At 69.6% G+C, this 54,851-nt stretch carries 52 protein-coding genes and 1 pseudogene (1 of these 53 running past the window's edge); 32 read left to right on the top strand and 21 right to left on the bottom strand.

Annotated features, from left to right (window positions below; genetic code table 11):
* Positions 1–380, bottom strand: the 5' portion of a protein-coding gene (gene lgt, locus D107_RS0111465; RefSeq protein ID WP_018867847.1) for a prolipoprotein diacylglyceryl transferase. The gene continues 436 nt to the left of window position 1, outside the view; only the first 380 of its 816 coding nucleotides appear in the window; its start codon is at positions 378–380; its stop codon lies beyond the left edge, outside the window.
* Positions 381–481: 101 nt separating this feature from the next.
* Between lgt and D107_RS0111460 the strand changes: the two genes are divergently transcribed.
* From D107_RS0111460 to D107_RS0111435, 6 genes are all read left to right on the top strand, one after another.
* Positions 482–2,515 (top strand): thioredoxin domain-containing protein, encoded by a 2,034-nt coding sequence (locus tag D107_RS0111460; RefSeq protein WP_018881516.1) that lies wholly within the window; start codon positions 482–484, stop codon positions 2,513–2,515.
* 151 nt (positions 2,516–2,666) lie between these two features.
* On the top strand, positions 2,667–3,080 hold the full coding sequence (locus D107_RS0111455; protein ID WP_018867845.1) for a rhodanese-like domain-containing protein: 414 nt from the start codon (positions 2,667–2,669) through the stop codon (positions 3,078–3,080).
* 157 nt (positions 3,081–3,237) lie between these two features.
* The gene (locus tag D107_RS0111450) at positions 3,238–4,053 is read left to right on the top strand and encodes a GNAT family N-acetyltransferase (RefSeq protein ID WP_018867844.1); all 816 of its coding nucleotides are present in this window, start codon (positions 3,238–3,240) and stop codon (positions 4,051–4,053) included.
* 4 nt (positions 4,054–4,057) lie between these two features.
* Positions 4,058–4,801 (top strand): 1-acyl-sn-glycerol-3-phosphate acyltransferase, encoded by a 744-nt coding sequence (locus D107_RS0111445; protein ID WP_018867843.1) that lies wholly within the window; start codon positions 4,058–4,060, stop codon positions 4,799–4,801.
* Positions 4,802–4,827: 26 nt separating this feature from the next.
* The gene (locus D107_RS0111440; RefSeq protein ID WP_018881515.1) at positions 4,828–6,063 is read left to right on the top strand and encodes a glycosyltransferase family 1 protein; all 1,236 of its coding nucleotides are present in this window, start codon (positions 4,828–4,830) and stop codon (positions 6,061–6,063) included.
* The gene (locus D107_RS0111435) at positions 6,038–6,568 is read left to right on the top strand and encodes a phosphatase PAP2 family protein (protein ID WP_018867841.1); all 531 of its coding nucleotides are present in this window, start codon (positions 6,038–6,040) and stop codon (positions 6,566–6,568) included. The genes D107_RS0111440 and D107_RS0111435 overlap by 26 nt, the downstream gene beginning before the upstream one ends.
* A 147-nt stretch (positions 6,569–6,715) precedes the next feature.
* Here the strand turns inward: D107_RS0111435 and D107_RS0111430 are convergent, their stop codons facing one another.
* The 7 genes from D107_RS0111430 to D107_RS0111400 form a co-directional block, all read right to left on the bottom strand.
* Positions 6,716–7,045, bottom strand: coding sequence for a hypothetical protein (locus D107_RS0111430; protein ID WP_018867840.1), 330 nt, complete (start codon positions 7,043–7,045; stop codon positions 6,716–6,718).
* A 72-nt stretch (positions 7,046–7,117) separates the two neighbouring features.
* Positions 7,118–8,302, bottom strand: a complete 1,185-nt coding sequence (locus tag D107_RS0111425) for an alanine--glyoxylate aminotransferase family protein (RefSeq protein WP_018881514.1) — start codon at positions 8,300–8,302, stop codon at positions 7,118–7,120.
* A gap of 64 nt (positions 8,303–8,366) precedes the next feature.
* Positions 8,367–9,632 (bottom strand): glycolate oxidase subunit GlcF, encoded by a 1,266-nt coding sequence (gene glcF / locus D107_RS0111420; protein WP_018877880.1) that lies wholly within the window; start codon positions 9,630–9,632, stop codon positions 8,367–8,369.
* Positions 9,633–9,636: 4 nt separating this feature from the next.
* The gene (gene glcE, locus D107_RS0111415; RefSeq protein WP_018877879.1) at positions 9,637–10,746 is read right to left on the bottom strand and encodes a glycolate oxidase subunit GlcE; all 1,110 of its coding nucleotides are present in this window, start codon (positions 10,744–10,746) and stop codon (positions 9,637–9,639) included.
* Positions 10,747–10,927: 181 nt separating this feature from the next.
* Positions 10,928–11,332 carry a DUF302 domain-containing protein gene (locus D107_RS0111410; RefSeq protein WP_018867836.1) on the bottom strand — a complete coding sequence of 135 codons (405 nt, stop codon included), beginning with the start codon at positions 11,330–11,332 and terminating at the stop codon, positions 10,928–10,930.
* 30 nt (positions 11,333–11,362) lie between these two features.
* Complete coding sequence (locus tag D107_RS0111405) at positions 11,363–14,146, bottom strand: TRAP transporter permease (protein ID WP_018877878.1); 2,784 nt, start codon at positions 14,144–14,146, stop codon at positions 11,363–11,365.
* A complete protein-coding gene (locus D107_RS0111400) occupies positions 14,139–15,149 on the bottom strand; it encodes a TAXI family TRAP transporter solute-binding subunit (RefSeq protein WP_018881513.1) in 1,011 nt (336 codons plus the stop codon). Before D107_RS0111400 ends, D107_RS0111405 begins: the two co-directional genes overlap by 8 nt.
* A gap of 151 nt (positions 15,150–15,300) precedes the next feature.
* Here D107_RS0111400 and D107_RS0111395 point away from each other — a divergent pair, with 151 nt between their 5' ends.
* The 6 genes from D107_RS0111395 to ribBA all read left to right on the top strand — a co-directional run bounded on the left by D107_RS0111395 (position 15,301) and on the right by ribBA (position 21,597).
* Complete coding sequence (locus tag D107_RS0111395; protein WP_018867833.1) at positions 15,301–16,095, top strand: transglutaminase family protein; 795 nt, start codon at positions 15,301–15,303, stop codon at positions 16,093–16,095.
* A gap of 272 nt (positions 16,096–16,367) precedes the next feature.
* Positions 16,368–17,627: a serine hydroxymethyltransferase gene (gene glyA, locus D107_RS0111390; RefSeq protein ID WP_018867832.1), complete on the top strand. Its 1,260-nt coding sequence runs from the start codon at positions 16,368–16,370 to the stop codon at positions 17,625–17,627.
* 30 nt (positions 17,628–17,657) lie between these two features.
* Positions 17,658–18,239: a transcriptional regulator NrdR gene (nrdR, locus tag D107_RS0111385; protein ID WP_018881512.1), complete on the top strand. Its 582-nt coding sequence runs from the start codon at positions 17,658–17,660 to the stop codon at positions 18,237–18,239.
* Positions 18,239–19,414 (top strand): bifunctional diaminohydroxyphosphoribosylaminopyrimidine deaminase/5-amino-6-(5-phosphoribosylamino)uracil reductase RibD, encoded by a 1,176-nt coding sequence (gene ribD, locus D107_RS0111380; protein ID WP_018867830.1) that lies wholly within the window; start codon positions 18,239–18,241, stop codon positions 19,412–19,414. Before nrdR ends, ribD begins: the two co-directional genes overlap by 1 nt.
* 365 nt (positions 19,415–19,779) lie before the next feature.
* A complete protein-coding gene (locus tag D107_RS0111375; RefSeq protein ID WP_018875809.1) occupies positions 19,780–20,463 on the top strand; it encodes a riboflavin synthase in 684 nt (227 codons plus the stop codon).
* Between the two features lie 27 nt (positions 20,464–20,490).
* The gene (gene ribBA, locus D107_RS0111370; RefSeq protein ID WP_018875808.1) at positions 20,491–21,597 is read left to right on the top strand and encodes a bifunctional 3,4-dihydroxy-2-butanone-4-phosphate synthase/GTP cyclohydrolase II; all 1,107 of its coding nucleotides are present in this window, start codon (positions 20,491–20,493) and stop codon (positions 21,595–21,597) included.
* A 221-nt stretch (positions 21,598–21,818) separates the two neighbouring features.
* On the opposite strand, the pseudogene D107_RS14195 reads toward ribBA, so the two are convergent.
* A pseudogene (locus D107_RS14195) lies at positions 21,819–22,025 on the bottom strand (hypothetical protein).
* Between the two features lie 601 nt (positions 22,026–22,626).
* On the opposite strand from D107_RS14195, the gene ribE reads away from it, so the two are divergent.
* From ribE to D107_RS0111350, 4 genes are read left to right on the top strand one after another with little or no spacing between them, the layout of a single operon-like run.
* The gene (gene ribE / locus D107_RS0111365; RefSeq protein ID WP_018875807.1) at positions 22,627–23,112 is read left to right on the top strand and encodes a 6,7-dimethyl-8-ribityllumazine synthase; all 486 of its coding nucleotides are present in this window, start codon (positions 22,627–22,629) and stop codon (positions 23,110–23,112) included.
* 17 nt (positions 23,113–23,129) lie between these two features.
* On the top strand, positions 23,130–23,657 hold the full coding sequence (gene nusB, locus D107_RS0111360) for a transcription antitermination factor NusB (RefSeq protein ID WP_018881511.1): 528 nt from the start codon (positions 23,130–23,132) through the stop codon (positions 23,655–23,657).
* 25 nt (positions 23,658–23,682) lie between these two features.
* The gene (thiL, locus tag D107_RS0111355; RefSeq protein WP_018881510.1) at positions 23,683–24,690 is read left to right on the top strand and encodes a thiamine-phosphate kinase; all 1,008 of its coding nucleotides are present in this window, start codon (positions 23,683–23,685) and stop codon (positions 24,688–24,690) included.
* Between the two features lie 13 nt (positions 24,691–24,703).
* Complete coding sequence (locus tag D107_RS0111350; RefSeq protein ID WP_018881509.1) at positions 24,704–25,225, top strand: phosphatidylglycerophosphatase A; 522 nt, start codon at positions 24,704–24,706, stop codon at positions 25,223–25,225.
* 630 nt (positions 25,226–25,855) lie between these two features.
* Here D107_RS0111350 and D107_RS0111345 read toward each other — a convergent pair.
* Positions 25,856–26,434, bottom strand: coding sequence for an NAD(P)H-dependent oxidoreductase (locus D107_RS0111345; RefSeq protein ID WP_018881508.1), 579 nt, complete (start codon positions 26,432–26,434; stop codon positions 25,856–25,858).
* Between the two features lie 204 nt (positions 26,435–26,638).
* Between D107_RS0111345 and D107_RS0111340 the strand changes: the two genes are divergently transcribed.
* From D107_RS0111340 to D107_RS0111330, 3 genes are all read left to right on the top strand, one after another.
* Positions 26,639–27,586, top strand: coding sequence for a sodium-dependent bicarbonate transport family permease (locus D107_RS0111340; protein ID WP_018881507.1), 948 nt, complete (start codon positions 26,639–26,641; stop codon positions 27,584–27,586).
* Positions 27,587–27,590: 4 nt separating this feature from the next.
* On the top strand, positions 27,591–27,881 hold the full coding sequence (locus D107_RS0111335) for a hypothetical protein (RefSeq protein ID WP_018878581.1): 291 nt from the start codon (positions 27,591–27,593) through the stop codon (positions 27,879–27,881).
* A gap of 146 nt (positions 27,882–28,027) precedes the next feature.
* Positions 28,028–28,636, top strand: coding sequence for a hypothetical protein (locus D107_RS0111330; RefSeq protein ID WP_026280806.1), 609 nt, complete (start codon positions 28,028–28,030; stop codon positions 28,634–28,636).
* A 55-nt stretch (positions 28,637–28,691) separates the two neighbouring features.
* Here D107_RS0111330 and thpR read toward each other — a convergent pair whose 3' ends face one another.
* The 6 genes from thpR to dksA all read right to left on the bottom strand — a co-directional run bounded on the left by thpR (position 28,692) and on the right by dksA (position 35,181).
* The gene (thpR, locus tag D107_RS0111325; protein WP_018881506.1) at positions 28,692–29,213 is read right to left on the bottom strand and encodes an RNA 2',3'-cyclic phosphodiesterase; all 522 of its coding nucleotides are present in this window, start codon (positions 29,211–29,213) and stop codon (positions 28,692–28,694) included.
* 10 nt (positions 29,214–29,223) lie between these two features.
* Positions 29,224–30,588: a sigma-54 dependent transcriptional regulator gene (locus D107_RS0111320; protein ID WP_018878578.1), complete on the bottom strand. Its 1,365-nt coding sequence runs from the start codon at positions 30,586–30,588 to the stop codon at positions 29,224–29,226.
* Positions 30,585–33,512 (bottom strand): sensor histidine kinase, encoded by a 2,928-nt coding sequence (locus D107_RS0111315; protein ID WP_018881505.1) that lies wholly within the window; start codon positions 33,510–33,512, stop codon positions 30,585–30,587. Before D107_RS0111315 ends, D107_RS0111320 begins: the two co-directional genes overlap by 4 nt.
* Positions 33,502–33,675, bottom strand: coding sequence for a hypothetical protein (locus D107_RS14130; protein WP_018866931.1), 174 nt, complete (start codon positions 33,673–33,675; stop codon positions 33,502–33,504). Before D107_RS14130 ends, D107_RS0111315 begins: the two co-directional genes overlap by 11 nt.
* A 92-nt stretch (positions 33,676–33,767) precedes the next feature.
* Entirely contained in the window at positions 33,768–34,715 is a 948-nt protein-coding gene (gluQRS, locus tag D107_RS0111305; RefSeq protein ID WP_018881504.1) for a tRNA glutamyl-Q(34) synthetase GluQRS, read from the bottom strand.
* Positions 34,716–34,728: 13 nt separating this feature from the next.
* The gene (gene dksA, locus D107_RS0111300) at positions 34,729–35,181 is read right to left on the bottom strand and encodes an RNA polymerase-binding protein DksA (protein ID WP_018866929.1); all 453 of its coding nucleotides are present in this window, start codon (positions 35,179–35,181) and stop codon (positions 34,729–34,731) included.
* A 168-nt stretch (positions 35,182–35,349) separates the two neighbouring features.
* Here dksA and D107_RS0111295 point away from each other — a divergent pair, with 168 nt between their 5' ends.
* Entirely contained in the window at positions 35,350–36,120 is a 771-nt protein-coding gene (locus D107_RS0111295) for an HAD family hydrolase (RefSeq protein WP_018881503.1), read from the top strand.
* 14 nt (positions 36,121–36,134) lie between these two features.
* Here D107_RS0111295 and D107_RS0111290 read toward each other — a convergent pair whose 3' ends face one another.
* Complete coding sequence (locus D107_RS0111290) at positions 36,135–36,842, bottom strand: MarC family protein (RefSeq protein WP_018881502.1); 708 nt, start codon at positions 36,840–36,842, stop codon at positions 36,135–36,137.
* A gap of 219 nt (positions 36,843–37,061) precedes the next feature.
* On the opposite strand from D107_RS0111290, the gene cysM reads away from it, so the two are divergent.
* The 10 genes from cysM to kdsB are packed head-to-tail and all read left to right on the top strand — an operon-like array spanning position 37,062 to position 46,103.
* Positions 37,062–37,973: a cysteine synthase CysM gene (gene cysM, locus D107_RS0111285; RefSeq protein WP_018881501.1), complete on the top strand. Its 912-nt coding sequence runs from the start codon at positions 37,062–37,064 to the stop codon at positions 37,971–37,973.
* A complete protein-coding gene (locus D107_RS0111280; RefSeq protein WP_018881500.1) occupies positions 37,970–38,776 on the top strand; it encodes a 3'-5' exonuclease in 807 nt (268 codons plus the stop codon). Before cysM ends, D107_RS0111280 begins: the two co-directional genes overlap by 4 nt.
* A complete protein-coding gene (gene rlmD / locus D107_RS0111275; RefSeq protein ID WP_018881499.1) occupies positions 38,776–40,116 on the top strand; it encodes a 23S rRNA (uracil(1939)-C(5))-methyltransferase RlmD in 1,341 nt (446 codons plus the stop codon). Before D107_RS0111280 ends, rlmD begins: the two co-directional genes overlap by 1 nt.
* Positions 40,117–40,143: 27 nt before the next feature.
* Positions 40,144–40,782 (top strand): MotA/TolQ/ExbB proton channel family protein, encoded by a 639-nt coding sequence (locus D107_RS0111270; protein ID WP_018866923.1) that lies wholly within the window; start codon positions 40,144–40,146, stop codon positions 40,780–40,782.
* Positions 40,779–41,207 carry a biopolymer transporter ExbD gene (locus tag D107_RS0111265; RefSeq protein WP_018866922.1) on the top strand — a complete coding sequence of 143 codons (429 nt, stop codon included), beginning with the start codon at positions 40,779–40,781 and terminating at the stop codon, positions 41,205–41,207. The genes D107_RS0111270 and D107_RS0111265 overlap by 4 nt, the downstream gene beginning before the upstream one ends.
* A complete protein-coding gene (gene msbA / locus D107_RS0111260; protein WP_018881498.1) occupies positions 41,197–42,978 on the top strand; it encodes a lipid A export permease/ATP-binding protein MsbA in 1,782 nt (593 codons plus the stop codon). Before D107_RS0111265 ends, msbA begins: the two co-directional genes overlap by 11 nt.
* Entirely contained in the window at positions 42,968–44,104 is a 1,137-nt protein-coding gene (locus tag D107_RS0111255; protein ID WP_018881497.1) for a glycosyltransferase N-terminal domain-containing protein, read from the top strand. Before msbA ends, D107_RS0111255 begins: the two co-directional genes overlap by 11 nt.
* Before the next feature lie 2 nt (positions 44,105–44,106).
* On the top strand, positions 44,107–45,129 hold the full coding sequence (gene lpxK / locus D107_RS0111250) for a tetraacyldisaccharide 4'-kinase (protein ID WP_018881496.1): 1,023 nt from the start codon (positions 44,107–44,109) through the stop codon (positions 45,127–45,129).
* 3 nt (positions 45,130–45,132) lie between these two features.
* Positions 45,133–45,327 (top strand): Trm112 family protein, encoded by a 195-nt coding sequence (locus D107_RS0111245; protein ID WP_018866918.1) that lies wholly within the window; start codon positions 45,133–45,135, stop codon positions 45,325–45,327.
* An 8-nt stretch (positions 45,328–45,335) separates the two neighbouring features.
* Positions 45,336–46,103 (top strand): 3-deoxy-manno-octulosonate cytidylyltransferase, encoded by a 768-nt coding sequence (gene kdsB / locus D107_RS0111240; RefSeq protein WP_018881495.1) that lies wholly within the window; start codon positions 45,336–45,338, stop codon positions 46,101–46,103.
* Between the two features lie 15 nt (positions 46,104–46,118).
* Here the strand turns inward: kdsB and D107_RS0111235 are convergent, their stop codons facing one another.
* From D107_RS0111235 to D107_RS0111225, 3 genes are all read right to left on the bottom strand, one after another.
* Positions 46,119–49,571: an AAA family ATPase gene (locus D107_RS0111235; RefSeq protein WP_018881494.1), complete on the bottom strand. Its 3,453-nt coding sequence runs from the start codon at positions 49,569–49,571 to the stop codon at positions 46,119–46,121.
* Complete coding sequence (locus D107_RS0111230; RefSeq protein ID WP_018881493.1) at positions 49,568–50,848, bottom strand: metallophosphoesterase; 1,281 nt, start codon at positions 50,846–50,848, stop codon at positions 49,568–49,570. The genes D107_RS0111235 and D107_RS0111230 overlap by 4 nt, the downstream gene beginning before the upstream one ends.
* Before the next feature lie 282 nt (positions 50,849–51,130).
* On the bottom strand, positions 51,131–51,877 hold the full coding sequence (locus D107_RS0111225) for an HAD family hydrolase (RefSeq protein ID WP_018866914.1): 747 nt from the start codon (positions 51,875–51,877) through the stop codon (positions 51,131–51,133).
* Between the two features lie 130 nt (positions 51,878–52,007).
* Between D107_RS0111225 and D107_RS0111220 the strand changes: the two genes are divergently transcribed.
* Positions 52,008–52,592 (top strand): cytochrome b, encoded by a 585-nt coding sequence (locus D107_RS0111220; protein WP_018875781.1) that lies wholly within the window; start codon positions 52,008–52,010, stop codon positions 52,590–52,592.
* 13 nt (positions 52,593–52,605) lie between these two features.
* The gene (locus D107_RS0111215) at positions 52,606–54,204 is read left to right on the top strand and encodes a hypothetical protein (protein WP_018881492.1); all 1,599 of its coding nucleotides are present in this window, start codon (positions 52,606–52,608) and stop codon (positions 54,202–54,204) included.
* A 122-nt stretch (positions 54,205–54,326) separates the two neighbouring features.
* Here the strand turns inward: D107_RS0111215 and D107_RS13355 are convergent.
* On the bottom strand, positions 54,327–54,851 hold a 525-nt coding region (locus D107_RS13355; RefSeq protein ID WP_018881491.1), incomplete at its 5' end, for an IS3 family transposase.

Here is a 54,851-nt window from a genome sequence, read left to right as displayed (position 1 = left end):
AAGTCGGTCAGGCGGAAGAACGGCTGGCCGATCTTGCGGGCATACAGCCAGCAGGTGACCAGCACCCCGGCGAGTCCGCCGTGGAAGGCCATGCCACCTTCCCAGATGCGGAACAGGCTCACCGGGTCGGCCAGTGTGGCGTCCAGGTTGTAGAACAGGGCATAGCCGAGCCGTCCGCCGACCACGACCCCGACCACGCCCCAGAACAGCAGGTCGCCGACCTGCCAGGGGTGCAGGGGGTCCCAGTCGCGGGTACGCGTGCGCCAGACGCCGAGTGCCCAGAAGGCGATGAAGCCGACCAGGTACATCAGGCCATACCAGTATAGGGTCAGCGGGCCGATGGACAGCGCGACCGGGTCGATAAACGGGTGTGTGGGCATGGGCGCTTGCGGATGAAAAACCGGCTGCACATGCTACCCGGCCGGGCGCCGGCATGCACCTGCATGCGGGTCGCCGGATCCACTTTCCAGGAGGTCGCGCGATGAATCGACTGGCCGGGGCCAGCAGCCCTTATCTGTTGCAGCACGCCGACAACCCCGTGGACTGGTATCCCTGGGGCGAGGAGGCGCTGGAACGCGCCCGCCGCGAGGGCAAGCCGATCCTGCTGTCGATCGGCTACTCCGCCTGCCACTGGTGCCATGTGATGGCGCACGAGTCCTTCGAGGACCCGGACACCGCCGCGGTGATGAACGAGCGGTTCGTCAATATCAAGGTGGACCGCGAGGAGCGCCCGGATCTCGACCGCATCTACCAGAACGCGCATATGCTGCTGTCGCAGCGTCCCGGGGGCTGGCCGTTGACCGTCTTCCTGACGCCCGACCAGGTGCCGTTCTTTGCCGGGACCTACTTCCCGAGCACCCCGCGCCACGGCCTGCCGTCGTTCGTGGATCTGATGACGCGGGTTGCCGATTTCCTCGCCGAGCACCCCGACGAGATCCAGCGCCAGACCGAATCGCTGCAGCAGGCGCTGGGTCGGATCTACCGCCCCGCCGGCGGCGCGATCCCGGCGCTCAGTGTCATCGACAAGGGACGCGCGGAACTGGCGAAGACCTTCGACGAGCAGTTTGGCGGCTTCGGGGATGCCCCCAAGTTTCCGCACCCGGCCTCGCTCGAGTGGCTGGCCTGGCATGCGGCGCGCCATGGCGATGCCGAGGCCGACCGCATGCTGGGGCGCACCCTGGACGCGATGGCCGCGGGTGGCATCTTTGATCAGGCGGGGGGTGGCTTCTGTCGTTACTCGGTAGACGCCCGCTGGATGATCCCGCACTTCGAGAAGATGCTCTACGACAACGGCCCGCTGCTGGGGCTCTACGCCGAGCGCGCGGCCGGCGGCGATCTTCGCGCGCGGCGGGTGGTGGAACAGACGGTCGCCTGGCTGAAACGCGAGATGCGGGATGGCTCCGGGGCCTTCTACTCGAGCCTGGACGCGGACTCCGAGGGCGAGGAGGGACGCTTCTACGTCTGGGATCCGGACACCGTGGAGGCGTTGTTGCCGGAGGTCGAATGGGCCGTTGCCAGCCGCGTCTGGGGGCTGAACGGCCCGGCCAATTTCGAGGGACGCTGGCATCTGCACGAGGTCGCGCCGCCGGCGACCGTCGCGGAGGCGCTGGGGATCGACGAGGCGGAGGTGAACCGGCGGCTGGATCAGGCCCGGGAACGTCTGCTGACGGCCCGCGCGGAGCGGGTGCGACCGCACCGGGACGAGAAGATCCTCGGCGCCTGGAATGCCCTGATGATTTCCGGACTGGCGCGGGCCGCGCGCGCCCTGGGGCGTCCGGAATGGCTGCACCTGGCACGTGATGCGATGACCGCCGTGCGCGAGCGTCTGTGGCGCGACGGCCGGCTGTACGCCAGCGTGCGCGAGGGGGCCACCGGTGCGATGCCGCGCGCCTATCTCGACGATCACGCCCTGTTGCTGGAGGCCACGCTGGCGTTGCTGGAGACTGAATGGGACAGCGAGCTGCTGGGCTGGGCCGTCACTCTGGCCGATACCCTGCTGGCGGAATTCGAGGACCGCGAGCACGGCGGTTTCTTCTTTACCGCCGGCGATCACGAGGCGCTGATCCAGCGCCCGAAAGTGTATTCCGACGATGCCATGGCCAATGGCAACGGTGTCGCGGCGCAGGCCTTGCAGAAGCTCGGGTTCCTGCTGGCCGAGCCACGGTATATCGAGGCGGCCGAGCGCACCCTCGCCAACGCCGGACCGATGATCGAGCAGGCCCCGGTGGGACACATGAGCCTGCTGATGGCGCTGGACATCCACTACCAGCCGCCGGCCTTGGTCGTGCTGCGCGGGGCGGCGGACGAACTTCCCGCGTGGCAGCAGCGTCTGCGGGCGCAGGCTGCTCCGGTATGGGCCCTCGCGATCCCGGCCGATGCCGGCGACCTTCCCGCTGCGCTGGCGGAGAAGGCCGCCCCGGAGACGGGTGTGCGTGCCTATCTCTGCCGCGGGCTGCAATGCGAGGCGCCCGTGACTGACCCTGCGGCGCTGGACAGCGCGCTCTCACAGGGTTGAAACGCCTGATCACGTACCCACGGTAGAATGCGTCCGGTGGTAGGAGCCTTCTTGCAGGCGAAGCCCCTGCCAAACTCCGACATGGGCAGGGGCTTCGCCTGCAAGCAGGCCCCACAAAAACATCCAGATCATTGCATAAGGGAAGGTTCGAATGAGCGAGAAGAAGCTGATGGATTTCGTCGCCGAGGCGCGCAAGAACGTGAAGGAGATTGCCCCGGCGGATCTCGCCGAGAAGATGGAGGCGGGCGAGGACTGGCTGGTGGTCGACGTGCGCGAACCCTATGAGTTCGAAAAGATGCACGCGCCGAATTCCATCCTCGTCCCGCGCGGCCTGCTGGAGGGCGCGGCCGACCCCAACACCCCGCACCGCATCGACGCCCTGGTGGAGGCCCGCGAGAAACCGGTGGCCGTGATGTGCGCGACCGGCGGCCGGGCCGCCATGTCCGTGCAGCGGCTGCAGGAGATGGGCTTCACCAACGTGGTGAATATCGCCGGTGGCATCAAGGGCTGGGAAGGCGAGGACCTGCCGGTCGAATCCGGCGCCTACACCGGCAAGCTGCCGTAGCACGGCCTCGCGGGGCGGGGGCCGGTGCCTCCGCCCCCAATGCCACCCTCTGCGGGTGGGCATCCGACGGCGGGTTCACCCGACCGTCATCGTTTCTACACGGGATGGTCAAGCGCGCGGCGTAGTCTCCGGGGCAGTTCAACCGGAGGTCGCCACCATGACCGCACCGCCTCGCTCCCTGTCCGTGTCCTCCACGGATGCCGAAACTGCCTATCGCGTCCATCTGGCTTCCAGCCCCGCGGATCTGGAAGCCGCCCAGCGCCTGCGCCACGAGGTCTTCGCCGGCGAGATGGGGGCAGCGCTGCCGGACACCGCCTCGGGGCTGGATCGTGACCCGCTGGACGCCTTCTGTCATCACCTGCTGGTGCGTGACCGACGTTCGGGCGGTGTGGTGGCCTGCACGCGCATCCTGACCGAAGAGAGTGCGAGCACGGCCGGCGGTTTCTATTCGCTGTCCGAATTCGAACTGGGCCCGCTGATGAATCTGCCCGGGCGCACTCTGGAGGTCGGTCGTACCTGCGTGCGCGCGGACCATCGCCAGGGCGGCGCCATCAACGCACTGTGGACCGGGCTGGCGCGTTTCATGAATGCCCATCGCTACGACTACCTGATGGGCTGCGCCAGCCTGCCCCTGACCGAGCAGACACCGGCCCAGCTGGCCTGGCTGCGCATGTTCCATCGGGCCCCGTCGCGCCTGCGGGTCACCCCGCGCCGACCGCTTCCCAACGCCCTGACCATCTGCCACGGCACGCCCAGCCGCAGCGGTATGCCGCCGCTATTGAAGGCCTACCTGCGCCTGGGCGCGCGGGTCTGCGGCGAGGCCTGTTTCGATCCCGATTTCAATGTGGCCGACGTGCTCGTCTTGCTGGATGTGCGCGCCATGCCGGACCGTTACCATCGGCACTTCCTGGGCGCCGCGGCGCCTGCAAGCCGAGGAACGGAACATGACCGGAACACTGCGGGCACTGGTTAGGCTGATGCGTATCGTGCTGCACATGCTGGCGGGGGTCTGGCTGACCTGGCGGATGGCCCGCCGCGAGGCCGACTTCGAGGAGCGCAGTCGCATCCGCCGGGCCTGGTACGACCGTGCCCTGTGGATCGCGGGGGTGCGTTTCCGGATCCATGGCGAGCCGCCCCGGCGGCCGTCGCTGGTGGTCTCCAACCATGTCTCCTGGCTGGATATCCCGTTGATCGGGGCAGCGCTGGACCCGTGCTTCCTGTCCAAGGCGGAGATCGCGCGCTGGCCGGTCATCGGCTGGCTGGCCCGGCAGCACGACACCCGCTTCATCGAGCGCGGTGCGCACCAGGCCTCCGCCCATGTCGAGGCCATGCGGGCTGGCCTGGACGAGGGCCGCCACTTCGTGGTGTTTCCGGAGGGGACGACCAGCCGGGGCGAGTTCGTGCGCCGTTTCCACCCGCGCCTGTTCGCGGCCGTCACCGGCACTCGGCATCCGGTGCAGCCGGTGGCGCTGGCCTACGAGCGGACGCCCGATGGCGCGGTTCCGGTGTCGTATTCCGGCGGGGATCGCCTGATCCCCAACGTATGGCGCTTGCTGTGCCGCCGCGAGACGCGTGTGGACCTGCATTTTCTGGCGCCGCTGGAAGTCGCGGATCAGGACCGGCGCAGCCTGGCGGACGGTGCCCGTGAGGCCATCGTCCGCGTGCTGGACCTGCCACTGGAACCGCCAGCTGGTCGCGAAAGCGATCGCTCGCCTGCATAGCGCCGGCCGCGGCACGGGGATTCATCATGTGGTCGCAACCGCACATCGAGTCCCCGGGCCCCTGCCGCACACGCCTGCATCTGGCGCTGGTCACCGAGACCTGGCCGCCGGAGGTTAACGGCGTGGCGCATACCCTCGCGCGGCTGGTCGAGGGGATGCGCGAGCGTGGCCACCGGGTGCAGGTCGCCCGCCCGCGCCAGCCGGGCGAGGTGGCGCGCCCCTGCGGGGCGGGCGACGAATCAGGGGCGTGTGACCACCTGCTCGCGGGCCTGCCGCTGCCTGGCTACAGCGGCCTGCGCATGGGTCTCCCGGCGCGCCGCCGGCTGCAGGCCCTGTGGTCGGAGGACCGCCCGGATGCCGTGTATATCGCCACCGAGGGTCCGCTGGGGCATGCGGCCCTGCGCGCGGCGCGGCGCCTCGGGATTCCGGTCGCCTCGGGTTTTCATACCCATTTCGACGGCTATGCCCGCTACTACGGTGTCGGCTGGCTGACCCCGCTGGTGCGCGCTGTCCTGCGCCGTTTCCACAACCGCTGTGACGTGACTCTGGCCCCGACCGGGGCACTGGCGCACACGCTGGCGGCGCAGGGATTCCAGCGCGTGCGGGTGATGGCGCGGGGCGTGGATACCCGGCGTTTCACCCCGGCGCGGCGGTCATCGCGCCTGCGCCAGCAATGGGGTGCGGCGACCGCCACACCGGTCGTGCTGTACGTCGGGCGCCTGGCACCGGAGAAGAATCTGGCCCTGGTGGTGGATGCCTTTCGCGCCATCCAGGCGGCGCGCCCCGACGCGCGCCTGGTGGTGGTCGGCGATGGCCCCTCGCGAACGGAGCTGGAGCGGGCCAATCCGGACGCGATCTTCACCGGCCAGCAGGTGGGCCAGGCCCTGGCACAGCACTATGCCAGCGCCGATCTGTTCCTGTTTCCGTCGACTTCCGAGACCTTCGGCAATGTGGTGATCGAGGCCATGGCGAGCGGGCTCCCGGTGCTGGCCTTCGATTCGGCCGCGGCTCACGAGCATGTGACCAGCGGCGTGAGTGGCGCCCGGGTGCCGCTGACGGGAACGGCGTCCGAGGATGCCGCCGCCTTCGTCGGCGCGGCGGGCGCTCTCGCGCAGGATCCGGAGGCCTGGCGCGAGATGGGCCGTCAGGCGCGAGCGCATGCCCGCGGGCTCGACTGGGTCGAGGTGGTGGCCGAGTTCGAGTCCCAGTGTCTGGGAATCCTCAAGGAGGGTCGCGATGCGCGTCCTGCAATGGATGGATGAGCTGGAGCTGGCGGTCTGCCGGCAGTTCAACCACTACAATCGGCGCCGCGTCGTCAGCGGGTTCTTTGGCGGGGTGAGCCGGCTGGGCGACGGGGTGGCCTGGTATGCGCTGATGCTGGTGCTGCCGTTGCTGCACGGGCCGCAGGCGGCTTGGGTCAGCCTGCAGATGGCGGTGGTGGGGCTGGCGTCGCTGCCGGTGTACAAGTGGCTGAAGCGACGCACCAGCCGGCGGCGGCCCTGCCACCGTGATCGCCCGTTCACGCGGACGGTGGACCCGCTGGACGAATTCAGCTTCCCCTCCGGCCATACCATGCACGCGGTGGGATTCACCGTGGTCCTGGTGGCGTGGTTCCCGGTCTGGGCCTGGCTGGTGGTGCCGTTCGCGGCGCTGGTGGCCGCCTCGCGGCTGGTACTGGCGCTGCACTATCCCAGCGACGTCGCCATGGGCGCGCTGATCGGGGCGTCCATGGCCGGCGCGGTGCTGTGGCTCGCCGGGTTGTTCTAGGGAAACACCTCGCGTCATCCCGGCCGTAGCGCAGCGAAGAGCCGGGATCCCCGCTTCGCGGAAGCCCCATCGCCCTGATCTGCCCCGGCGTTGGAGATCCCGGACAACCGCTGCGCGGTTTCCGGGATGACGCCTTAGCGGGCGGGATCAGCCGCGGGAGGCGAGCGCCTCTTCGTTGTAGGCGGCGTCGATGGTGACGATGGTTTTCTCCACCAGGCGGAAGCCCTCCACGGGTGCGTCATCGCCCATGTACTTCAGGCGGGTCGGGCCAATGGCCTTGACCGCCTCGGCGCGTTCCAGGGTGGTGTCCGGGCTGTCGGCGCCGGCCCCGTCCATCAGCGCGACCAGGACCTCGGCCGCGATGGGGTTGCGGTGTTCGCCGCTGCGCGCCTTTTCCAGCGACGCGGCAGGGTCGCCGTCCAGGAACACGCCGTCCATGTGTTCATCCAGGTACTGCAGCAGTTCGCTTAGCGTCATGATGCGCCTCCCGTTGGGTCTCGAGTGGCCGCCAGCGCGCATGGGCGCGGCGGCGACCGGTGATCGGTGGGTTCAGCCCTGCTGCGCGTAGGCGGCCCGGGCGGCGGGCATCGCGCGGCCGGGGGTGACGGCCCCCATGTCGGCCAGCACGGCCTCCAGCGCGGACAGGCACAGCAGGACGTTCTTCTCGTTCGCGCCGTAGCCCATCAGGCCGATACGCCAGACCTTGCCGGCATACGGTCCCAGCCCGGCGCCGATCTCCAGGCCGTAGCGGTTCAGCAGTTCGCCGCGCACCGCGGCCTCGTCCACGCCCTCGGGCACGTGCACCGCATTGAGCTGCGGCAGGCGATGCTTGGCATCCACCAGGAAGCTCAGGCCCATGGCCTCAAGGCCGGCGCGCAGGGCGTCGTGGTGGCGGCAGTGACGCGACCAGCTGTTCTCCAGGCCTTCCTCGGCAAGGATTACCAGCGATTCGTGCAGGGCGTACAGGGCGTTGACCGGGGCGGTGTGGTGGTAGGCGCGCTTGCCGCCGCCGCCCCAGTACCCCATGACCAGGTTCAGGTCGAGGAACCAGCTCTGGACCTTGTGGCTGCGCGCCTGGATGCGCTCTACCGCGCGTTCGCTGAAGCTGACCGGCGACAGGCCCGGGGTGCAGGACAGGCATTTCTGCGAGCCGGAGTAGATTGCATCCACGCCCCAGTCATCCACGTACAGCGGGCTGCCGGCGAGGCCGGTGACCGAGTCGACGATGCTCAGACAGTCGTGTTCGCGCGCCAGCCGGCAGAGGGTCTCGACGTCCGAGCGCGCGCCGGTGGAGGTCTCGGCGTGCACGAAGGCCAGGATCTTCGCATCCGGGTTGCCCTTCAGCGCGTCCTCGACCTTCTGCGGGGAGACCGGGGCGCCCCAGTCGTCCTCGACCACCACGGCAGTGGCGCCACAGCGCTCGACGTTTTCCTTCATGCGCGTGCCGAACACGCCGTTGATGCAGACGATTACCTTGTCGCCCGGCTCGACCAGGTTCACGAAGCAGGTCTCCATGCCGGCGGAGCCGGGGGCGGAGACCGGCAGGGTCAGCGCGTTACTGGTCTGAAAGGCGTACTGCAGCAGGCCTTTCATCTCCTCCATCATGCCGACGAAAACCGGGTCCAGGTGGCCGATGATCGGGCGGCTCATCGCGCTCAGAACACGCGGGTTCACATCGGAGGGGCCGGGGCCCATCAGGGTGCGCTGCGGGGGGAGAAAGGATTTTGCCTGCATGGATGCGTCTACCGGATTGGAAAAGGGGGAATCTAGATCGCCGCCGGGGCGCGGGCAAGCGCCCCTACGCACCGGCGGGAGTTGCCGGACAGTGACGCTCGAGCAGCGTGAGCCAGTGCTCGACCGGGGTGTCCGTGCCACTTTGCAGATGGGTCTGGCAGCCGATGTTGGCGGTGACGATGCGCGCGGGGCCCGCGGCCTCGAGGTTGTCCAGCTTGCGCTGGCGAAGCCGACCTGCCATCTCCGGCTGCAGGATCGAGTAGGTGCCGGCAGAGCCGCAGCACAGGTGCGGCTCGATGACCGGAACCAGATTGAAACCGGCGGCCTGCAGGAGCGGTTCCACGCGCCCGGGCAGGGCCTGGCCGTGTTGCAGGGTACAGGGGGCGTGCCAGGCCACTGGTGGGTGATCGGCCGGTGCGCGGATCCCGAGCTCGCGGATGCTTTCGGCGTCGAACAGTTCCACCGGGTCGCGAACCCGTGCCGCCAGCCGGGCCGCGCGCTCGGCGTACGTCGGGTCGTCGGCCAGGATGTGCCCGTAGTCGCGTAGCAGCACGCCGCAGCCACTGGCGGTGCTGACGACCGCGTCGACGCCGCGCTCCAGGACCGGTTCCCAGGCGTCGAGGTTGGCGCGGACCCGGGCGCGGGTCCGTTCCTCGAAGGCCAGGTGGTGTTCCACCGCTCCACAGCAGCGGGCCGCCCCGGTCTCCACTACCTCGACGCCGCGGCGGGCCAGCAGGTGGCGCAGGGCCGCGTTGATGCGGGCGTCGATGGCGTCATGCACGCAGCCGCCCAGCAGCAGCACGCGCCCATGCTGGAAGCCGGGTCCCGCAGCACCGTTGGCGGGCCGGGGTACGGTCCCGGTGGCCTGGCGCGGCGGCACGCGCCGCTTCAGTCGCGCGGGCAGGGCCGGGCGGGCGAGACGCCCCAGCCCGAGGGCCAGACGGAACGGCCAGCGCGCCGGCAGGGCGCGCGCCAGCAGGCCGCGCAGCAGCCGCTCGCGCCAGGGGCGGTCGAGGTCGCGCTCGACGACCTCGCGGCCCACCGCCACCAGGTGGTTGTAGTCCACGCCGGAAGGGCAGGTGGTCATGCAGTTGAGGCAGGTCAGGCAGCGGTCCAGATGGGTGCGCGTGGTGGCATTGGCCTCGCCGCTCTCCAGGACCTCCTTGATCTGGTAGATCCGGCCGCGCGGCCCGTCCAGCTCGTCGCCCTGTTCCTGGTAGGTCGGGCAGGTGGCGTTGCAGAAGCCACAGTGCACGCAGGCGCGCAGCGCGTCCTCGGCGATGCGCGCCGCCGGGTCGTTCTCGAAGCGGGGGTGCAGGCGGGTTTCCATGGTCTCAGCTCGCCCGGGCGGGGCGTGGATGGGGGGCAATCAGTGGGGCGAAAAATACCCCGTCCGGGTCCATCGCCGCGCGGACTTCCCCTTCCAGGCGCGCGTGCGGCGCGGGGCGCGGGTGCAGCCAGGGGCCGCCGGCGGGATTGCCCAGCCACAGCCGGGCATGCCCGCCCGCGTCTGCGACCGTCGTGCGGACCGTTTCCGGGGCCGCGCTGGAGCGCAGCCAGCGCTCGCCGCCGCCCCAGTTCATCAGCCACTCGCCCGGCAGGTCGAGGGGCGGGGTCGCCGGCGGCAGGCTCAGACGCCACAGGCGTTCGTCGCCGGTCACCGAACCGGTCAGGAACGGCAGGTGACGATCGCGCAGCCGGGTCCAGAAGGGCGGACCCTCCAGATCGGCATCCGCGCCCAGGCGCTCGGCGGCCTCCTGCACGGCCTCCTGCCCACCGCCCAGGCGGATCCGGGTGATCCCGTCGGCCCAGGCCAGGCCGGAGAAGGGCAGGGCGGTGCGTCCCCAGTCCCGAGCCTGCTGGATGAATTCGGCCGCGGAGGCCTCGCGGCGCAGCCAGGCCTGGTAGGCGGGGGCGGGGAGCAGCTTGAAACTGGCTTCCAGCAGCAGGCCCAGACTGCCCATGCTGCCCGCCATCAGGCGCGAGACGTCGAAGCCGGCGACGTTCTTCATGACCTCGCCACCGAAGCGCAGGATCTCGCCGCGGCCGTTCACGATGCGCGTACCCAGCAGCGCGTCACGCAGACTGGCGGTCCAGGGGCGGCGCGCGCCGGACAGCCCCAGGGCGACCATGCCGCCCACGGTGCTGGACGGGGTGGGCATGGCCGGCTCGAAGGGCAGCATCATGCCGACCTCTTCCAGCGCGGCCTGCAATTCCATCACCGGTGTGCCGGCACGCACCGTCACCACCAGCTCGCTGGGGGCCAGATTGACGATGCCGTGGTGGCGGCCTGCCTCCAGCAGCTGCACATCCGCCGGATATCCTTCGGGGAACGCGAGGGCACGCTGACTGCCACTGCCGGTGATGGCCAGGCGGTGGCCGGCTGCACTGGCCGAACGGATGCGCTCGGCCAGTAGCAAGGACTGGTCGGTTCCGGGTTCCATCAGATGCGGGCGCGGCCGGGGCTAGCGGGCCACGCGGAAAGTTCGGTAACGGATCGCTGCGCCAGAAGCGCCGGCGCTGCGTTGGGCAAGTTTGAAATAGCGTGGCTATTCCGGCACTTGCCCGCCTTGCTCCGGCACTTCTGGCTGTGCTCCATCGTCACCGAACTTCCCGCATGGCCCACTAGCCCGTCTCCAGTGTCAGGCGTACCCGTTCCAGGCGATGCCGCACATCTTGAGCAAGGTCCTCGACACCGGGCTTGTTGACCAGACCCATCACCGCGACCGGGTCCATGAAGCCGACCGTGCAGGTCCCGTTCTCGTTGTCCTGTACCAGGACGTTGCAGGGCAGCAGCAGCCCGATGTTCGGATCCGCCTCGATCGCCTGGCGGGCCAGGTTCGGGTTGCAGGCGCCGAGGATGCGGTAGGCCCGATGATCCAGGTCCAGTTTCTTCTTGAAGGCCGCGGCCACGTCGATCTCGCTGAGAATGCCGAAGCCTTCCTCGCCCAGGGCGGCCGTGGTGCGCTCGATCACCTGATCGATCGCGCCCGGCACGATCACGTTGAAGCCGTATTGAGGTTGTTCCATCGCGGGTCCTCCGTTCGTGGTGAGGTCGGGTTACGCCGACAGCGCCGGGGCGTCGGCGGATGGCCCGCCTCCCGGTGGTGTCGTGCGCCGGCGCTGGTTCCAGGCGACCAGGAGCCCCAGGGCCAGCGCGGGGAGGTAGAACCAGTAGGGACTCGGACGGTCGGTGGGCACCAGCACGCCGGTGATGGCCCAACCACCCTCCAAGCCTACCCGGCCGGCCGGGCTGCCGAAAGCAACCGTTTGTATCTGCGCCTTCTGCGCGTCGGGATCGAAGCGCACGTCCAGGCCGGCATCGGCCAGGCGTTCGCGCGGAGCCAGGTCCGGGCTGCCCAGCGGGAACATCACCGTGCGGGTGATCTCGCGGCCCTCCAGGTCGATGCCGGTGGCCTCCACGCGCAGCGAGTCACGATCCGGGATCGTTTCGACGACCTCCAGCAGGGTCTCCGGCGGCTGGTGCGCAAAGGGCGGCGCGATGCGGTCCATCAGTACCGTGGGCACCAGCAGCACGAAGGCCACCACCAGCAGGGCGCCGGATTCCCAGTAGCGGCTGCGGGTCAGGAACCAGCCCTGGGTGGCTGCGGTAAACGCGAGGATGCCCGCCAGCGAGCCGAGGAATACCAGCGTCAGCTGGAACACGTTGTCCACGCCGATCAGCAGCAACTGGCTGTTAAAGATGAAGAAGAACGGCAATGCGATGGTGCGCAGGCTGTAGGCAAAGGCCTGGATCCCGGTGCGGATCGGGTCGGCCTTCGCGATCGCCGCGCCGGCAAACGAGGCCAGACCCACCGGCGGCGTCACGTCGGCCATGATGCCGAAATAGAACACGAACAGGTGGGCCGCGATCAGCGGGATCAGGATGTCGTGCTGGGCGCCCAGGTCGACGATGATCGGGGCCATCAGGGTCGCCACGATGATGTAGTTCGCGGTGGTCGGCAGGCCCAGCCCCAGGATCAGGCTGATCAGGGCCGTCAGCACCAGCACCAGCAGCAGGTTGCCGCCGGACAGGGTGTCCACCAGGTCGGTCAGCACCAGCCCGACGCCGGTCATTGCCACGGTGCCGACGATGATCCCGGCCGCGGCGGTGGCCAGGCCGATACCGATCATGTTGCGCGCGCCGGTCTCGAAGCCCTGAAACAGCTCCCATACCCCGACCCAGGTCGCCTGCAGCAGCCGGCCCTGGCGCCGGAACAGCGCGACCAGCGGGCGCTGGGTCAGGACGATGAAGATCATGAAGGCCACCGCCCAGAACGCCGCCAGCCCCGGCGACAGGCGTTCCACCACCAGAGCCCAGACCAGCACCACCAGCGGCAGCACATAGTGCAGACCGCCCAGTACCGTGGGTAGCACGCGCGGCAGGGGTTGCTCGGTGTCCAGGGGTTCCGGCTCGGGTTCGCGGGCGACGATCCACAGCAGGATCAGGTAGGCCGCGAACAGCAGGCCGGCGATGATCCAGGCGGCGGCGTCGCCGGCCACGTCCTTGATCCAGCCCAGCCCCCAGTACACCGCGGCGGCCAGGATGATCAGGCTGGAGACGGTGATCCCGAAGCTGATCAGGCGCCCGCGCCAGGTGGTCACGGTGGCGCGCTGGAGCCCCTCCATGCCGTTCTTGCAGGCCTCCAGGTGGACGATATAGATCAGCGCGATATAGGCGATCAGCGCCGGCAGAATCGCGTGTTTGAGCACCTCCACGTAAGGGATGCCGACGTACTCGACCATCAGGAAGGCGGCGGCCCCCATCACCGGCGGCATCAACTGGCCGTTGACCGAGCTGGCCACCTCCACCGCGCCGGCCTTGTGCGGGGCGAAACCGACCCGGCGCATCAGCGGCACGGTGAAGGTGCCGGTGGTGACCACATTGGCGATGGACGAACCGGAGACCACCCCGGTCATCCCCGAGGCCATCACCGCGGCCTTGGCCGGGCCCCCGCGCAGGTGCCCGAGCAGGGAGAAGGCGACACGGATGAAGTAGTCGCCAGCGCCGGCGCGTTCCAGCAGCGCGCCGAACAGCACGAACAGGAACACGAAGCTGGTGGAGACCCCCAGCGCGATCCCGAACACCCCCTCGTTGGACAGCCACTGCTGCGCCATCGCGCGCGGGTAGCTGGCGCCGCGATGGGCGATCAGGTCGGGCATCAGCGGCCCGGCGAAGGTGTAGAACAGGAAGATCGCCGCGATGATGGTCAGCGCCGGGCCGAGCACGCGGCGTGTCGCCTCCAGCAGCAGGATCAGACCGATCCCGGCCATGACCAGGTCCAGCTCGGTGGGGGCGCCTGGGCGCGCCGCCAGCGCCTCGTGGAACAGGTAGAGGTAGAGCGCACTGAAGGCCGCGACCGCGGCGAATACCCAGTCGCCCAGGGGCACACGATGCACGGGGTCGTTCCCGCGCAGCAGGGGCCAGGCCACTACTACCAAAGCAATGCCCAGGGCCAGATAGACCTCGCCGAGGCGTTCAAGGCCCAGCAGCTGCCATAGCCCTAGTGCGATCAGGGCCAGGCCGCCGAGGGCATAGAGGATGCCGATCGCGTGCTGCCAGCCCTTGCCGCGGGCGGTGGGACGTACCGCGGGGAAGAGCAGGTAGCCGAGGAAGATCGCGAAGGCCAGATGGATGGAGCGGGCCTCGGTCTCGGAGACCACGAAGACATCCACCCAGTCGGCCATCGGCGCGGCGATCCAGATCTGGAACAGCGACCACGCGACGGCCGTGATCCAGATGAGACTGCGGGTCGCGCGGCCGGGGTGGCGGCCGCCGGTCTCCAGCTCGGCGACCTGGCGGTCCTCCGGGCTGGCGGCATCCTGGGCTCGGGTATCAGTCATCGATCAGTCCTGCCTCGCGAAAGTAGCGTCGGGCGCCGGGGTGCATGGGCGCGGACAGGCCCTCGTCCACCATGCCCTCGCGTTCGAGACCGCTGAAGGCCGGGTGCAGGCCACGGAAGGTCTCGAAGTTCTCGAACACGGCGCGGGTCAGTTCAAAGGCGGCGGTGTTCGACGTGCGGTCCGAGGTGACCAGGGTGGCGCCCACGCCGTAGGTGCGGATGTCCTGGTCCTGCCCTGGGTAGGTATCGGCGGGAATCACGGCGGTGAGGTAGTAGGGGGTCGAGCGGATCAGTTCCTCGATGGCCGGCCCCTCGATGGAGACCAGGCGTGCATCACAGGTGGCGATGGGCTCCTGGATCGCCGCCGAAGGGTGGCCGACGGAGAACACGAAGGCGTCGATGCGATTGTCGCACAGGGCCTGGGCCTGCTCGCGCGAGGGCAGCTCGCTGACTCGGCGGAAGGTATCGTGATCCCAGCCGAGCTTCTCCATCAGCTCTTCCATCAGGGTGCGCTGGCCGGATCCGGGGTTGCCGATGTTCACGCGCTTGTCCGGCAGATCATCCAGTCCGGCAATCTCCGCGTCGGGGCGCACCACCAGGGTCAGGGGCTCCGGGTGCAGGCTGAACATGGCCCGCAGGTGCGTGGCCGGCCCGAAGGCCTCGAAGCGGCCGCTGCCATGGTAGGCGTGGTACTGCAGATCCGACTGGGCCACGCCGAAATCCATGTCACCGGAGCGCACCATGTTCAGATTGAACACCGAGCCCCCGGTGCTTTCCGCGGTGCAGCGCATCCCGTGTTCGTCGCGGCGAGTGTTGAACAGGCGGCACAGGTGCTGGCCGGCCGGGTAGTAGACCCCGGTGACGCCGCCGGTACCGATGTTGATGAAGCGCTGCTCGGCCGCCGCCAGGGGCGCGAGCAGCAACAAGGCCAGGCTCAGGCCCAGGGCCGGCAGCCCGCGGGTCAGGTGACGTGTAGGGATGCGGTGCACGGCGGATCCTCGCATGTGTTCTCCCGGGAACAGGCGGTATCGCGAGTGTAGGGAATCGGGCCGTAATGTACACGCCCGCCGGTCCGGGTAACGCGGCAAGGTTTTTCTGGCTCTGCGGTCAAGCGGCGCGTAGGGTGAGGCCTCCATCCGACGCAGGCATTGCCTCATGTGGCTTGAAACCCGCTGTGACTTCGAATTCGAGATCCCCGTCCCGACACCGTTCGTGCTGATGCTGCGCCCGCGCAGCGGCCCGCTGCAGTGGATCGCGCGCGAGGAGTATCGCCTGGTGCCGAACGCCCCGGTGACCGAGTTCGTGGATGTCTACGGCAATCTCTGCCAGCGTCTGGTCGCGCCGCCGGGGCCATTCTCGATCCACACGGCGGCCGAGGTGCAGACGGCCGATGCCCTGGATCGCGCCCCCGGCGCCCCGTTTGTCGAGGTACAGGCCCTGCCGGACGCGACCCTTGGCTACCTGCTGCCCAGCCGCTTCTGCGAATCGGACCGTTTCAATCGCATGGCGACCGAGATCACCGCCGGGCAGTGGCTGGGCTACGACCAGGTGGCCGCCATTGAGCAATGGCTGCGTGACCGCATCGAGTATCTTCCCGGCACCAGCGACATCCCGATCTCGGCGGTGGAGGTGAACCAGCGCGGGAGTGGGGTGTGCCGCGACCTGGCGCATCTGGGCATCGCCCTTTGCCGCAGTCTCAGTATCCCGGCGCGCATGGTGGTCGGGTATCTGCACGGCCTGCAGCCGATGGACATGCACGCCTGGTTCGAGGCCTTCGTCGGCGGTCGCTGGTACAGCTTCGATGCGACCCAGCCCGAGTTGCGGGGCGGCTATGTGGTGGTGGGCTATGGCCGCGACGCGGCGGATGTGGCGATCTACAACCAGTTCGGGCTCCCGGTCTACCCGGTCCGCCACGACGTGGATGTCCATCGCATCGAAGCACCCGCCTGACGCGCGCCGGGCGCGGTATTCCACGGTCACGGGAAGGGGCTTGAGCCGGCCCCGTCCGCGCCGAAGGGACCGGCATCAAAGTACTTGATCGGGCTCGCGAAACCCGCAATTTCGGAGCGTTCGCGAGGCGTCGTGGTGGGCGCCCCGGGAGCCGCCCGGTCTGAAAAGAGGGGCCGGATGACGTATGATAAGCGGCCTTTTTGACGGCAGTGCCGCCTTCCGGCGGGCGCGCCGCAATCCACCGAATCCGAAGCCTTGAACGGGAGAACCGAATGTTTTCGATCGACATGAGTATCCACGGTTACGACGACGAACTCTGGGGCGCCATCAGCAAGGAAGCGCAGCGTCAGGAAGAGCACATCGAGCTGATCGCCTCCGAGAACTACACCAGCCCGCGCGTGATGGAGGCCCAGGGCTCCGTGCTGACCAACAAGTACGCCGAGGGCTACCCGGGCAAGCGCTACTACGGTGGCTGCGAGTACGTGGATATCGTCGAACAGCTCGCGATCGACCGTCTCAAGGAACTCTACGGCGCCGACTACGCCAACGTGCAGCCGCATTCCGGCTCGCAGGCCAACGCGGCCGTGTACATGGCCCTGCTGCAGCCGCATGACACCGTGCTCGGCATGAGCCTGGACGCCGGCGGCCACCTGACCCACGGCGCCAAGCCGAACTTCTCCGGCAAGATCTACAACGCGGTGCAGTACGGCATCACCGACGAGGGCCTGATCGACTACGACGAGGTCCAGCGTCTGGCCACCGAGCACCAGCCGAAGATGATCGTCGCCGGCTTCTCCGCCTACTCGCGTGTGGTCGACTGGAAGCGCTTCCGCGAGATCGCCGATTCCGTGGGCGCCTACCTGATGGTGGACATGGCCCACGTCTCCGGCCTGATCGCGGCTGGTGAATACCCGAATCCGATCGACCACGCCCACGTGGTCACCTCCACCACGCACAAGTCCCTGCGCGGGCCGCGTGGCGGCTTCATCATCACCAAGGGTCAGCCGGAGCTGAACAAGAAGTTCCAGTCGCTGATCTTCCCGGGTACCCAGGGTGGCCCGCTGATGCACGTGATCGCCGGCAAGGCGGTGGCGTTCAAGGAGGCCCTGGAACCGGAATTCAAGACCTACCAGAAGCAGGTGATCGCCAACGCCCGCGCGATGGCCGAGGTCCTGGTCGAGCGCGGCTATGACATCGTCTCCGGCGGCACCGACAACCACCTGTTCCTGCTGAGTCTGGTGTCCAAGGGCATGACCGGAAAGGCCGCGGATGCCGCGCTGGGCCGCGCCAACATCACGGTCAACAAGAACGCGGTGCCGAATGACCCGCAGTCCCCGTTCGTGACCTCTGGCATCCGCATCGGCACCGCCGCGCTGACCACGCGTGGCTTCACCGAGGCCGAGTCGCGCGAGCTGGCCGGCTGGATCGCCGACGTGCTGGACGACCACGAGAACGAGCAGGTGATCGACGCGACCCGCGACAAGGTCGTCGAGATCTGCCGCCGATTCCCGGTCTACGGCGCGCCCGAATAATCTCGGCGAGTCACGGGTCGCGGGCGCGGGATGCGCTGTCCGTCCTGTCATGATCAGGACACCCGCGTGGTCGATTCGCGGGTGGCCGGCCCGGAGCAGGAACAGATCCGGCGCCGGCGCCAGTGCCGCGCCTGCGGGGCGCGCTTTACCACCTTCGAACGGGCGGAGTTCAGCCTGCCGCGGGTGGTCAAGCGCTCCGGCGAACGCGTCGCCTTCGACGAGGAAAAGCTGCGCAGCGGACTGCGCCGGGCCCTGCACAAGCGTCCGGTGAAGACCGACGATGTCGAGCGGGTCATCGACGACATCAAGCGCCAGCTGTCCGCGCTCACCGCCCCGGAAGTGAAATCCGACCGGATCGGCGAAATGGTCCTGGCCGCCTTGCACGGCCTCGACCATGTGGCCTATATCCGGTTTGCCTCCATTTATCTCAGCTTCGCCAGTGTGCAGTCCTTCCGCGAGGCCATCGAACGGCTGGAGGAAGACCTCAGCCCGGAGATGCGCCGCTCGCAGCTGCGCCTGATCGACGAGGAGGCGCCCGGTCCTGCCCCGGAACCGGCGGCGGGCGGCCCGCAGGTGCCACCGGGGAGTGGTGACTCGTCCAGGGGGGAGTGATGGAAGCACCCACGACCGAGCAGGCGATCACGGACCGCCGTTACATGGCGCGGGCCCTGGAGCTGGCCGACTACGGCCGCTTCACCGCGGACCCGAACCCGCGGGTCGGGTGCGTGATCGTGCGCGACGGACGCGAAGTCGGCGCGGGACTGCACTGGAAGGCCGGCGAGGCCCATGCCGAGGTGAACGCACTGCGGGCGGCCGGCGAGGCCGCGCGTGGCGCAACCGCCTACGTCACCCTGGAACCCTGCAGCCATCACGGCCGGACCCCGCCCTGCACCGATGCCCTGATCGGCGCCGGGGTAGCCCGGGTCGTGATCGCCATGCAGGACCCCAACCCGCAGGTCTGTGGCGGCGGGATCGAGGCCCTGCGGGCAGCAGGTATCCCGGTCGACAGCGGCGTGCTGGAGGCCGAGGCGCGTGCCCTGAACCCCGGATTCGTGCGGCGCATGGAGCAGGGACGCCCCTGGGTGCGCGTCAAGCTTGCCGCGAGCCTCGACGGGCGTACCGCCATGGCCTCCGGCGAGTCGCAATGGATCACCGGCGAGGCGGCGCGCCGCGACGTCCAGCAGTGGCGGGCCCGCGCGGGCGCGATCCTGACCGGCAGCGGCACCGTGGTCGCCGACGACCCGCGCCTGAACGTGCGCATGAAGCCGTTCGACCTGGCCGCCCATGCCGGGTTTCCGGATGACCCCCGCTATTACGACCTGCCGGGACGCCAGCCCCTGCGGGTGATCCTGGACGCCCGCCTGCGGACGCCGCCGGGCGCGCAGATCCTGCGCGAGGGACCGGTCTGGATCCTCACGGGGCCCGATGCCGCGGACTCGCCGGCCGCGGACACCCTGCGCGGCCGAGGGGCGGAGGTCCGGCCCGTGCCGCTGGCGGAGGAATCCGCCGAGGGCGGGCTGGATCTGGGCGCGGTGCTGGCGGAGCTGGGCCGCGCCGAGGTCAACGAGCTGCATGTGGAATCCGGACCGGGTCTGGCCGGGGCGCTTGCGCGCGGTGGCTGGGTGGACGAATGGCTGATCTACCAGGCCCCCCTGCTGATGGGCTCCAATGCTCGCCCCCTGGTCGAGTGGCCGCTGGCCCGCATGTCCGAGCGCGCCGAACTCGAGATCGTCGATTCCCGCTGGGTCGGCGAAACCCTGCGCCTGCGCGCCCACCCGCGTTCGTGAAGGCCGATTTCACCACGAAGCACACGAAGGCACGAAGAAGGGAAAGGTCAAGGGCGGTCTACAGGAAGACGGAAAGAGTGGAAGGATGACTGGGTTTGAAACGGGGTGCGCAACCGCATCGCATGGGCAGACCATGACCATCCGCTATTGTGCTTTACCGAAAAACCCTTCCAATCTTCCCATCTTCCTGTGAACCGCCTTTGACCTTCTTCGTGTCTTCGTGTGCTTCGTGGTGAACAAGGGTTTTCCGGGCAGGAACCGGGTAAAAGGGCGGGGCGTGGTGCGAATTCATTAGGGTTTCCCTATGATGGGCGGCGAGCAGCCCGGCGCGGTCCGTGCGGGCACCCCGGAACGAGCGGACGTCCATGTTTACCGGAATCATCGAGACCCTAGGCAGCCTGGAGCGCCTGACCCCCAGCGGTGGCGACGTGCGGCTGCACGTGAACGCGACCGGGATGGACCTGTCGGACACCCGGCTGGGGGACTCGATCGCGGTGAACGGGGTCTGCCTGACGGTGACCGACCTGGCGGGCAGCGGCTTTGCCGCCGATGTCTCGCGCGAGTCGCTGGAGGTGACCACGCTGGGCCATCTCGGACCGGGGGACCGGGTGAATCTCGAACGGGCGCTGGCCCTGGGCGACCGCCTGGGCGGGCACATGGTGTCCGGGCACGTCGACGGCGTCGGCGAGGTGGTGGCGATGGAGCCCGATGCGCGCTCGACCCGCGTGCGCTTTCGCGCGCCACCGGCACTGGCCCGCTACATCGCGGCCAAGGGCTCGATCACTATTGATGGCACCAGCCTGACCGTGAACCGCGTGGACGGCGCCGAGTTCGAGGTCAACATCATCCCGCATACCTGGTCCCTGACCCGCTTCGCCGTCTATACGGTGGGCACCCCGGTCAACCTCGAGGTCGACCTGATCGCCCGCTATCTGGAGCGTCTGATGCTGGGCGAGCGGGCGGCCGAGCCCGGCGCGCAGGCGGGCGACCTGTCGGAGGCCTGGCTGGCTGAACAGGGCTTTCCCAATCAATCCGGGCCGCGCGACTGAACGCACGGCCCCCGACCGAAGGCACGCATGGAATTTTCCAGTACCGAAACCATCCTCGAGGAACTGCAGGCCGGACGCATGGTGGTCATCGTCGACGACGAGGACCGCGAGAACGAGGGCGACCTCTTGATGCTGGCCTCGCACGCGCGGCCCGAGGACATCAACTTTATGGCCAAGTACGGCCGCGGCCTGATCTGCCTGACGCTGACCCGCGAGCGCTGCAAGCAGCTCGCGCTGCCGCTGATGGTGACCGACACCAATGACGTGCATGGCACCAACTTTACGCTGTCGATCGAGGCCGCCGAGGGCGTGACCACCGGCATCTCGGCCTACGATCGCGCACACACCATCCGGACCGCGGTCGCGCCCAACGCGAAGCCCGAGGATATCGTCCAGCCGGGGCACGTGTTTCCGCTGATGGCACAGCCCGGCGGGGTCATCGTGCGCGCCGGCCATACCGAGGCCGGGTGCGATCTGGCGCGCCTGGCTGGGGCCGAACCGGCGGCGGTGATTGTCGAGATCCTGAACGAGGACGGCAGCATGGCGCGGCGTTCGGATCTCGAACGCTTCTGCGCCGAGCACGATCTCAAGATGGGCACCATCGAGGACCTGATCCGCTACCGGATCGAGAACGAGAAGACGGTGCAGCGGGTTTCCGAACGCCCCTTCCCGACCGAGTACGGCGAGTTCCGCTTGCTGGCGTTCGAGGACGAGGTGGATCACGAGCTGCATTTCGCGCTGGTGCGCGGGGAGCCGAAGCCGGACCAGGAGACCCTGGTGCGTGTCCACCTGGAAAGCACGCTGTACGACACGCTGGGTTACGCCGGTCCGGATCGTGGCTGGCCGCTGGACGATGCCCTGCGCCGGATCGACGCGGCCGGCGAGGGTGTGGTGGTGGTGCTGCGCAAGCACGAGAGCCCGGAGGCCCTGGCCCAGCGTCTGGAGCATATCGGCCAGCCGGCGCCGGAAGAGCGCAGTGGGCGGGAGAACTCCGCCGAGTGGCGCATGTATGGCATTGGTGCCCAGATCCTGGCTGACTGCGGGGTGGGGCGCATGAAGCTGATGTCGGCGCCCAAGCGCTTTCATGGCCTCGGTGGCTTCGGCCTTGAGGTGGTGGACTACGTCCACGAGTAGCCCCCGGCCGCCTGCCTCGTGGTGGCTGGCCATGGTTCGTCGCTCGGTGTTTACGGTGCCTTCGGTCCGCCACCTGCCCGGCGCTGACTCGCCAGCGCGCCCCGAGGTCCTTTCTTGCTTGCCCAAGAAAGGACCCAAAGAAGGGCACCCGGATTTCGCCCGGGAACCTCGCTCCGGACGCGCTGGGCCGGCGGCGCTGAACTCGCTACGCTGCGCTTCGCTCAAACATCCAGCGCCTTCTCCCGGCCCATCACGCCCTCCGCGAGGGGCTCCATACGGGAGGCGAAGGTCAAAACCTACCGTATCCCCACCCTTACTCCTAACCATAGGCACCGCCACCCGAAAGCCCCCGGCGCCCGCCACGCGGGCGCGGCACGCAACGGCCAAAGACCGAGCGTGCCCAGGATGTCCGAAGACCCAGCCAACATCCACTAGCTATATCGCTGGACTAGCCGTTGTTTGGACCTGCCTCCCCGTTGTCGTCGCGCCGAGCGGAGAGGGTTTTCGCGGGAGACAAGGCGCTGGATGTCTGAGCGGAGCCGCAGGCGCAGCGAGTTCAGCGCCGCCCGCGAAAACCCTCGAAGCGAGGGAAGCCCCGGCCCGCGCAGCGGGCCGGGGTCGCGGCAGTCGGGCGTGTTTCTTGGGTACTTCTTTGCACGAGCAAAGAAGTACCTCGGGGCGCGCTGGCGAGTCAGCGCCTGGCAGGTTGCGGACCGAAGGCACCGTAAACACCGGATGCCGAACCAGGACCTGCCACCACGAGGCAGGTGGCCAGACGAAAGCACGGTAAACACCGAACGATGAACGAAGGGTAGACATGACCGGGCAGGACCCCGGGCCGAGGCCACTGAAAATACTGGCGCCAAATGCAGGGCCAGTCAGCGGTATGGCAGGCGGCCCGTCGCCCGATTCGTGCGGGCGCGCTCTACCGCGCGGGTTCGCGGTGCTACACTAGGCGGCCTTTGCAACTCGGCCCCGCGGGTCGGCCCCGAACGGCCGCCTCGTCTCCGTCTCAATCGGAATGAAACCATGCACGACATCAAGACCCTGGAAGGCGTATTCACCGACGCCGCCGACCATCGCTATGGCCTGCTGCTGGCGCGCTTTAACAGCCTGATCGTCGAACGCCTGCTGGAAGGCGCGGTGGATACTCTGAAGCGCCATGGCGTGCAGGAAAAGAATCTGACCATCGCTCGTGTGCCGGGGGCCTACGAGCTGCCGCTGGCGGCCCAGGCGATGGCGCGTTCCGGGCAGTATGACGGGGTCATTGCCCTGGGCTGCGTGATCCGCGGCTCCACCCCGCATTTCGACTACGTCGCCGGCGAGGCGGCCAAGGGCCTGGCCCAGGTGCAGATGGCCGAGGACCTGCCGATCAGCTTCGGTGTTCTGACGACGGACTCCATTGAGCAGGCGATTGAACGCGCCGGCACCAAGGCCGGCAACAAGGGCGCGGATGCCGCGATGGGCGCGATCGAGATGGTCAGCCTGATGCGGCAGCTGCGCGGCGGCGCCTGAGCGAGCACGAAACCGACGTGACCGAACCTGGCAATCCCTCCCAACCCGACCGTCCGGCCGCCAAGGGCGCGGGCGGCGCCCGCGCCAAGCGCCCGCGCAGCACGCCCGAGCAGCGGGCGCGCCATGCGCGCTCGTTCGCGCGGCGCCGCGCCATGCAGGCGCTCTACTCCTGGCAGATGACCGGCGCCCACCCCAAGGACATCCTGGCCGAGTTCCGTGACGACGAGGAACACGCCAAGGCGGATGCCGAGTATTTCCGCGAACTGCTGATCGGCGTGACCCGCGACCGCGAGGCCCTGGATGCCCGCATGGAGCCGTACCTTGGCCGCCCGCTGGACCAGCTCGACCCGGTGGAGCATGCCTTGCTGTGGCTGGGTCAGTGGGAGCTGGCCGAGCGTATCGAGGTGCCCTACCGCGTGGTGATCAACGAGGCCGTGGACCTGGCCAAGCGCTACGGTGCGGAGCAGTCGCATCGTTACATCAACGGTGTGCTGGACCGGCTCTCCGCCGAGCTGCGCGGTCCCGAGCGCGCCACGCCGCGCTGATCTCGCGCGGCTCCGCAGCACGGCCATGGCCGGCACCGACTCCGAGTTCGACCTGATCCAGCGCTATTTCGGTGCGCCGTCGGCGGACGTGAACGCCGAGGGCGTTCGGCTTGGCATCGGGGACGATGCCGCCCTGCTGGCTGTGGCGAGCGGCCACGAGCTGGCCGTCACTGTCGACACCCTGGTTGAGGGTACCCATTTTTTCCCCGATCACCCGCCGGCGAGCGTCGGGCACAAGGCCCTGGCTTCCAACCTCAGTGACCTGGCCGCGATGGGGGCCGAGCCGCTGGGCGCGCTGCTGTCGCTGACCCTGCCACGGGTCGATCATGACTGGCTGGCGGGTTTCAGCGAGGGCTTCCTGGCGCTGGCCGAAGAGGTTGGTATCCCGCTGGTAGGCGGGGATACCAACCGGGGCCCTCTGGCAATCAGCGTGACCGTGCTGGGTACCGCGCCCGCGGGCCAGGCCCTGCGCCGGGCCGGGGCCCGGCCCGGCGACCGACTGGTGGTATCCGGTGCGTTGGGCGGGGCGGCCTTCGGGCTTGCCCACGAGACCGCCCGGCGGGCGCGGGGCGCCGCGGGCGCGGCTCTGCCCGCCGATGCCCGGGAGCCGGCCTGCGACCGGCTGTTCTGGCCCCGGGCGCGGCTGGCCCTGGGGCGCGGCCTGCGGAACCGTGCCCGGGCGGCTATCGATATTTCCGACGGCCTGCTGGCGGATCTCGGGCACCTGTGTGCCGCGTCGGGCTGTGGCGCGCGGGTCGACTGGCCCGCCGTCCCCCGCGATCCGTTGCTGGCACAGATCCCGGACGATCAGGCCCGCGAGTATGCGCTCGGCGGAGGCGAGGACTACGAACTGCTGTTCGCACTGCCGGCCGGGGAATCGCTGGATCTGCTGGCCTTCAGCGTGGATGTGCCGCTGACCGTGATCGGGGAATGCACGGAGGGTGACGCGGTGGTCGTCGAGGACGCGGACGGGCGGCGACTGGACGTGACGCGGGCGGGCCACGATCATTTCGCGGACATCGAAGAACACTAGGGACAGGGTAGCCATGACGGAGCAGAAGAACCGCAAACCGCAGATGCCATCGGCGAAGACCGTATTCGGCGATCCGATCCACCTGCTGGCCTTCGGCTTCGGCAGCGGCCTGTCGCGCTGGGCGCCGGGCACCACCGGCTCGCTGGGTGCGCTGGTGCTGTACTTCGCGATCATGAATTTCCCGGAATGGGCCTACATCGCCGTGACCGTGATCGTGGTCATGGCCGGCTTCCACATCTGTGGCGAGAGTGCCCGCAAGCTCGGTGTGCACGATCACCCCGGCATCGTCTGGGACGAATGGGCGGGCATGCTGATTACCCTGGCCTTTGCCCCCGCGGGGCTGATGTGGGTGGTGGTCGGCTTTCTGCTGTTCCGGATTTTCGACATCCTCAAGCCCTGGCCGGCGAACTATTTCGACCACAAGTGGCAGGACGGCCACGGGATCATGATGGACGATGTGGTCGCCGGCCTGTACGCAGGCTTCGCCCTGGTGATCCTGGGCGGGTTGTTCCAGCAACTGGTGGTCGAGGCGTAGGACAGCACTCGGGTGGGCCCGGGTGTGAACGGGTCGGCAGAGTCGCGCGATGGCGAGAACTCGTGCGGATACGGCAACGCCTCAGGGTCAGGTATCCACCAAAGGAGTGTGTGGCATGAAGATCTCCATGCGTCATTGGCTTCAAGTCTTGTTCGTGAGTGCCCTCCTGGCGTCTGGCGGCGTTCAGGCGCAGCCGGCGGGCGGGCCGCCTTCGGGCGCCCCGGGCGCCAGTGGCGACACGCCGGCCGCTGGCGACCTGCCACCCGGACACGGCGGTACTCCGCCCGGGCAGCGCCGCGGCGACCCGCGCCCCGATCGGGGGCCCGACCTTCCGCGGGCGCCGGATCCGTCCTCGCCGCCGTCGCCGGACGACGCGCCGCTGCCGGACCCGTCCGATCTCCCCGAGCCGCCCACCCCGCCGAGCCCGGATCTCCCGGGGCTCTGACCGAGCGCGGCGGATCCGCCCTGCGCACGTGTTCCCGGGGTGGGGCGGTCTCCGTTTGACCGTGTAGTGGTCAATTCATTTCGGACGTCCCGATCGGTGCTCCCGTCCTTCGCTCAGTGGGAGGTCGTTGGGGTACACACAGGCCGGCTGGATGGGAATGGTCCCCAAGTGCACCGACTGGTCCGTTACTTCGCCTGGCGGCCGAGCGTGCGCAGCTGCTGCAGCCAGCGCTCGCGCGCAGCCGCGTTGCCGCCGTTCTGGCCGATCAGGGTGTGGCGGACGGGGCCGAAGCCACAGAAGCGCAGGATGTTCCGCTCCAGGCTCTTCAGGCTGTGGGCGCCGAACCACCAGCGGTAGGCGAGGGCCGGCATGCCCATGGTGACCACGATGCGCACTGAGCGGCCCTTCAGCCGCGTGTGGCGCAGGCGGTTCATGTCGCCATCGGCGACAAAGGCTGGCCTGAGGGTCTGTTCCAGGAAGGCCTTCACCCCGGCCGGCATGTCGCCCAGCCACAGCGGGTAGATCAGCACGATGTGGTGGGCGGCCTCGATCAGGGCCTGGGCCTCGAGGATCGCGGGCGGGACGCTTGCGTCGAGGAACTCGGCCTGGCTCCTGAGCAGCGGGACATCACGATGGGCGATGGTGTAGGTGTCCACCGCGAAGCCGCCCTGTTCGGCCCCCTCGCGGTAGGCGTCGGCGAGCGCGTGGTCGAGATGGCCGCCGGCCGGGTCCGGGTGCCCCTGGAGGATCAGGATTCGCGTCATGCGTTGGCCCTCGTGATGGCTGAGCCCGTTTCCCAAGCGTAGCCCAGCCGGCGGACGCGGTGGTTCCGGTACGGGCCGTGGTGTGAGGGGGCGGTTGGTTGGCCGCCAAAAACGCCTCCGGAAACCGGTTCCCTGGCACGAGGGTCTTGCCTACCATAACGGGGTGCGCTGCGGTGGCTTGTAGCGTCGGGACGCGGAGGCGAAATGGCATTCGATCCGGTTGTGCTGTTCTTCCTGCTGGGGGCGATCGCGGGTCTGGCGAAGTCGGACCTCAAGATCCCGATGGCGATCTACGAGGCGCTGTCGATCTACCTGCTGCTGGCCATCGGCCTGATGGGCGGGGTCAAGCTGGCGGAAAGCGAGTTGCTTCCGTTGCTGCTGCCGGGCCTGGCGGTGCTCGCCGTGGGTTCGCTGATCCCGCTGATCGCGTTTCCGGTGCTGTACCTTCTCGGGCGGATGCCGCGGGCGGATTCGGCTTCCATTGCGGCCCACTACGGTTCGGTGTCGGTCGTGACCTTCTCGGTCGCGGTCGCGTTTCTGGCGTCCCGGGGTCTGGACTACGAGGGGCACATGGTGGTGTTCCTCGTACTCCTGGAGATGCCGGCGCTGGTCATCGGGATCCTGCTGGCGCGCATGGGCAGCCGGGGCCCCACTCGCTGGGGCAAGACCCTGCACGAGGTCATCTTTGGCAAGAGCATCTTCCTGCTGGCCGGTGGACTGGTGATCGGGTTCGTTGCCGGCCCGGATCACATCGAGCCGCTGGAGCCGATGTTCTTTGATCTGTTCAAGGGGGTGCTGGCGTTGTTCCTGCTGGAGATGGGGCTGGTGGCCTCCAGCCGCATCGCGGATGTCCGCCAGTACGGGCTGTTCCTCATCGTCTTTGCGATCGTCATGCCGATCGTCTCCGCGATCCTCGGGATCCTGCTCGGATGGGGCCTGGGTATGAGCCTGGGGGGCACGCTGCTGCTGGCCACCTTGTATGCCAGTGCGTCGTACATCGCGGCGCCGGCCGCGATGCGCATTGCCGTGCCCAAGGCCAACCCCGCGTTGTCGATCGGGGCCTCGCTGGGTGTGACGTTCCCGTTCAATATCTTCCTGGGCGTTCCGCTGTATTTCTGGATGGCCCAGACCCTTTATTCGCTCGGAGGCTAGCTCGATGCAAGGCGATGACATGTACCTGCTGACGGTGGTGGCCGAGGCGATCCTGGAGGAGATGCTGATCGACGAGGTACGCGCCATGGGGGCGGCCGGCTACACGGTGACCGACGCACGCGGCTGGGGCCGGCACGGCAAGCGCCGGGGCAACTGGCGGGCCGGCGGCAACATCAAGCTGGAGGTCGTGGCCTCGTCGGAGCTGTGCGAGCGGATCGCGGCCCGGTTCAAGGAACAGTACGAGTCGGACTACGGATTGCTGATGTTTACTGTGCCCGTCGCCTTGAAGAATTGATCCGGCGGGGCAGTCAGGCAGCCTCCATGCAGTGAAGTACTTCACGAAATGCCCGGGAACTCGCCCCTGCGCCTTGGGGGGCGCGGGGCTCGGCTGCTATCACCGGGGGCCTGAACCAATGGCTTCACGGCCGCAAGGAGTTTCCCATGACCCGGTTTCGCAGTACCGCATTGATCATTGCCCTTGGCTCGCTCTTCGCCGTGGGAACGGCCCATGCCCAGGCGCAGCAAGGCGGCCAGCAGGGGGGCATGGGCCAGGGTACACCCCCCGCCGAGCGGGGTGCCCCTCCGGCGGGCGGGCAGGACACCCCGGGGCACGGCGGCATGCCGCGCGGCCAGGGCCAGGAGCACGGTCAGGGTATGCCGCGCGGCCAGGGCCAGGAGCGTGGTCAGGGCATGCCCCCAGGGCAGCCACAGCAGGCACCCGGCCAGCCGCCGGGCCAGGGACAGCAGGCCCCGGGCCAGATGGAGCGCGGTGGTCAGCCGGCCCCCGGTCAGGGCGGCGCGCCGACCGCGCCTCAGGGGCAGGGCCAGCCGCCCGGTGGCCAGGGGCAGCCGCAAGGACAGGGGCAGCCCCAGGACGCGCCGCCGCTGGGCCAGCAGCGTCAGCCCCGCGGCGCGGATGCGCCTCCGCTGGGGGACCAGACCCCGACGCGGCCGGACACCGGTAACCGCCCGGCCGAACCCGCCGATCCGGCAGAGCCGGCGGACCCGGCGGACCCGGCAGAAATGGGCAATCTCCCGCCGGTGGACTGATCGCGGTGGCCCGGGACATCGCGCTTCGTCCGGGAGGGCCCGAAGCGGGCCCTCCTTACGTCCGGGCGAGGATGCGGTAGGGCCCGGGATGCCCGTCGCGGCCGGACTCGACCAGGGCAATCGTGTCCGTCGCCCAGTGCAGCGGCGTTTCGATCCGCTCCCGGGCGGGCGGCGCCGCGTGGCGGCGCAGCGAAACGTGCGGCCGGAACGGGCGGGGCGGGCCGGTGTCGATGCCGCACTCCCGGCAGAGGGCATGGGCCCGATCCGCGAGGTCCAGGAGGGCCGCCGGCGGATCGTCGGGGCCGACCCAGGTGATGCGCGGCCGCGCGAAGTGCCCCAGTCGGTCCAGGGTCAGTTCCAGTGGGTCGCTGGCGAGGCTCCCGAGGTGACCGGCCAGGCAATCGGCCTGCCCGGCGGGAACTGTGCCGGCGAAGGCCAGCGTCAGATGCAGATGTTCGGGCGGGATCGGACGGCCGGGACCATCCAGGGTGCGTCCCAGCCGATCCAGTCGTTCGCGTGTGGCCGTGTCGGGCCACAGGGCGAGGAAGACTCGTCGGAACTCGGGGGCCTCGGCCACAGCGGCGGGTTCAGGTGCGTGGTCGCGGCAGATTTTCGCGCTGACGGCGTTCCCACAGGGTCTTGCGGCTGATGCCCAGCGCCCGCGCGAGCTCCGTTTCGGTCATGCGGTCCTGGTTCTCCTGCACGAACTGGCGGAAGTACTCGTTCAGGCTCGAGCCCCGGGGCTTGCGGCGCGTCGGGAAGGCCGGGTTGGGGTGTTCCCCGGCCGCGCCGGCGTCCGGGGCCTCCAGGCCCATGTGCTCCGGCGCGATGTGTCCATCGGGGCAGAGGACCCATCCGCGCTCCAGGGCATTGGCCAGTTCGCGCACGTTGCCCGGCCAGTCCTGGGCCTCCAGGGCATCCCGGGCCGCTTGCGTCAGGCGGGGGACCGTTCCCGATCCGGCCAGCCCCTCGAGGAAATGCTGCGCTAGCGGCAGGATGTCCTCGCGCCGCTCGCGCAGGGGCGGGATCGCCAGCTCCAGTACCCGCAGGCGGTAGTAGAGGTCGGCCCGAAAGGCCTGATCCTCGATCATGCCCTCCAGATCGCGATGGGTCGCGGCCAGCAGGCGCACGTCGACCTTCTGATTCTCGTTGGCGCCCACCGGACGGATCTCGCCGTCCTGCAGTACGCGCAGCAGGCGCGCCTGGGCCGCCGGCGCGAGTTCGCCGATCTCGTCCAAGAACAGGGTGCCGCCATGGGCGCTCTGGATCAGGCCGGTGCGGGCCTTGACCGCCCCGGTGTAGGCGCCCTGGGCGTGCCCGAACAGCTCGGCCTCCACCAGGCCCTCCGGGATGGTGGCGCAGTTGACGGCCACGAAGGGCCCCCCGGCGCGCGGGCTCAGTTCATGCAGGGCGCGTGCGGCGAGCTCCTTGCCGGTGCCGGATTCCCCCCGCAGCAGCACGGTGGAGTGCGTGGCCGCCACGCGCCGGATCTGGTCGCGCAGCCGCTGCATCGCGGGGCTGTCGCCGATCAGGCCCAGGCCCGGGTGACTGAGGGTTTCGGTCCCGGCGTCGGGCGGCTCGGGCGGGAGGCGGTCGCGCGCCTCGCGTTCGCGCAGGGCGGCGCGCAGGGTCAGCAACAGGGCGTCGTGGTCGAAGGGCTTGGCGATGTAGTCGGCCGCGCCCTCTTTCATCGCGTTCACCGCCGAGGGGACCGATGCGTAGCTGGTCATGATGACCGTGGGCGAGCGGGTGAACTCGGGCAGCAGCTCGATGCCCTCGCCGTCCGGCAGGCGCAGATCCACCAGCTGGAGGTCGTAGGGGTCGGCCGCGGCCAGGGCGCGCGCCTCGGCCAGGTTCTCGGCTACGCCGACCTCGAAGCCGTGATGCTCCAGGAACCGGCGCACGGCGCGGCGGATCGGGGCTTCGTCGTCTACGAGCAGGATGCGGGTCATCGGTCTTGGTGCGGCAGCATGAGCAGGAATCGGGCCCCACCCTCGGGGCGGTTGGCGGCCATCAGGGTACCACCGTGGTCGCGCACGATGCTGTAGGCCACCGGCAGGCCCAGGCCGGTGCCCTGACCGGCCGGCTTGGTGGTGAAGAAGGGCTCGAACAGGCGCTCCAGACTGGATTCGTCGATCCCGGGGCCGGCATCGTCGATGGTGATCTGGATGTGGCGGCCATGGACGCGCGCGGCGATCACGACCGTGGAACCCTCGGGCGAGGCCTGCTCGGCGTTGGTCAGCAGGTTGATGAAGACCTGCAGCAGCGTGGCATGCGACCCGCGGACATGCAGCCCCTCCAGGCCCATGGTGGAGAACTGCAGGTCCTTGCGCCCGGCCAGGCGCGTCAGGCGAATGGCCTCGGCCAGGAGCTCGTCCAGCGCGATGGTCTCGAAGTGCCCCGCGGACGGCCCCTCGTCGGCGTGGGCGAAGGTGATCAGGGACTGCACGATCGCATTGATGCGCCGGGTCTGCGCGAGGATGTCGTCGGCGATGCCGCGGATCTCGTCGGGATCATCCTCCAGCGGCAGGGTCTGGGCCAGCGAGGCGATCCCGGTCAGCGGATTGCCGATCTCGTGGGCGACCCCGGCGGCAAAGCGGCCGATGGAGGCCAGGCGGTCGCCGTGGGCGATCTCGGACTCGAGCTGGGCGCGCTCGGTTACGTCCTCGATCAGGACCACGCGCCCCTCCACCTGGCCATGGGCATCCTGCAGCTCGGAACGGTGCAGGTTCAGGCGGCGATTGCCGGCGGGCAGATCCACGTTCAGCTTGTACCACTGCCGGTCCGGGCTCTCGAGGAAGGCCGTCAGCAGGCCGCTCCAGGGGCTGTCGAGCCGGCCGATGTTCTGGCCCACGGCGTCCTCGGTGGCCACACCGGTGAGTTGCGCCAGCGCCTGGTTCCAGCCGGTAATCTCGCCGCTATTGGTCAGGCTGGCCACCCCCAGCGGCAGCTCGTGCAGGATCTGGCGATGAAAGCGGCGCAGGGCATCCAGTTCGGCGGCCAGACCGGACAGTGGCAGGGAACGGGTCTCCAGCTGCTCCTCGATGCGCCGCAGACTTTCGCTGAGCGTCTGGCGGCCGGCGGCATCCAGGCGCAGGTGCTGGTCGACGATCATGCGCGCGAGGACCGGCCCGAGCAGACCGGACAGGTTGCGCTCGATACGTTCGCGCAGGTGGCGCAGGTCGCTGCGCGAGCGCGTGTGCCGCGGCAGGCCGAGGTCGTCAAGTGCGCGCTGGACCTCGTGATGCGCGGCACCCGGCCCCAGGGTGGCCGCCAGGGCGGTTTCCATCTCGGTCACGTCGCCAGCCAGGGGCAGGCCGGCCCCGGCCCCGGTGGACTCGTTGGGGCAGCAGGCTCGGCCGGCCTCGATCTCCTCGCGGTTGGGGCGGGTCAGCAGCGACCCGATCACGAACAGCAGGGCGTTGATGCCCAGGCTCAGCATCAGGGCGAAGGTCCATGGGTCCAGCATCCCGGCCAGCAGCCACTGTTGCGGGTCCGGCAGTCCGGTGGCGATGCCGGCATCCGACAATAGCGGCATTACCAGGGTGAAGGCCCAGCCGGCGATGCCCGCGGCCAGTCCGAGCAGGAAGCCGACCCGAGTCGCCTGCTTCCACAGCATCAGACCGATCAGGCCCGGCAGGAGCTGGGCCACCGCGGCGAACGAGATCAGCCCCAGCTGCGCCAGCCCCTCGACCACCTGCAACAGGCCGTAAAAGGCATAGCCCAGTCCGATGATGAACACGATCCAGATGCGCCGCCCCCAGAGCAGGCGGGTATAGATGTTGGCGCTGCGTTCTTCTTCGTTCAGCCGGGTCAGCGGCGAGAGGTAGTTGGTCCCCATGTGGGCCAGCGCAAGGGTGGTCACGATCATCATGGCGCTGGCGGCGGACAGCCCGCCGATAAAGACCAGCAGCGCCAGGCTGGGCGACTCCAGCAGTCCGGCGATCCCGATGGCGTAGTAGTTCGGCGAGATGCCGAGGCCGGCCGCCTCGCCGGCCCAGTAGAGGATCGGCATCGGCAGGTTCAGCAGCAGCAGGAACGCCGGGAAGGCCCAGGCGGCGGTGGTCAGGGCCTGGGGGTTGATGTTCTCGGTAAACAGCATGTGGAACTGCCGCGGCAGCAGGAAGGCCGCGGCAAAGGCGAGAATCATCATCGCGAACCAGCCACCCTCGCGCACCGGGACGTACAGCGCATCGACCGCCTCGGGATGCGCGGCCAGCCAGTCGTCGAGGCCGGCGAAACCGCCGAACACCGCGTACAGGGCCACCGCCGCGATGCCGAGGATGGCGATCAGCTTGACGATGGATTCGAAGGCGATGGCCAGCACCAGGCCGGCGTGCTTCTCGCGCGGGGCGATGTGGCGGGCCCCGAACAGGATCGCGAACAGTGCGATGGTGGCGCTGAAGGTCAGGGCGAGCAGGTGGGGCGGGGTTTCCGCGGTCAGGACCGCGGCGGACTCGGCCACCGCCTTGATCTGCAGGGCGATGTACGGAAGCACGCCGGCCAGCATGAACAGGGCCACCACCGGTCCGGTCAGGCGACTGCGGTAGCGAAAGGCGAACAGGTCGGCCAGTGAGGTCAGTTGCTGTTCGCGGGTCACGCGCAGGATGGGGCGCAGCAGCCAGGGCGTGGCGGCGAAGGCCAGGGTCACGCCCAGGTAGATTGTCAGGTACAGATAGCCCTGTTCGGCCAGGAAGCCGAGGTTGCCGTAGAACGTCCAGGAGGTCGCGTAGACCCCCAGCGACAGGCTGAAGACCCAGCTGTTCGCCGCCAGCCGGCCGACCCGGGGGACGCGGTCGGCCAGGAAGGCGATGCCGAACAGCAGGGCCAGGTAGGCCACGCCCACCGCATAGAGCAGGCCGAGGCTAAGGGTCACGACGACCGCCCCGGCTCAGGGCCGCGATGGCCAGGATGAAGACTGCCCAGGCGGCGAACGGCCACCACCAGGCGGGGCTCAGGTGGGCGACCCAGATCACCAGCGGGCTCAGGAACAGCAGGGCCCCGAGGAGGGCGATCAGGATGGCGCGCGGGGCGTCCATGGTCAGATGTTCCCCCGTGCCGGGCCGCTGCGGGGCACGGGTTCCTGCGGGGCCTTCCGGATTGGCGCGCGGCGGGACAGCATGCGGCGAGTCTACACCGCGGCGGTGGCTCCGGGCAGCGCGGCGTGCAGCGGCAGGTATGCCGCGAGCGGCCGGCGCCGTAGCGGTTCCAGGGCCTCCGCCAGCTGGGCACCGGGCGCGTCCGGGGCCTGTCGGTCGGCAGGCGCGAGTCCGATCTGCCCCAGGGTGTCGGCGAGGTGGCGCCGCGCCGCATCCGCTCGAATCCCCGTAGCACCCGTGGCCTTGGCGAGTTTGTCGCCGCCGGGCGCGACCAGCACCGGATGGTGGGCATAGGCCGGCGGGGGGTTTCCCAGCGCCCGGTAGAGCTGCAGCTGGCGGGGGGTGGAGCCGAGCAGGTCGATCCCGCGGACCACATGGGTGACGCCCAGGTCGAGGTCATCGACCACGGTGGCGAGCTGGTAGGCCACGATGCCGTCCGCGCGACGGATGACGAAGTCACTCCCCAGGGCCTCCAGGTCGAAGGCGACCGCACCGAGAAAACGGTCCTCGATGGTCCAGTGGCGCCGGCTGGCGCGGGCGCGCAGGGCGCGGGGCTCGCGACCGGGCGGCAGGCCGTGGCGACAGGTGCCCGGATAGACGGGGCCTTCCCAGCCAGGGCGGCCGTGGGTAGCCAGGTCCTTGCGGGTGCACCCGCAGGGAAAGGCCCGGTCGGTGTCCATCAGGGTATCCAGGGCCCGCTGGTAGGCGGGGCCGCGCTGGCCTTGCCAGACAATCGGTCCGTCCCAGCCGAGGTCGAAGGCCTCGAGGGTGCGCAGAATGGCATCGGCCGCCCCCGGGCGAACCCGGGGGGCGTCGATGTCGTCGATACGCAGGTGCCACTCGCCATTGGCACTCCGGGCGTCCAGCCAGGAGATGACGGCGGCCAGCAGGGAGCCCGCGTGCAGCGGGCCGGAAGGGGTCGGGGCAAACCGGCCGACGTAGCCGTCGACCGGGGACTGCGGTTCGGGCGTGGGGGTCACGGCCCGGCCGGGATCAGGCGCGCTGCTTTTCCTTGATCTCGTCGAGCTGCTTGCAGTCGATGCACATGGTGGCCGTCGGGCGGGCCTCCAGGCGACGAATGCCGATCTCCACGCCGCAGGTCTCGCAGTAGCCGTAGTCGTGGGTTTCGATCTTGCGCAGGGCCTCGTCGATCTTCTTCGACAGCTTGCGCTCGCGGTCGCGGGCCCGCAGTTCCAGGCCGAACTCTTCTTCCTGGGTGGCGCGGTCGGCCGGATCGGCGAAGTTGGCCGCGTCCTGGCGCATGTGCCCCACGGTGCGATCGACTTCCTCCGCCAGTTCCTGGCGCCATGCCCGCAGCAGGCTGCGGAAATGGTCCAGCTGATCCGGATTCATGTACTCTTCGTCCGGCTTCGGCTCGTAGGGCGCAATGCCCCCGGCGACCATGTGCTGGGTGGAGGGCTTGTCGGTCTTTTCGTCTGCAGCCATGCGGGCTTTCTCCGGCTGGAAAAATGAGGCGCACTTAGTACCAGAGTCGGACGGGGCGGGCAAGTCCCGTGCCATGACGGTTTGCGCCCGGTCGCCTCCGGACCTGCAGGGGCTGCGAGCGGCGGGGCACTGTTTTCAGCGAGATACGAGAAGGGACCGGGAATCACGATGGCGGAATTGCAGGCACTGATCTTTGACGTCGACGGCACGCTGGCGGACACCGAGCGGGACGGTCATCGGGTGGCGTTCAACAAGGCGTTCGCGGACGCGGGCCTGGACTGGGACTGGAGTGTGGCGCGCTACGGCGAACTGCTGCGGGTCACCGGCGGCAAGGAACGCATTCGCCAGTACCTGTCGGAAGATCATCCCGAGGCTCTCGAAGAGCCGGGGATCGATGCCCGCATCCGCGAGCTGCATGCGGCCAAGACGCGTCACTACGTGGCCATGCTCGAGTCCGGCGCGATCCCGTTGCGCCCGGGCGTTCGCCGCCTGCTGGACGAGGCGGAGGCCGAGGGACTGCGCCTGGCCATCGCGACCACCACCACCCCCGAGAACGTGACCGCGCTGCTGGAGGCCACGCTGGGAAACGCGGGGCCGTACCGCTTCGAGGTGATCTCCGCCGGGGACGTGGTGCCGGCCAAGAAACCCGCGCCGGATATCTTCACCCATGCGCTGGAGGCGATGAACCTGCCCGCCAGCGCCTGCCTCGCCCTGGAGGATTCCGACAACGGGATGCGTGCCGCGTGCGGCGCCGGGCTGGAGGTGGTGGTCACCACTAACGACTACACCCGGGAACAGGACTTCGAGGGCGCGCTGGCGGTGCTGGACGGGTTCGGCGAGCCGGACGCACCGGCGAGGGTTCTGGCCGGTCCCGCGTTGCCGGGCCCGGCGGTGGATGTGGCCACGTTGCGGTCCTGGCACGCCAGCGCCCAGTCGTAGCGGGACGGGGCAGGTCAGTCGAGCTCGCGCGGAGGGATGCGCGGGTCCTCGATCTCGGTCTCGTCCAGCATCTGCGTATCCAGCATGAAGCCGATCGCGGCGTCGCTGATGCCGTTGATCACGAACTGCACGGCCAGCACTGCGAGGATCAGGCCGAAGACCTTGGTCAGGATGTCCTTCCCGGTGTCGCCCAGGTACTGGACGATATAACGCGAGTAGACCATCGCGTAGTAGCAGGCGACCATGCAGGCCAGCACGCCGAGGAACACGAGTCCCGTGTGATAGACGGTCGGGGCCTCGCTGGTCAGGATCATCACCGTGGCGATCGCGCCCGGGCCGCTCATGAACGGGATCGCCAGCGGTATCACCGAGATGTCCTCGGTCACCTGTCCCTTGTCGGCCTTGACCTCCTCGGCAGTCTCCTTCTCGGTCGCCCCCTTCTGCCGGATCATGCCGATCGCGATGCCGAACAGGATGATCCCGCCGGCGATACGAAACGCCGCCAGGGTGATCCCGAACAGCTGGAAGATCACCCCGCCCAGCAGGGCGAAGGCGAACAGCAGGGAGGTGGCGACCTTCACCGAGCGCAGCGCGATCGCCCGGCGCTTCTCCTCCGATGCGCGCGGCAGCATCGCCGTGAAGATGAACGCCGTGGTCAGCGGGTTCACGATCACGAACACCGCCAGGAAGGTAACGACCAGGTATTCGAGTAACACAAGCATGTGTTCGAGCTTAGGCCGGAACCCGCAAGGTTGCGAGGCAGGCTCGCGCAGGTGGTCGGGTCATACCGCTCGCCACGACGCTGCGCGCCTCGCGATGACGGTGCCCCCTTCGCGTCATTGCGAGGAACAACGCGACGAAGCAATCTCCATGGGAGGCCCCGGCACCGGACCGTCGCATGCGTGGGCAGGGACGGGGCCCGGTCGTTATACTCTGCGCGCATGAAGAAACGCCTGCATCCTGAATCCTTCCCGACCCTCGAGCACTTTGTCGGCAACACGCCGCTGGTGCGCCTGCAGCGCATGGCGGCGGACCTGCCGTCCACCGTGCTGGTGAAGCTCGAGGGCAACAATCCCGCCGGTTCGGTCAAGGACCGGCCCGCGCTGAACATGATCCAGGCGGCCGAGCGCCGCGGCGACATCCAGCCCGGCGATACCCTGATCGAGGCGACCAGCGGCAATACCGGCATCGCGCTGGCGATGGTCGCGGCGATGAAGGGCTATCGCATGGTCCTGGTGATGCCGGACAACATGTCCGCCGAGCGCCGCGCCTCGATGAAGGCCTTTGGCGCCGAGCTGGTGCTGGTCTCGCGCGAGGAGAGCATGGAGGGCGCGCGCGACCTGGCCGACCGCATGGAGGCCGAGGGCAAGGGCCGAGTGCTGAACCAGTTCGGCAACCCCGATAACCCGGACGCCCACTACATCGGGACCGGGCCGGAGATCTGGCGCGACACCGAGGGCACGGTGACCCATTTTGTTTCCGCTATGGGGACCACCGGCACCATCATGGGCGTGTCGCGCTATCTGAAGGAGCGCGACCCGGAGGTGCAGATCGTCGGCGTGCAGCCCACCGAGGGATCGTCCATCCCCGGCATCCGGCGCTGGCCGGAGGCGTACCTGCCGACCATCTTCGAGGCCTCGCGGGTCGACCAGACCGTGGATGTGACGCAGGCGGAGGCCGAGGACACCATGCGCCGGCTGGCCGCCGAGGAGGGCATCTTTGCCGGGGTCTCCTCCGGCGGTTCCGTGGCCGCGGCCCTGAAGCTTGCAGCCGCGACCGAGGGCGGCACCTTCGTCGCGATCATCTGTGACCGCGGCGACCGCTACATCTCCACCGGCGTGTTCCCGTCATGAGTGCCCCGGTCCTGATCTTCGATCTCGAGACCGTCCCCGACATCGACGGCGCCCGGCGCCTGCACGACTTCGACGGCCTCGACGATCACGAGGTGGCGGAGGCGCTGTTCGCCCTGCGCCGCGCGCAGGCCGGCACGGAGTTCCTGAAGCACCCGCTGCACCGCATCGTCTCCATCGGCGTGCTCTACCAGGGCGGCGACGCGCTGAAGCTCTCTGCCTTCGGGCGCGAGGGCGAGGATGGCCAGGCGCCGACCGAGGCCGAGCTGCTGCGCCAGTTCTTCGATGTAATCGACAAGCGCACGCCGCAGCTGGTCAGCTGGAACGGCGGCGGCTTCGACCTGCCGGTGCTGCACTACCGCGCGCTGGTCAATGGCGTGCAGGCCCCGCGCTACTGGGAGCAGGGCGACGACGACCGCGAGTTTCGCTACAACAACTACCTGTCGCGTTTCCACTGGCGCCATGTGGACCTGATGGACGTGCTGGCCGGGTTCCAGGGCCGTGCGGTCGCGAGCCTCGACATGATGGCGAGCCTGCTCGGCTTCCCCGGCAAGCTGGGCATGGATGGCTCCCAGGTCTGGCCGGCCTGGCGTGACGGGCGTCAGGCCGAGATCCACGACTATGTGGAGCACGACGTGCTGAACACCTATCTGGTCTGGCTGCGCTTCGAGTACATGCGCGGCAATCTGACCGACGCGGCCCTGGCCAGTCGCCAGCAGCAGCTGGCCGAGTACCTGGAGGCCAGCGGCGCGGCCCACCACCGCGAATTCCTCGACGCCTGGCAGCCGGCCGGACGCGCGGACTGATGGCACGCATCGACAAGACCCCGTTCGAGGCCACCATCGAGGAGGTCACGCTGGACGGCCAGGGGGTAATCCGCCGCGATAGCAAGGCCTGCTTCATCCACGGTGCCCTGAAGGGCGAGCGGGTGATGGCCCAGCAGACCGGGCGCAAGCGCCGTTTCGATTCCGCCGAGGTGGTCGAGGTGCTGGAGCCGGCCCCGGGCCGAGTCGATCCGCCCTGCGAGTTTTTCGGCCTGTGCGGCGGCTGCAAGCTGCAGCATGCCTCCATCGAGACCCAGCGTGCGATCAAGGAGCAGGCCCTGTTCGATGCCCTGGAGCGTATCGGCCACGTGACCCCGGAGGCCCGTTTCGAGCCGCTGACCGACACCACCCTCGGCTACCGCCGCACCGCGCGGCTGGGGGCGAAGTACGTGCCGAAGAAGGGCGGGGTGCTGGTCGGCTTTCGCGAGCGCGGCAGCCCGTATCTGGCCGAGATGGACCACTGCGAGGTGCTGCACCCGGCCGTGGGGCAGCGCATTCGGGCCCTGCGCGAGCTGATCGGCGGCCTCGAGGCGCGCGACCGCCTGCCGCAGATCGAGGTGGCGGTGGATGACGACGAGCGCGTGGCGCTGATCTTCCGCAACCTCGATCCGCTGTCCGAGGCGGACAGCGCGCGCCTGTCGGCCTGGGCGGAGGCCGAGGGCATTCAGGTGTACCTGCAGCCTGGCGGCCCGGAGACGGTGGAACCGCTGGCCGGGCCGATCGAGCCACTGGTCTATCGCCACCCGGACTACGGCGTGTCGGTCCCGTTCATGCCCACGGACTTCATCCAGGTGCATGCCGGCATCAACCGCAAGATGGTCCCGCAGGCGCTGGCCGCGCTGGACCTGCAGCCGGGCCAGCGGGTGCTGGATCTGTTCTGCGGGCTGGGCAACTTTACCCTGCCGCTGGCGCGCAGCGTGACGAACGGCGAGGTGGCCGGCGAAGTAGTTGGTGTCGAGGTGGACGACGCGATGCTGGCACGGGCGCGTGCCAATGCCCGTGACCAGGGCATTGCCAACACGCGTTACGAACGCGCCGACCTGGACGACGTTGAGGCCCTGAAGAACGCCGCATGGCTGCACGAGCGCGCCGACCGCGTGCTGCTGGACCCGCCGCGCACCGGCGCGGCCGCGGTGATCGAGGCTCTGGCGCCGCAGCGGATCGAGCGCATGGTGTATGTGTCCTGCAACCCGGCCACGCTCGCCCGTGACGCCGAGCGCCTGGTGCATCATCATGGCTATCGCCTGGAGCGGGCCGGGATCATGGACATGTTCCCGCATACCGCGCACGTGGAATCCATGGCCGTATTCCGGCGCGACTGACGCGCGTCGATATCCGAGGGGAATTGCATGCTGGAGATCGTACAAGCGGGCGGGTGGCTGATGCTGCCGATCCTGCTGTGTTCCGTACTGGCCGTCGCCATCGTGCTGGAGCGGCTGTGGACGCTGCGTCGCTCGCGCGTGGTCCCGCCGCGCCTGCTGACCTCGGTGTGGGAGCAGATGCGCACCCAGGGGCTCAAGCTCGACGACATCCAGCGCCTCCGGGCCGGCTCGCCCCTGGGCGCGATCCTGGCGGCGGGGCTTGCGACCCATGACCGGGCCCGACAGATCACGCAGGAGAGCATCGAGGAGGCCGGCCGGCGCGTTGCGCATGAGCTCGAGCGCTACATGAACACGCTCGGCACCATCGCGATGATCACGCCGCTTCTGGGTCTGCTCGGCACCGTGGTCGGGATGATCGAGGTGTTCACCGTAATCACCGAGATCGGCGTGGGCAGCCCGCGCGATCTGGCTGGGGGGATCTCCCAGGCCCTGATCACCACCGCCGCCGGTATCGGCGTGGCGATCCCGGCACTAGCCTTCCACCGCTACTTCCGCGGGCATATCGACGAGCTGGTGCTGGAGATGGAGCAGGAGGCCACCAAGCTGGTCGAGGTGATCCACGGCGAGCGCGCGGCCGGCACGGCCGAGGGCGAGGCCACGGCGTGAATTTCCGTACCCCGCGACGACAGGAGGAGCCGGGCGTCAATCTGACGCCGCTGATCGACGTCGTCTTCCTGCTGCTGATCTTCTTCATGGTCTCCACGACCTTTGACCAGCACGCGGACATCGAGCTGACCCTGCCCTCGGCCGACCGCGAGGCCGAAGCGGTGGAGCGCGCCTGGATCGACATCGTGGTGGATGCCAACGGCAACTACTTCATCAACGGCCAGGAGCTGATCAATCGCCGCGCCGAGACCCTGGAGCGTGTGCTGTCCGAGACGCGCGAGGGTCGCGAGGATGACCCGGTGCTGATCCGCGCGGACGCCAACGCCAGCCATCAGTCGGTCGTGCGAGCCCTGGACGTGGTGGGCCGCCTGGGCATTACGTCCGTGTCGATCGCCACGCTGGGCGAGGCTGCCGATGACGACTGACGAGCAGCATGCGCAGCACTTCGATTCCGGCTGGACGGTCTACCGTCGCCTGCTGAGCTATGCCTTCGTCTACTGGCCATTGCTGGCGATTGCCACGGTCGCGATGCTGGGCATGGCGGCGACCGAGGCGGGCTTCGCCGCGCTGATGAAGCCGCTGATGGACGAGTCCTTCGCCGAGGGCGAGGGCCATCCCCTGGTGGCGTGGATTCCGCTGGCCCTGATCGGCCTGTTTCTGGTCCGCGGTGTGGCCGAATTCGGGTCGGTCTATGCGATGCGCTATGTCGGGCGGCAGGTGGTCAAGCGCCTGCGCGAGGAGCTGTTCGAGCGGCTGCTGCACATGCCGGTGCAGCGCTTTCAGGAGCAGAGCAGCGGCGAGCTGATCTCGCGCGTGACCTACAACGTGGAGCAGGTGGCGACGGCCGCGACCGACGGCTTCAGTACCCTGGTGCGCGACACCCTGACGATCATCGCGCTGCTGGCCTGGATGTTCTGGCTGACGCCGACCCTGACCCTGACCATCCTGATCATCGCCCCGGTGCTGGCCGTGCTGGTGCGCGTCGTCACCAAGCACTTTCGCCGCATCTCGCACCGCCTGCAGTACAACATGGGCGACGTGACCCACGTGACCCAGGAGGTGATCGAGGGCCACCGGGTGGTGCGCATCTTTGGCGGCGAGACCTACGAGCGCGGGCGCTTCGAGGACATCAACGAGCGCAACCGCCGGCTGCATATGCGCATGGAGGGCATCAAGGCCGCCTATACCCCGACCATCCAGTTCCTGGTCGCGGCAGTGCTGGCCTTCGTGATCTGGGTCGCGACCTCGGATTTCGGCGACGACACGGTCACAGCCGGCACGTTCGTCTCCTTCCTGACCGCCATGCTGCTGCTGTTGAGCCCGATCCGCCGGCTGTCGATGATCAACGCGACCCTGCAGCGCGGTATCGCGGCCGGGCAGAATATCTTCGCGGTGCTGGACGAGACGCCGGAGCGCGACACCGGCCACGTGCCGCTGGACCGCGCCGAGGGCAAGCTGGCATTCGAAGACGTGGCGTTTCGCTACAGCGCGGACGGCCCGGATGTGCTGAAGGCCATCTCCTTCGCGGTGGAGCCAGGCGAGAACGTGGCCCTGGTCGGGCGCTCGGGCAGCGGCAAGACTACGCTGGTCAATCTGCTGCCGCGTTTCTATCACCCGACCGAGGGGCGCATCCTGCTGGACGGCCACGACCTCGAGACCATCCGCCTGCGCGACCTGCGTCGGCAGATTGCCTATGTCGGCCAGAACGTCACCCTGTTCGCGGACACCGTCGCCGCCAATATCGCCTATGGGCGCCCCGAGGCGACCGAGGCGGAGATCCGCGAGGCGGCGCGTGCCGCGCATGCACTGGAATTCATCGAGCGCCTGCCCGACGGGATGCAGACCCTGGTGGGGGAAAACGGTACCCGTCTCTCCGGGGGGCAGCGCCAGCGTCTGGCGATCGCCCGCGCCCTGCTGCGGGATGCCCCGATCCTGATCCTGGACGAGGCGACCTCGGCGCTGGACAACGAGTCCGAACGCCAGGTGCAGGCCGCGCTGGATGCGCTGGTGAGCACGCGAACCACGCTGGTCATCGCCCATCGCCTGTCCACGGTCGAGGGCGCCGACCGCATCCTGGTGATGGACAACGGCCGCATCGTGGAGAGCGGGCGGCACGAGGAGCTGATTGCTCGAGGCGGGGTCTACACCCACCTGCACCGCCTGCAGTTCCGCGAGGAGGCGGGGGATGGGGGCTGATGCCGGGGGCTACGGGGATCGTCCGCTCCCGGTCTGGCGCGCGACCTGGCGGGATTACCGCCGGGGCGATGGCAGCCGGGCACGCGCCCGGCGGGGTTTCCTCACCCCGCCCGCGGATCGCGGGCGGCTGATCTGGATCAAGGCCGGCGGCAGTCCCGAGGACGTGCGCCTGGGGATCGAGCTGCTGGGGGCGGTGCGCGACAAGCGCCAGGACGTGCGCATCGTCCTGACTTTCGAGCAGGACTACCCGGAACTCTTCGAGCGCCACATGCAGCCATTTCGCAAGGTCGGGGTGGGCTACGGCCCCTGTGACCGGCCGCGGGTGGTGCGCCGGGTGCTGCGGCGCTTTCAGCCCCACGGCATCCTGCTGGCCGGTGGCCGGGCGCCGGTCAATCTGTTGCAGGAGACCGAGGCGCCGGTGATGGCGGTGAACACCGCGCCGGCTGCCGGGGGCATGTCCCCGGTGGCCTGGCACTGGCCCGTCGATCCTGTCGCCGCCGAAGGCTGGCCGGCCGCCGCCCGCGCGCACGCGTTGGACCCGGCCGACCCCCAGGCCCGGTTCGTCGAGGCGCAGGCCGATGTGGTGCTGCGCTCGCTGGTCGGGGGCGGGGTGGAACGCCTGTGGTGGTGGCATGGCACGCCGGCGCAGTGGCTGGCCTGGCGGGCGGCCTGGGAGGCCTCCGGCTGGGGTCAGACCGACATCCTGCTGGCCAGCCTGCGTGGGGAGACGGACGCCGCCTCGTTGCCAGGTGCCGATCAGGTGGTCTCGGACTGGGACCGGTCGGCGCTCCCGCCGGGGACTATCCTGCACCTGGATGATCGGCGCTGGTTCGCGGCCGCGGCCAGTGCCGCCCATGCGGTGCATCTGGCCGCGCCGGATCGCCAGGCCCTGTGGCAGGGCCTGGCCGGCGGCGCGGCCGTGAGCCTGGGCGAGGCGCCGGCCGCGGAGGTGCCCTGTCCGGTGCTGGGCGAGCCGGACGCGGTGCTGGCGGCCTGGCAGGCCCTGCGGGACGACCCGGCCGCGCGGCGCCAGCAGGGTGACGCGGCCCGCCGACGCTTCTGGGAGGAGCGACGCCAGGTGGATGCAAATTTCGACGCCGTATTGCAGCAGGTCTGGGACTGGTAGCCATGGGCTCGCTGCAGGCATGGCTTGGTGCCCGGCTGTGGGATCAGTGGAGCCAGCGCGGGCCGTTCGCGGCGGCGATGTTTCCGCTGTCGCTGGTGTATGCCGGGCTGGCCGAGTGGAACCGTCAGCGCCAGGAACAATTGCGGCGCGACATCACCATCCCGGCCAAGGCGGTGATCGTGGTGGGGAACCTGACGCTGGGTGGCAGCGGCAAGACGCCGATGACCGTCTGGCTGGCCAAGCGTCTGCGTGCCGCCGGGTATCGGCCGGGCATTGTCAGCCGTGGCTACGGCGGTCGCGGGGACGTCGCCGGGATCGCGGTGACGGCCGATTCCGATCCGGTCATCGTGGGCGACGAGCCGTTGCTGATCGCGCGGCGCACCGGGGTGCCGGTGCAGGTGGACCGCGACCGGGTCCGCGGCGCGCGGGCCCTGACCGAGCAGGGGGTGGACGTGGTCATTGCCGATGACGGCATGCAGCATCACCGCCTGCCGCGCGACATCACCATTCTGATGGTCGACGGCAAGCGCCGCTTCGGTAACGGGCTGTGCCTGCCGGCGGGGCCGCTGCGCGAGCCCAGGCGGGCGCGCGAGCGGGCGGATTTCGTGATCGTGACCGGGGGCGAAGCTGGCCCCGGCGAGATTCCGATGGAACTGGTCCCGGCCAGCCGGCTGCTGCGGGTGGATGGGGCCGACGAGTCGCGCAAGCCCCACCGGTTTGCCCGGCGCGATGCCCACGCGATCGCCGGTATTGCCGATCCAGAGCGCTTCTTCCGTACCCTGGAGGCGGCGAAGATCGGTATCATTCGACATCCGTTTCCCGACCATCATCGCTTCCTGCCGCACCAGATCCGCTTCGATGACGAGTTGCCGGTTCTGATGACCGAGAAGGATGCCGTAAAATGCCGGTCGTTTGCGCAGGACAATCACTGGTACTGGCCGATCGCGGCCCGGTTGCCAACCACTTTCGAGCCGGCGCTGCTCGCGCGTCTGGAGACCGTCAGTCGGCTCAAACACCTGGGGTAATGCATGGACAAGCGTCTGCTCGATATTCTGGTCTGCCCGGTCACCAAGGGTCCGCTGAAATATGACCGCGAGAACCAGGAGCTGATCTCGGTCTCCGCCGGGCTCGCCTATCCGATCCGCGACGACATCCCGGTGATGCTGGAGGACGAGGCCCGCGTGCTCTCCGAGGACGAGAAGGAACGCTGGCGCGAGGCCTGAGTCGCCGCATGACGGGCTTCGTCGTGGTGATCCCGGCCCGCATGGCCTCCAGCCGGCTGCCGGACAAGCCGCTCGCGGCGGTCGCCGGGCGCCCGCTGATCGCGCATGTGATCAGCCGGGCCCAGGAGAGTGCCGCGGGCCGCGTGATCGTGGCCGGGGATGACGAGCGCATCCTCGCGGTCGCGCGCCAGTGCGGGGCCGAGGCCTTCCTGACCGATCCCGCGCTGCCCTCGGGCACCGACCGCATCGCCGCGGTCGCGGCCGCCGAGGGCTGGGGGGACGAGTCCATCGTGGTCAACCTGCAGGGCGATGAACCGCTGACCCCGGGACCATTGCTGGATGACCTGGCGGCCCTGCTGGCGCAGACCCCGCAGGCGGACATGGCCACCCTCGGCGTGCCCATCCGCTGCGCACAGGACCTGGCGGACCCCAACCAGGTCAAGCTGGTGACCGACCGCAGAGGCCGGGCGCTGTACTTCTCCCGTGCCCCGATCCCCTGGGATCGCGAGGCCCACCGCGCCGGGCAGGTACCGGCAGTAGAGCAGGCCACCCGCCACCTGGGCCTGTATGCCTACCGCGCCGGGTTCCTGCGGCGTATGAGCGCCGAGCCGCCGGCCCCGCTGGAAGAACTGGAGCAGCTGGAGCAGCTGCGCGCCCTCGACATGGGCGCGTGGATCCAGGTCGGCCGCCGTGCCGAGGCCCATCCGCCCGGCGTCGATACCCCGGAAGACCTGGACCGCGTCGACGCCTTCCTGTCCGGGCGCACCCGCGCCTGATCCCCGCCCGCGGACTCAGTTCGAGCGCAGGCCCGCCTGCAGGCTGCGCGCCAGGGCCTGGCCGTCGCGGGTCGCGGCGTCCGGGGAGGGGCTGAAGGGTTGCAGTGTGGCGATCACCCGGTGCTCGAGGGTGGTGTCGCTGTTGGTCGGTTCCGGGTCGATGTAGCCGTGCTCGCCGAGCCATGCCTCCAGGCGCTCGCGCGTCGCGCTCTGGAAGCGCTTGACCGCGCCCTGTTCCAGTTCCCGGACCAGGGCCTCGGCGTCTCCGTCCACCTGCGTGGCCAGTTCACTGACTGCTTCGATAAAGGTATCGCTGATCACGCCGGAGCCCTCCAGCGCGGCACGGTCCACGGGGCGCCCGCGGCCCTGGCGCCAGGCGCGCAGCCAGGCGCGCGCGCCCTCGACCCGGGCCGCAAGCTGCTCGCGCCGCGCCGGGTCCCCCAGGAGTTCGGCATCGGGCCCGCGCAGGACGGTCTCCAGCGTGCCGATGCTGTCCACCCCCAGGGTGAGCAGCCGGTGCAGGGCGTCAAGGTCGTCGCGCAGCAGATGGAACGGGTGGATCCGCGCCGCATCCTGCCACGGGTCGATCGCGGGCACGCCGAGCGTGGTGGCGTAGTCCTCGGGGCGGGCGTCGCCCGGGCTCGGGATCGCCAGGCGTTCGGGCAGGGCCAGGTCACCGGCATCGGTGATGGCGTGCTGGGCGCCGCGCACGGCCGGCAGGTCGATGATCCGCACCGTGGCGTCCCGGGCGGACCAGTAGCGCGCATCCTCGGGCTGGGCCGTAAGATAGAAGACCTGCCGATCATCCTCCTGTGCCAGTAGCTGGAGGCTTTCGGCGACCGCGCGGAAGCGCTCGGGGTCGGCGGTGCCCAGGGCCTCGTCCAGGAACAGTGGCAGGGGCGTGCGCCCGCGTTCGGCCTCCAGCGCGAAGGCGATGCGCACGGCCAGCACGAGCTGCATGCGCGTGCCGCTGGAGAGTTCCGACAGGCCGCGGGTGTCGCCACTGGCGGTCTCGCGCGCGCCAAATGGCGTGGCCGTCTCGCCGGGGCTGAACAGCAGCTCGTATTGATGGCGCGTAAAACGCTGAAACCAGTCACGTGCCCGGCGCAGGGCAGCGGGCTGCGCGGTCTCTTCGTGCTCGATGGTGACCTGGTCCAGCAGAAACTGGCCCGCGGTGGCGAACAGGGCCTCGTCCAGACGCGTGTCCAGGGCGTCGCGGGCCTGGGCCCACCGGGCGCGCGCGGTCTCCAGTGCGCGATCCCGTCCGGCGCGGTCGATCTCGGTCTCGATGCGGGTGATTTCGCGGGTGAGCTCGTCGCGCTGCTGCGCCTGGTGTTCGCATTCGGCCAGCGCTTCGCGCAGCGCCGCCTCGGCGTCCTGATCGACCAGCGCCAGCAGGTCCGGTTGTGCCTCAAGGTGACGGCTGCGATCGCCTTCGCGGGCGCGGACGTCGCGCAGCTCATCCTGCAGGCGCTGCCATTCCGGCCGCAGCCGCAGGTGTTCGCGCAGTCCCGCTTCGTCATCCTCTTCCAGCCCGGCCCGGGCGTACAGTTCGGTGACGCGTGCGCGCGTGGTGTCGGCCTCGACTTCCAGGCGCTCGAGCTCGCGCTGCGCCTCGTGCTGTTCGCGGCGTGCCTCGTCCCGATCCTGCAGGCGGCGGGCCAGCCGTTCCAGACGCTGCGCCAGGGCGTCGGCCGTGGGCTGCGCGTCCTCCGGGGCGGCCGCGTACGCGTCCAGGAACCGCACCAGGGCCGTGCGCAGTTCGTCCATACGGGCCGTCAGTTGCTCCTGCTCGCCCCGGGCCGTGGCCTCGTCGCGACGGGCGCGGTCCAGTTCCGCGCTCAGGTGGATCCAGCGCTGCAACGAGGCATCCAGACACTCGGGGTCGAAGCCGACCGCCGCGGCCGTCTGGCGCAGTTGTTCCCGAGCAGCTGCCAGCGCGTCGTGCTTCTCCTCCAGTTCACGCTCCAGCCGGGTGCGGCGTTCGGCCGCGTGGCGGTCGGCCTCGGCTGCGCGCAGTTCCCGTTCCACGGCCTCCAGGCGTTCACGCACCGCCTCCGGCGTCCAGGCCGAGGGTGGCTCGATGCCGGTATCGCGGTAACGCGCCTCGGCCGCCTGGCGCGGGACGGCGTCGTGGTTCGGTCGTGCCAGTATCCAGCCCGACCAGGCCACGGGGAGCGCCAGGACGAGGAAGCCCCAGTGGACCCACAGGGCCGCACTCCCGATGGCCGCCGCAGCTGCGGCCAGGGCCGTGATCCGCGCCGCTCGGTGCAGGACGGAGTTCGCCGGCGGGCGCGGGGCGCCGAGCCAGTGCAGCAGTTCGTCCCGTGCGCGGCGCAGCGCCTCCGGGTCGGGCCGGTCGGGGTCGGCCGCGGGCAGGCCGGCCAGTTCGTCCTCGCGGCGGCGGATCGCGGCCTGCAGCTGGCGCTGGGTTTCGAGGGCCTGTTCCGTCGTGTGGACCGCGGTCGGGTCCAGCGTCGGGACGGCAGCCGGGTCGGCGCCCAGAGCGTCAGCTGCCGAGGCGACGGCCGAACGGGCGGACTGCAGCTCGCGTGCGGCCTGGTCGGCGCGGCTCTCCAGTCCCTGCAGTTCGCGTACGCGGGCGCGCGGGTCGTCGAACGCGGCGGCTTCCAGGGGGCTTTCGGACAGTCCACTGGTATCCAGCTGGTCGCGGGCCGCATCGAGCCGGGCCTGGGCCTGCTGGCGCTCGTGGTCGAGGCGGCGCAGCGTCTTGCGCAGCTGTTCCAGGCTGTCCAGTTCGTCGCCGCGCAGCCGGGCCAGGCCCTCCGGGAAGGCCGCCAGCCGGGTCTCCAGGGACTGGCGTTCGCGGCGGGCCTCCAGCAGCTCCAGGGCGCGTTCGTACTGGGCCGCCGCGTCGCTGGCCCGCTGTGCGTCCTGGCGCTGCGCCTCCAGTTCGGCGAGACGTTGTTCGTCCTCCTGCAGGGCGCGCTGTTCGCGCGTGCGCTGGCGCAGCTCCTGCTCGGCGGTGGCCAGGGCCTGTGCTTCGTTGCGGGCATGAGTGGTCTTCAGGGCCAGGGCGGGGTCCGCGCGCAGGGCCGGGAGGTCGTAGCCGCCGGCCAGTTCGCGCGCCAGCCAGTCGCCGATCGCCCGTTCGGTCGCGTGGTCCGCGGCCAGCAGGTCCTCGATGTGCAGGGTGTAGCAGTCGATGAAACGATGATCCGGCAGCGGCGGCGGATCGCTGCGCTGGCCGTCGCGCAGCCAGTAGAGGTCGGTGCCGACGCGCTGCGCCTCGAAGCTGCCCTGTGCGTCGTTGAAACGGGCCGCGACCTGCACGCCCCTGTTGCGCTGTTCCTGTGGATAGAGGGCGGCGCGCAGGCCGCGCAGCAGGCTGGACTTGCCCGAGGCGTTGGGGCCGACCACGACGTTCACGCCCGGTCCCAGGGCCTCCAGCCGGAAGCCCGGATGGATGCCGGGGAGGCGGTGGATGTCCAGGGATTCCAGCTTCACTGGTCGCCCTCGCGCTGCAGCAGCAGGCGGTCCAGTGCGTGCAGGGCCGCGGCCTCCAGGGTCGCCGCGAGCGCGGTGTCATCCGGAGCCTCGCGTCCCAGGGCGCGGTAGTGCGGGGCGCGGGTTATCTCGGCGAGGGGCTCGCGCGCGGCGTCCAGCAGGGCGCGGCGCGCTTCGCTGTCCGCCCCCTGCAGCAGCAGAAGCTTGCGCGCGAGCAGGGCGGCCGGGTCATTCCCCGCGGCCAGCGCCTCGAGGTCCACGGCCGGCTGGGCCTCCAGGCGCCAGTCGTGGACGAAGTACAGGCGATCCCCCAGGGTCTGCACCGTGGCGCGCGGATCGTCCGCATGCAAGACACGCTCCAGTGCCGCGCGCTGGTCGCTGCGGCCGGTGAATCGCAGCCGGCAGCCGACCGCCCGTGGCCGCTGCGGCCATTGCTCGATTTCGGTGTGCAGGCATTCCAGGGCCTCGGTTACGCGGTGATGGATGTCCGCGGCGACGTCCAGGCCGTCGACCGGGATCTCCAGGGTGTCCCAGTATAGCGGTGCCAGCGGGACCTGCTGGATGGAGAGCGTGCCGTTCGCGGCCAGTTCCAGCTGCCAGGGGCCGTGGCGCCCGGGCTCGCCCGGGTCCATGCCGGTCAGGGAGCCGAGGTAGCCCATCGGGCGCGGCGCGGCGAGGGCGTCGGGGCGGTGGATATGGCCGAGCAGCCAGGCCTCCACCGGGGCCGCCTCCAGCGCGCTGCTGCGCACCGGTGCATGCGGGCTGCGCATCTGGTCACGATCGCAGTGCAGCAGACCGAGGGTGGGGCAGTCGACGGGCTCGGGAAAGCCGGCCTCCAGTGGGCTTTCGCTGACGCGCGCCTGCGGGAATGACCAGCCGGCGATACGCGCGCGACCGCCCTCGCGGCTTTGAAGCTCGCGGGTCTCCCACTGACCACCGGCGCCCAGCAGCTCGAACGCCGGCAGGGCGTGCGCGAGGCGCGGGAGCACCTGGACATCATGGTTGCCGGCGACCCCGAGGACGCGGATGCCGGCAGCGGTCAGGCGCTGAACGCCTTCGCGCAGGTCGCGGTAGGCCTCGAAGAAGTCGTCCTCCTGTTCCACCACGTCGCCGGCCAGCAGGACGGCGTCGACCGGCTGTTCCAGCGCGTAGTCGACGCTGCGCCGCCAGGCCGCCGCGGGGCCGAGCGCCGCAATGCCGACCGCGTCATCGACCGCGGGCGGGATGCGCGAGGGCTGACGGCCCAGGTGGATGTCGCCCACGCACAGGAGCTTCATGGGCGCAGGGAGGCAGTCGGGATCATGGCGGCAGTTTGGAAGAATCGCGGGGCAAAGCCAATCCCGGATCGCAGGATGGGCTCCTTCATCGGTTCTGCCCCGTGGGAGCCTGCTTGCAGGCGAAGCCCTGCCAGAGTCGGGCGCGGGCAGGGGCTTCGCCTGCAAGCAGGCTCCCACGGGTGTGGTGGTGTCCCCCCTGTAGGAGGCCAGCCCCCTGGCCGATTGAGCGCTGGTAAGCCCAATCGGCCAGGGGGCTGGCCTCCTACGGAAGGCGGTGCAGGGTCAGGTGGGGATGCCGAGTTGGCGGGGCAGCTGGCCGAGACGCCCGAGGGTCAGGCAGGGGCGCGGCTGGCCGTGCTCCCAGGGCAGGGACGCCGGGTTGAACCAGGCGGCGCGAAAGCCGGCCTGCAGGGCACCGAGGACATCCGCGGTGCTGTCGTCGCCAACGTGCAGGATGGCGTCGGGTTCGACTCCGGCCTGCTCGCGGGCCTGGTGGAAGATGCGCGGGTCGGGCTTCGCCGCACCCGCTTCGCCTGCGGCGATGGCGAAGTCGAAGTGCCGCCCGAGGGGGGTGCGGAATACGTCGGCATTGCCGTTGCTGATTGCGCCCAGACGGAAGTGGCGGGCCAGGGTAGTCAGCACGCCCGCGGCCTCGGGGTAGGGCGTGACCTCGTTGCGCGCCTCCCAGAACACCTGGAAGCCTTCACCCGACAGACGCTCCGGGCAGCAGCCACAGGTCTCGGCCAGTTCGCGCAGCCAGCGCTTGCGCAGGCGGGTCAGGTCGTGGCGCTCGTGGTCGGGGGCCGCGCGCATGAAGGCCGTGCGGGACTGGATCAGGGCGTCTGGATCAAAGCGTTCGCAGACCGCGGGGGCCTGTTCCCGCAGCCAGGCGTAGAAGCGCGCCTCGGCGTGGTGGATGACCGGCATCACCGGCCACAGGGTGTCGTCGAGGTCGAACGTCAGGCAGCGGATGCGGGTCGGGTCGAGTGGATGTGACCGGGACGGTCCGCTGATGGGAGAACGGTTCATCCACGCAAGGGTAGCGCGGGCACCGTACGCAGCGGTTATATGGCCGATGTCGTTGGGGATACTTCGGGCGTGGCGGACTGATAGGGTGTTTCCTTCGGACAGCAAAGCCGACTCGAGGAGGTGGTTCGGGATGCGACAGCAAGGGGATGCGGCCGTCTGGCCGCGCTACAGCCTCGCGCAGCGGGTGTTGCACTGGCTGGTGGCCGTGCTGGTGCTGGGGGCGCTGGGGCTGGGCGGGACCATTGGCTGGTTCGGCTTCGAGGGTCTGCAGGCGCGCTTTGGCGAGGCGGCGACCAACACGCTCTATACCTGGCACAAGAGTTTCGGGGTGCTGATTCTGGTCTTGATGCTGGTGCGGATCGGACTGCGCCTGCGGCGCGGCAAGCCGGGGTATGCGGTCGCGCTGGCTCGCTGGCAGCGGATGGGTTCCGAGGCCGTGCACGGGCTGTTGTACGTCCTGCTGATCCTGATGCCGGTGATCGGGTGGTGGGCGACCGCGGCCGGTGGCTACCCGGTGCAACTGGGGCCGCTGATCCTGCCGGGCCTGTTCCCGGAGAACGAGGCATTGTCGGAGACGCTGTTCGCCTGGCATCAGGCCCTGGGTCGGGTGACCCTGATCCTGGTGGCGGGACATGTGGTTGCCGCGCTCTACCACTGGCGCATTCGCCGCGACGGGGTGATGCAGCGCATGACCTTTGGGCGAGGCCGATCCTGATCCCGGCATACCGATGACGCGGTGGCTGCTGACCCTGGTGGCGCTGAATGCGGTCCTTCTGGGCCTGGAGATTCCGCGCCATGCGGGGCTTGCGCCGTACGGGCTGGCGTGGGAGGCCTTGCTGCTGGTCGGCCTGTTCGCGCTGTTGCCGGCGGGCCGGCTTGCGCGGGGGCTGGCCTGGCTCGTTGCTTCGGTGCTCCTGATCCTGGTGGTGCTGGCGTTGTTCGATGCCCTGACCCGCGCGAGCCTGTCCCGGCCGTTGAACGTGGTGCAGGACTGGGTGCTGCTGGACGCCGTCTACCGCCTGGTGACCGGCAACTTGGGCGCGCTGGCGACCGGGCTGCTGGGGGTTTTCCTGGTGACCCTGCTGGTGGCGGTCATCTGGGGAGCCGGGCGGGGGCTCGGTGCCCTCGCGGCGCCTGCGGGGGGCGGTCGTCGTGTTCCGCTGGCCATCGCCATCGGGGCGTTTGGCGTCGGTCTGGGGGGCGTGCTGGCCGCCGAGCGCGGAGCAGCACCCCCGGGAACGGCTGCGCCGGGTACGGCGATGATCCAGCAGCAGGTCGCGGCGGGGCGGTCGGCCCTTGCCGAGAACCAGCGCTTTCGTGCCCTCCTGGAGGCGACCCGCGAAGAGGCCGCTGCGGTAGCTCTTCCGGGACTCGCGGGGGTCGACGTGATCCTCGGGCTGGTGGAGTCCTATGGCGTCTCCGCCGTGTTCGACGCGCGCTACGCGCCGGTCATCGTGCCCGCGCTCGACCGGCTGGAAGAGGACCTGGAGGCCGCGGACCTGCACGTGGTGAGCGGCGTACTGGAGGCGCCGATCGCGGGCGGGCAGTCCTGGCTGGCTCATGCCTCCCTGCTATCCGGCCTGCCGGTGCGCTACGCCGGACACTACGACGCGCTGCAGGACACGCCGCGCGACACCCTGGTGCAGGACTTCCAGGCGACCGGCCACCACACGGCGATGCTGTCCCCGGCCATCCAGCTCGACTGGCCCGAGGGACGCTGGTTCGGCTGGGATCGGATCGTGGACAAGCATGGCTTTGACTACGCCGGCCCGCCGTTCTTCTGGGTGACCATGCCGGACCAGTACACCTGGTCGTTCTTCGAACAGCAGGTTCGGTCGCCTTCCGATGCACCGGTGTTCGCGATGCTCGCGCTGGTCAGTTCGCATGCGCCGTGGACCCCCATCCTGCCGGTCCTGGAGGACTGGGAGGGCATCGGGGATGGTGAACGGTTCCACGAGTGGGCGGGGAGGGGGCCGGAGCCGGAGGTGCTCTGGCGCGACTTCGACCGGGTGCGCGATTTCTACGCGGAGTCGGTGCGCTATTCGCTGGAGGTGACCGGGGACTATGCGGCACGCTATGCGGACGAGGACACGCTGTTTTTCCTGCTGGGGGATCATCAGCCGGCGGCGTTGATCACCGGGCAGGACGCCAGTTGGGCGGTGCCGGTGCATGTGATCTCGGGCGATCCAGAGTTGCTGGAGCCGTTCCGCGCGCGCGGCTTTGTGTCGGGGATGCAGCCGCCGTCCGAGTCTGCCGAAGAAGGGTTTGATGCCCTGCGAGGCTGGCTGCGCGACGCGTTCGGTGCGTCATCCAAAGTGGACGGGTGACGCGGCTTGTCCGCCGTTGGCCGAGCGCCTCGGTTGCCCGGCCCCATCAAGACCCTGTTTCGGCATCGGGTGTATCCGGAGACTGAACCGCCCCGGGTTTCCCGGAGACCCGTTGGTTTGGGTCACGCTGCACGAACGGACCCCTGAAGTGGTTGATGGTACTGCGCTTCGATCGTTGCCGGCGGTCGATACCCGTTGGATTCCAACAGGCGTCGCCGGTTGAACCAGTCGACCCACTGGAGCGTAGCCCACTCGACGTCGCGTCGATCGTTAAGACGTCCCCAGTAGGCCCGGACCTCGGTCTTGTACAGCCCGTTGAGGGTCTCCGCCAGGGCGTTGTCGTAGGAGTCACCGACCCGGCCCACCGAGGGCTGGAGCCCGGCTTCTCCGAGGCGGTCGGTGTAACGCACCGATACGTACTGCACGCCGCGATCGCTGTGATGGATGGGACGCGGCGTGCCCTGTCCCATCCGGGCCTGCAGCGCCTGTTCCAGCGCTCCCAGCGTCAGGTCGGTGCGCAGGCTCCGACTGACGCGCCAACCCACGATGCGGCGGGCGAACGCATCGGTGATGAAGGCCGTGTAGACGAAGCCCTCTCGCGCCGTGGGCATGTAGGTGATATCCGCCACCCACAGGGCGTTCGGACG

Source organism: Thioalkalivibrio sp. ALE30 (genome assembly GCF_000377465.1).
Lineage (GTDB): Bacteria > Pseudomonadota > Gammaproteobacteria > Ectothiorhodospirales > Ectothiorhodospiraceae > Thioalkalivibrio.
Note: the sequence above shows the minus strand (reverse complement) of the source record. Positions and strands in the feature narration are given on the sequence as shown.

Excerpts from the sequence above, each read along its gene's own strand:
- D107_RS0111375 (WP_018875809.1), top strand. The coding sequence starts at position 19,780 with ATGTTTACCGGAATCATCGAGACCCTAGGCAGCCTGGAGCGCCTGACC.
- nrdR (WP_018881512.1), top strand. The coding sequence starts at position 17,658 with ATGCGCTGTCCGTCCTGTCATGATCAGGACACCCGCGTGGTCGATTCG.
- D107_RS0111460 (WP_018881516.1), top strand. The coding sequence starts at position 482 with ATGAATCGACTGGCCGGGGCCAGCAGCCCTTATCTGTTGCAGCACGCC.
- D107_RS0111410 (WP_018867836.1), bottom strand. The coding sequence starts at position 11,332 with ATGGAACAACCTCAATACGGCTTCAACGTGATCGTGCCGGGCGCGATC.
- D107_RS0111425 (WP_018881514.1), bottom strand. The coding sequence starts at position 8,302 with ATGCAGGCAAAATCCTTTCTCCCCCCGCAGCGCACCCTGATGGGCCCC.
- cysM (WP_018881501.1), top strand. The coding sequence starts at position 37,062 with ATGAAGAAACGCCTGCATCCTGAATCCTTCCCGACCCTCGAGCACTTT.
- D107_RS0111220 (WP_018875781.1), top strand. The coding sequence starts at position 52,008 with ATGCGACAGCAAGGGGATGCGGCCGTCTGGCCGCGCTACAGCCTCGCG.
- D107_RS0111455 (WP_018867845.1), top strand. The coding sequence starts at position 2,667 with ATGAGCGAGAAGAAGCTGATGGATTTCGTCGCCGAGGCGCGCAAGAAC.
- ribE (WP_018875807.1), top strand. The coding sequence starts at position 22,627 with ATGCACGACATCAAGACCCTGGAAGGCGTATTCACCGACGCCGCCGAC.
- D107_RS0111400 (WP_018881513.1), bottom strand. The coding sequence starts at position 15,149 with ATGCGAGGATCCGCCGTGCACCGCATCCCTACACGTCACCTGACCCGC.
- D107_RS0111335 (WP_018878581.1), top strand. The coding sequence starts at position 27,591 with ATGCAAGGCGATGACATGTACCTGCTGACGGTGGTGGCCGAGGCGATC.
- D107_RS0111270 (WP_018866923.1), top strand. The coding sequence starts at position 40,144 with ATGCTGGAGATCGTACAAGCGGGCGGGTGGCTGATGCTGCCGATCCTG.
- D107_RS0111225 (WP_018866914.1), bottom strand. The coding sequence starts at position 51,877 with ATGAACCGTTCTCCCATCAGCGGACCGTCCCGGTCACATCCACTCGAC.
- D107_RS0111320 (WP_018878578.1), bottom strand. The coding sequence starts at position 30,588 with ATGACCCGCATCCTGCTCGTAGACGACGAAGCCCCGATCCGCCGCGCC.
- D107_RS14130 (WP_018866931.1), bottom strand. The coding sequence starts at position 33,675 with ATGGACGCCCCGCGCGCCATCCTGATCGCCCTCCTCGGGGCCCTGCTG.
- D107_RS0111435 (WP_018867841.1), top strand. The coding sequence starts at position 6,038 with ATGCGCGTCCTGCAATGGATGGATGAGCTGGAGCTGGCGGTCTGCCGG.
- D107_RS0111280 (WP_018881500.1), top strand. The coding sequence starts at position 37,970 with ATGAGTGCCCCGGTCCTGATCTTCGATCTCGAGACCGTCCCCGACATC.
- rlmD (WP_018881499.1), top strand. The coding sequence starts at position 38,776 with ATGGCACGCATCGACAAGACCCCGTTCGAGGCCACCATCGAGGAGGTC.
- kdsB (WP_018881495.1), top strand. The coding sequence starts at position 45,336 with ATGACGGGCTTCGTCGTGGTGATCCCGGCCCGCATGGCCTCCAGCCGG.
- thiL (WP_018881510.1), top strand. The coding sequence starts at position 23,683 with ATGGCCGGCACCGACTCCGAGTTCGACCTGATCCAGCGCTATTTCGGT.
- D107_RS0111350 (WP_018881509.1), top strand. The coding sequence starts at position 24,704 with ATGACGGAGCAGAAGAACCGCAAACCGCAGATGCCATCGGCGAAGACC.
- D107_RS0111405 (WP_018877878.1), bottom strand. The coding sequence starts at position 14,146 with ATGACTGATACCCGAGCCCAGGATGCCGCCAGCCCGGAGGACCGCCAG.
- D107_RS0111295 (WP_018881503.1), top strand. The coding sequence starts at position 35,350 with ATGGCGGAATTGCAGGCACTGATCTTTGACGTCGACGGCACGCTGGCG.
- D107_RS0111395 (WP_018867833.1), top strand. The coding sequence starts at position 15,301 with ATGTGGCTTGAAACCCGCTGTGACTTCGAATTCGAGATCCCCGTCCCG.
- D107_RS0111215 (WP_018881492.1), top strand. The coding sequence starts at position 52,606 with ATGACGCGGTGGCTGCTGACCCTGGTGGCGCTGAATGCGGTCCTTCTG.
- lpxK (WP_018881496.1), top strand. The coding sequence starts at position 44,107 with ATGGGCTCGCTGCAGGCATGGCTTGGTGCCCGGCTGTGGGATCAGTGG.
- glcF (WP_018877880.1), bottom strand. The coding sequence starts at position 9,632 with ATGGAAACCCGCCTGCACCCCCGCTTCGAGAACGACCCGGCGGCGCGC.
- D107_RS0111450 (WP_018867844.1), top strand. The coding sequence starts at position 3,238 with ATGACCGCACCGCCTCGCTCCCTGTCCGTGTCCTCCACGGATGCCGAA.
- msbA (WP_018881498.1), top strand. The coding sequence starts at position 41,197 with ATGACGACTGACGAGCAGCATGCGCAGCACTTCGATTCCGGCTGGACG.
- ribD (WP_018867830.1), top strand. The coding sequence starts at position 18,239 with ATGGAAGCACCCACGACCGAGCAGGCGATCACGGACCGCCGTTACATG.
- glcE (WP_018877879.1), bottom strand. The coding sequence starts at position 10,746 with ATGGAACCCGGAACCGACCAGTCCTTGCTACTGGCCGAGCGCATCCGT.
- D107_RS0111440 (WP_018881515.1), top strand. The coding sequence starts at position 4,828 with ATGTGGTCGCAACCGCACATCGAGTCCCCGGGCCCCTGCCGCACACGC.
- glyA (WP_018867832.1), top strand. The coding sequence starts at position 16,368 with ATGTTTTCGATCGACATGAGTATCCACGGTTACGACGACGAACTCTGG.
- ribBA (WP_018875808.1), top strand. The coding sequence starts at position 20,491 with ATGGAATTTTCCAGTACCGAAACCATCCTCGAGGAACTGCAGGCCGGA.
- D107_RS0111255 (WP_018881497.1), top strand. The coding sequence starts at position 42,968 with ATGGGGGCTGATGCCGGGGGCTACGGGGATCGTCCGCTCCCGGTCTGG.
- D107_RS0111340 (WP_018881507.1), top strand. The coding sequence starts at position 26,639 with ATGGCATTCGATCCGGTTGTGCTGTTCTTCCTGCTGGGGGCGATCGCG.
- D107_RS0111330 (WP_026280806.1), top strand. The coding sequence starts at position 28,028 with ATGACCCGGTTTCGCAGTACCGCATTGATCATTGCCCTTGGCTCGCTC.
- D107_RS0111230 (WP_018881493.1), bottom strand. The coding sequence starts at position 50,848 with ATGAAGCTCCTGTGCGTGGGCGACATCCACCTGGGCCGTCAGCCCTCG.
- D107_RS0111290 (WP_018881502.1), bottom strand. The coding sequence starts at position 36,842 with ATGCTTGTGTTACTCGAATACCTGGTCGTTACCTTCCTGGCGGTGTTC.
- D107_RS0111430 (WP_018867840.1), bottom strand. The coding sequence starts at position 7,045 with ATGACGCTAAGCGAACTGCTGCAGTACCTGGATGAACACATGGACGGC.
- dksA (WP_018866929.1), bottom strand. The coding sequence starts at position 35,181 with ATGGCTGCAGACGAAAAGACCGACAAGCCCTCCACCCAGCACATGGTC.
- D107_RS0111445 (WP_018867843.1), top strand. The coding sequence starts at position 4,058 with ATGCGTATCGTGCTGCACATGCTGGCGGGGGTCTGGCTGACCTGGCGG.
- D107_RS0111245 (WP_018866918.1), top strand. The coding sequence starts at position 45,133 with ATGGACAAGCGTCTGCTCGATATTCTGGTCTGCCCGGTCACCAAGGGT.
- D107_RS0111345 (WP_018881508.1), bottom strand. The coding sequence starts at position 26,434 with ATGACGCGAATCCTGATCCTCCAGGGGCACCCGGACCCGGCCGGCGGC.